Source organism: Tepidicella baoligensis (assembly GCF_013432195.1).
Classification (GTDB): domain Bacteria; phylum Pseudomonadota; class Gammaproteobacteria; order Burkholderiales; family Burkholderiaceae_C; genus Tepidicella; species Tepidicella baoligensis.
Genome location: NZ_JACCDB010000013.1, coordinates 1 through 57196 on the forward strand (window position 1 = coordinate 1; position 57196 = coordinate 57196).

48 protein-coding genes and 1 tRNA gene (1 of these 49 cut by a window edge) are annotated in these 57196 nt (G+C 63.7%); 28 read left to right on the top strand and 21 right to left on the bottom strand.

The window, feature by feature from the left end; genetic code table 11:
* Nucleotides 1-17 precede the first annotated feature (17 nt).
* Both HZS63_RS11795 and HZS63_RS11800 read right to left on the bottom strand, forming a co-directional pair.
* Nucleotides 18-617, bottom strand: a complete 600-nt coding sequence (locus HZS63_RS11795; protein WP_180684224.1) for an LOG family protein — start codon at nt 615-617, stop codon at nt 18-20.
* A 29-nt stretch (nt 618-646) separates the two neighbouring features.
* A complete protein-coding gene (locus HZS63_RS11800) occupies nt 647-1168 on the bottom strand; it encodes an RDD family protein (protein ID WP_180684225.1) in 522 nt (173 codons plus the stop codon).
* Nucleotides 1169-1430: 262 nt separating this feature from the next.
* Between HZS63_RS11800 and HZS63_RS11805 the strand changes: the two genes are divergently transcribed.
* From HZS63_RS11805 to ilvC, 3 genes are all read left to right on the top strand, one after another.
* On the top strand, nt 1431-3212 hold the full coding sequence (locus HZS63_RS11805; protein WP_180684226.1) for an acetolactate synthase 3 catalytic subunit: 1782 nt from the start codon (nt 1431-1433) through the stop codon (nt 3210-3212).
* 121 nt (nt 3213-3333) lie between these two features.
* The gene (ilvN, locus tag HZS63_RS11810) at nt 3334-3825 is read left to right on the top strand and encodes an acetolactate synthase small subunit (protein ID WP_180684227.1); all 492 of its coding nucleotides are present in this window, start codon (nt 3334-3336) and stop codon (nt 3823-3825) included.
* 107 nt (nt 3826-3932) lie between these two features.
* The gene (ilvC, locus tag HZS63_RS11815; RefSeq protein ID WP_180684228.1) at nt 3933-4949 is read left to right on the top strand and encodes a ketol-acid reductoisomerase; all 1017 of its coding nucleotides are present in this window, start codon (nt 3933-3935) and stop codon (nt 4947-4949) included.
* Here the strand turns inward: ilvC and HZS63_RS11820 are convergent, their stop codons facing one another.
* Genes HZS63_RS11820 through HZS63_RS11830 form a run of 3 tightly spaced genes read right to left on the bottom strand, consistent with a single transcriptional unit; the run spans nt 4950 to nt 9164 of the window.
* Nucleotides 4950-6926 carry an acetyl/propionyl/methylcrotonyl-CoA carboxylase subunit alpha gene (locus HZS63_RS11820; RefSeq protein WP_180684229.1) on the bottom strand — a complete coding sequence of 659 codons (1977 nt, stop codon included), beginning with the start codon at nt 6924-6926 and terminating at the stop codon, nt 4950-4952.
* Nucleotides 6927-6928: 2 nt separating this feature from the next.
* Complete coding sequence (locus tag HZS63_RS11825; protein WP_180684230.1) at nt 6929-8503, bottom strand: acyl-CoA carboxylase subunit beta; 1575 nt, start codon at nt 8501-8503, stop codon at nt 6929-6931.
* A gap of 31 nt (nt 8504-8534) precedes the next feature.
* The gene (locus tag HZS63_RS11830; protein WP_180684231.1) at nt 8535-9164 is read right to left on the bottom strand and encodes a TetR/AcrR family transcriptional regulator; all 630 of its coding nucleotides are present in this window, start codon (nt 9162-9164) and stop codon (nt 8535-8537) included.
* Between the two features lie 40 nt (nt 9165-9204).
* Between HZS63_RS11830 and HZS63_RS11835 the strand changes: the two genes are divergently transcribed.
* The 4 genes from HZS63_RS11835 to HZS63_RS11850 all read left to right on the top strand — a co-directional run bounded on the left by HZS63_RS11835 (nt 9205) and on the right by HZS63_RS11850 (nt 14191).
* Nucleotides 9205-10374 (top strand): acyl-CoA dehydrogenase family protein, encoded by a 1170-nt coding sequence (locus HZS63_RS11835; RefSeq protein ID WP_180684232.1) that lies wholly within the window; start codon nt 9205-9207, stop codon nt 10372-10374.
* 25 nt (nt 10375-10399) lie between these two features.
* Nucleotides 10400-11209: a CDP-diacylglycerol--serine O-phosphatidyltransferase gene (pssA, locus tag HZS63_RS11840; protein ID WP_180684233.1), complete on the top strand. Its 810-nt coding sequence runs from the start codon at nt 10400-10402 to the stop codon at nt 11207-11209.
* Between the two features lie 180 nt (nt 11210-11389).
* Nucleotides 11390-12931, top strand: a complete 1542-nt coding sequence (locus HZS63_RS11845; RefSeq protein WP_180684234.1) for a 2-isopropylmalate synthase — start codon at nt 11390-11392, stop codon at nt 12929-12931.
* 150 nt (nt 12932-13081) lie between these two features.
* Nucleotides 13082-14191 (top strand): D-alanyl-D-alanine carboxypeptidase family protein, encoded by a 1110-nt coding sequence (locus HZS63_RS11850; RefSeq protein WP_180684235.1) that lies wholly within the window; start codon nt 13082-13084, stop codon nt 14189-14191.
* Nucleotides 14192-14194: 3 nt separating this feature from the next.
* On the opposite strand, the gene HZS63_RS11855 is transcribed toward HZS63_RS11850, so the two are convergent.
* The 4 genes from HZS63_RS11855 to nth form a co-directional block, all read right to left on the bottom strand.
* Nucleotides 14195-14980, bottom strand: a complete 786-nt coding sequence (locus HZS63_RS11855) for an IclR family transcriptional regulator (RefSeq protein ID WP_180684236.1) — start codon at nt 14978-14980, stop codon at nt 14195-14197.
* 77 nt (nt 14981-15057) lie between these two features.
* The gene (locus tag HZS63_RS11860) at nt 15058-15798 is read right to left on the bottom strand and encodes an arginyltransferase (RefSeq protein WP_180684274.1); all 741 of its coding nucleotides are present in this window, start codon (nt 15796-15798) and stop codon (nt 15058-15060) included.
* On the bottom strand, nt 15795-16592 hold the full coding sequence (gene aat / locus HZS63_RS11865) for a leucyl/phenylalanyl-tRNA--protein transferase (RefSeq protein ID WP_180684237.1): 798 nt from the start codon (nt 16590-16592) through the stop codon (nt 15795-15797). The genes HZS63_RS11860 and aat overlap by 4 nt, the downstream gene beginning before the upstream one ends.
* Nucleotides 16565-17221 carry an endonuclease III gene (gene nth, locus HZS63_RS11870; protein WP_180684238.1) on the bottom strand — a complete coding sequence of 219 codons (657 nt, stop codon included), beginning with the start codon at nt 17219-17221 and terminating at the stop codon, nt 16565-16567. Before nth ends, aat begins: the two co-directional genes overlap by 28 nt.
* A gap of 17 nt (nt 17222-17238) precedes the next feature.
* On the opposite strand from nth, the gene HZS63_RS11875 reads away from it, so the two are divergent.
* A complete protein-coding gene (locus HZS63_RS11875; RefSeq protein WP_180684239.1) occupies nt 17239-18447 on the top strand; it encodes an aminotransferase-like domain-containing protein in 1209 nt (402 codons plus the stop codon).
* A 7-nt stretch (nt 18448-18454) separates the two neighbouring features.
* Here HZS63_RS11875 and HZS63_RS11880 read toward each other — a convergent pair whose 3' ends face one another.
* Nucleotides 18455-19006 (bottom strand): redoxin domain-containing protein, encoded by a 552-nt coding sequence (locus HZS63_RS11880; RefSeq protein WP_180684240.1) that lies wholly within the window; start codon nt 19004-19006, stop codon nt 18455-18457.
* A gap of 77 nt (nt 19007-19083) precedes the next feature.
* Between HZS63_RS11880 and HZS63_RS11885 the strand changes: the two genes are divergently transcribed.
* Nucleotides 19084-20454 (top strand): TrpB-like pyridoxal phosphate-dependent enzyme, encoded by a 1371-nt coding sequence (locus HZS63_RS11885; protein ID WP_180684241.1) that lies wholly within the window; start codon nt 19084-19086, stop codon nt 20452-20454.
* Nucleotides 20455-20470: 16 nt separating this feature from the next.
* On the opposite strand, the gene serB is transcribed toward HZS63_RS11885, so the two are convergent.
* The gene (gene serB, locus HZS63_RS11890) at nt 20471-21187 is read right to left on the bottom strand and encodes a phosphoserine phosphatase SerB (RefSeq protein WP_180684242.1); all 717 of its coding nucleotides are present in this window, start codon (nt 21185-21187) and stop codon (nt 20471-20473) included.
* 33 nt (nt 21188-21220) lie between these two features.
* Nucleotides 21221-24712: a transcription-repair coupling factor gene (gene mfd, locus HZS63_RS11895; RefSeq protein ID WP_180684243.1), complete on the bottom strand. Its 3492-nt coding sequence runs from the start codon at nt 24710-24712 to the stop codon at nt 21221-21223.
* A gap of 91 nt (nt 24713-24803) precedes the next feature.
* Here mfd and ispD point away from each other — a divergent pair, with 91 nt between their 5' ends.
* Nucleotides 24804-25586: a 2-C-methyl-D-erythritol 4-phosphate cytidylyltransferase gene (ispD, locus tag HZS63_RS11900; RefSeq protein ID WP_180684244.1), complete on the top strand. Its 783-nt coding sequence runs from the start codon at nt 24804-24806 to the stop codon at nt 25584-25586.
* A complete protein-coding gene (gene ispF, locus HZS63_RS11905; protein WP_219339182.1) occupies nt 25583-26092 on the top strand; it encodes a 2-C-methyl-D-erythritol 2,4-cyclodiphosphate synthase in 510 nt (169 codons plus the stop codon). The genes ispD and ispF overlap by 4 nt, the downstream gene beginning before the upstream one ends.
* A gap of 3 nt (nt 26093-26095) precedes the next feature.
* Here ispF and HZS63_RS11910 read toward each other — a convergent pair whose 3' ends face one another.
* Nucleotides 26096-27427, bottom strand: coding sequence for a sensor histidine kinase (locus HZS63_RS11910; RefSeq protein WP_246316343.1), 1332 nt, complete (start codon nt 27425-27427; stop codon nt 26096-26098).
* Between the two features lie 12 nt (nt 27428-27439).
* Nucleotides 27440-28171, bottom strand: coding sequence for an osmolarity response regulator transcription factor OmpR (gene ompR, locus HZS63_RS11915; RefSeq protein ID WP_180684246.1), 732 nt, complete (start codon nt 28169-28171; stop codon nt 27440-27442).
* A gap of 174 nt (nt 28172-28345) precedes the next feature.
* Between ompR and HZS63_RS11920 the strand changes: the two genes are divergently transcribed.
* A complete protein-coding gene (locus tag HZS63_RS11920; RefSeq protein ID WP_180684247.1) occupies nt 28346-29065 on the top strand; it encodes an SIMPL domain-containing protein in 720 nt (239 codons plus the stop codon).
* An 11-nt stretch (nt 29066-29076) separates the two neighbouring features.
* Here the strand turns inward: HZS63_RS11920 and HZS63_RS11925 are convergent, their stop codons facing one another.
* Complete coding sequence (locus HZS63_RS11925; RefSeq protein WP_180684248.1) at nt 29077-29847, bottom strand: 3-hydroxybutyrate dehydrogenase; 771 nt, start codon at nt 29845-29847, stop codon at nt 29077-29079.
* Nucleotides 29848-29944: 97 nt separating this feature from the next.
* Between HZS63_RS11925 and HZS63_RS11930 the strand changes: the two genes are divergently transcribed.
* The 3 genes from HZS63_RS11930 to HZS63_RS11940 all read left to right on the top strand — a co-directional run bounded on the left by HZS63_RS11930 (nt 29945) and on the right by HZS63_RS11940 (nt 33315).
* Nucleotides 29945-30892: an alpha/beta fold hydrolase gene (locus HZS63_RS11930; RefSeq protein ID WP_180684249.1), complete on the top strand. Its 948-nt coding sequence runs from the start codon at nt 29945-29947 to the stop codon at nt 30890-30892.
* 8 nt (nt 30893-30900) lie between these two features.
* Nucleotides 30901-33180, top strand: a complete 2280-nt coding sequence (locus tag HZS63_RS11935; protein ID WP_246316345.1) for a RelA/SpoT family protein — start codon at nt 30901-30903, stop codon at nt 33178-33180.
* 58 nt (nt 33181-33238) lie between these two features.
* Nucleotides 33239-33315, top strand: a tRNA-Val gene (locus HZS63_RS11940).
* Between the two features lie 212 nt (nt 33316-33527).
* On the opposite strand, the gene HZS63_RS11945 is transcribed toward HZS63_RS11940, so the two are convergent.
* Entirely contained in the window at nt 33528-34202 is a 675-nt protein-coding gene (locus HZS63_RS11945) for a glutathione S-transferase family protein (RefSeq protein ID WP_180684250.1), read from the bottom strand.
* 4 nt (nt 34203-34206) lie between these two features.
* Nucleotides 34207-34479: a DUF4236 domain-containing protein gene (locus HZS63_RS14260; RefSeq protein WP_180684251.1), complete on the bottom strand. Its 273-nt coding sequence runs from the start codon at nt 34477-34479 to the stop codon at nt 34207-34209.
* A 184-nt stretch (nt 34480-34663) separates the two neighbouring features.
* Between HZS63_RS14260 and dnaB the strand changes: the two genes are divergently transcribed.
* Both dnaB and HZS63_RS11960 read left to right on the top strand, forming a co-directional pair.
* Nucleotides 34664-36082: a replicative DNA helicase gene (gene dnaB / locus HZS63_RS11955; protein WP_180684252.1), complete on the top strand. Its 1419-nt coding sequence runs from the start codon at nt 34664-34666 to the stop codon at nt 36080-36082.
* A gap of 208 nt (nt 36083-36290) precedes the next feature.
* Nucleotides 36291-38570: an EAL domain-containing protein gene (locus HZS63_RS11960; protein ID WP_180684253.1), complete on the top strand. Its 2280-nt coding sequence runs from the start codon at nt 36291-36293 to the stop codon at nt 38568-38570.
* A gap of 206 nt (nt 38571-38776) precedes the next feature.
* Here HZS63_RS11960 and HZS63_RS11965 read toward each other — a convergent pair whose 3' ends face one another.
* The 3 genes from HZS63_RS11965 to HZS63_RS11975 form a co-directional block, all read right to left on the bottom strand.
* Entirely contained in the window at nt 38777-40474 is a 1698-nt protein-coding gene (locus tag HZS63_RS11965; protein WP_180684254.1) for a PhoH family protein, read from the bottom strand.
* A 132-nt stretch (nt 40475-40606) separates the two neighbouring features.
* The gene (locus HZS63_RS11970) at nt 40607-41083 is read right to left on the bottom strand and encodes a peroxiredoxin (RefSeq protein WP_180684255.1); all 477 of its coding nucleotides are present in this window, start codon (nt 41081-41083) and stop codon (nt 40607-40609) included.
* 138 nt (nt 41084-41221) lie between these two features.
* Nucleotides 41222-41596, bottom strand: coding sequence for an Mth938-like domain-containing protein (locus HZS63_RS11975; RefSeq protein ID WP_180684256.1), 375 nt, complete (start codon nt 41594-41596; stop codon nt 41222-41224).
* Nucleotides 41597-41651: 55 nt separating this feature from the next.
* On the opposite strand from HZS63_RS11975, the gene HZS63_RS11980 reads away from it, so the two are divergent.
* From HZS63_RS11980 to moaE, 7 genes are read left to right on the top strand one after another with little or no spacing between them, the layout of a single operon-like run.
* Nucleotides 41652-42884 (top strand): pyridoxal phosphate-dependent aminotransferase, encoded by a 1233-nt coding sequence (locus HZS63_RS11980; RefSeq protein ID WP_180684257.1) that lies wholly within the window; start codon nt 41652-41654, stop codon nt 42882-42884.
* A gap of 48 nt (nt 42885-42932) precedes the next feature.
* Entirely contained in the window at nt 42933-44243 is a 1311-nt protein-coding gene (locus tag HZS63_RS11985) for a homoserine dehydrogenase (protein ID WP_180684258.1), read from the top strand.
* The gene (gene thrC, locus HZS63_RS11990) at nt 44243-45673 is read left to right on the top strand and encodes a threonine synthase (RefSeq protein ID WP_180684259.1); all 1431 of its coding nucleotides are present in this window, start codon (nt 44243-44245) and stop codon (nt 45671-45673) included. Before HZS63_RS11985 ends, thrC begins: the two co-directional genes overlap by 1 nt.
* A 27-nt stretch (nt 45674-45700) precedes the next feature.
* Complete coding sequence (gene mobB, locus HZS63_RS11995) at nt 45701-46240, top strand: molybdopterin-guanine dinucleotide biosynthesis protein B (protein ID WP_180684277.1); 540 nt, start codon at nt 45701-45703, stop codon at nt 46238-46240.
* On the top strand, nt 46237-47535 hold the full coding sequence (locus tag HZS63_RS12000; RefSeq protein WP_180684260.1) for a molybdopterin molybdotransferase MoeA: 1299 nt from the start codon (nt 46237-46239) through the stop codon (nt 47533-47535). Before mobB ends, HZS63_RS12000 begins: the two co-directional genes overlap by 4 nt.
* A 4-nt stretch (nt 47536-47539) precedes the next feature.
* On the top strand, nt 47540-47791 hold the full coding sequence (gene moaD, locus HZS63_RS12005) for a molybdopterin converting factor subunit 1 (RefSeq protein ID WP_180684261.1): 252 nt from the start codon (nt 47540-47542) through the stop codon (nt 47789-47791).
* A 22-nt stretch (nt 47792-47813) separates the two neighbouring features.
* The gene (gene moaE / locus HZS63_RS12010; RefSeq protein WP_180684278.1) at nt 47814-48290 is read left to right on the top strand and encodes a molybdopterin synthase catalytic subunit MoaE; all 477 of its coding nucleotides are present in this window, start codon (nt 47814-47816) and stop codon (nt 48288-48290) included.
* Between the two features lie 36 nt (nt 48291-48326).
* On the opposite strand, the gene HZS63_RS12015 is transcribed toward moaE, so the two are convergent.
* Complete coding sequence (locus HZS63_RS12015) at nt 48327-50117, bottom strand: gamma-glutamyltransferase family protein (protein WP_180684262.1); 1791 nt, start codon at nt 50115-50117, stop codon at nt 48327-48329.
* 145 nt (nt 50118-50262) lie between these two features.
* On the opposite strand from HZS63_RS12015, the gene clpB reads away from it, so the two are divergent.
* From clpB to HZS63_RS12035, 4 genes are all read left to right on the top strand, one after another.
* Complete coding sequence (gene clpB, locus HZS63_RS12020; protein ID WP_180684263.1) at nt 50263-52863, top strand: ATP-dependent chaperone ClpB; 2601 nt, start codon at nt 50263-50265, stop codon at nt 52861-52863.
* Nucleotides 52864-52993: 130 nt separating this feature from the next.
* Nucleotides 52994-54898, top strand: a complete 1905-nt coding sequence (locus tag HZS63_RS12025) for a propionate--CoA ligase (RefSeq protein ID WP_180684264.1) — start codon at nt 52994-52996, stop codon at nt 54896-54898.
* A gap of 130 nt (nt 54899-55028) precedes the next feature.
* Nucleotides 55029-55397: an ArsR/SmtB family transcription factor gene (locus HZS63_RS12030; RefSeq protein ID WP_180684265.1), complete on the top strand. Its 369-nt coding sequence runs from the start codon at nt 55029-55031 to the stop codon at nt 55395-55397.
* 518 nt (nt 55398-55915) lie between these two features.
* On the top strand, nt 55916-57196 hold the beginning of the coding sequence (locus tag HZS63_RS12035) for a 2-oxoglutarate dehydrogenase E1 component (protein WP_180684266.1). The gene runs 1602 nt beyond the window's last position; only the first 1281 of its 2883 coding nucleotides appear in the window; the start codon lies at nt 55916-55918; its stop codon lies off the right edge, out of view.

Below are 57196 nucleotides of genomic sequence, written 5' to 3' on the forward strand. Positions count from 1 at the left end.
GAAAAATTCTCAGGCTCTCAGATGTTTTCCAGCCGGTCGGGCGGCGCGAGCCCGGCCGACTGCACCAGGGCTGGCAACAACGACTCCAGCGTAGGGGAGGCGCGGATCAGGTCCATTTGCCATTCGCCCATGAAGCCAGCCTCGGTGGATTGCTTCAGGAAAGTGTGTAGGGTATCGTAGTAGCCGGCCACGTTGAGCACGCCAATCGGCTTGTCGTGGTAGCCGAGCTGGCGCCAGGTCCAGACCTCGAACAGCTCTTCGAAGGTGCCGATGCCACCCGGCAACGCCAGGAAAGCGTCGGCCCGTTCGGCCATCATCTGCTTGCGCTGGTGCATGGTCTGCACCACATGGAGTTCGGTGCAGTCGCGTTTGGCGAATTCCTTGATCACCAGGCTTTCCGGGATCACGCCGACCACCGTGCCGCCAGCGGCCAGCGTGGCATCGGCCACCAGGCCCATCAGCCCGTTGTTGCCGCCGCCATAGACCAGTTGGCCGTTGTGGCGGCCGATCCAGTCGCCCACGGCGCAGGCCGCATCGGCAAAACGCAGGTCGGCACCAGGGCGTGAGCCGCAGTACACACACAGGGAGAAGGCTGGAACATGTGGTGGATTCGTCATCCGCGCATTCTCCCATGCGACAGGCAGGGTCAGGCTTTCGCGGGCAGCGAACTGACGAGTCGTGTGCCGGCCCAGGCGTCATGCCAGAACTGGCGTTGCGGGTGGAAGCGTGCCAGGATGGCCCAGATAGGTACCCAGCCCCCGAGCAGCACGGTGACTTCTATCGCAGGCAGGTCCCAGAGATGACCAGCGGCCAGCGGAGGCAGGAACCACATCCAGCACAGCAGATAGCGCAACAGCGCTCGCGCCTGTGTCAGCGCGCGCCCCTGGGTGTCCACCACGCGGATGTGCCAGGTTTTCATGGCCAGCGTCTGCCCCTTGTGCCAGAACCAGACGAAGTAGATGCCGAATACCAGGAACAGAAAGGCTTGCAGTTCGTGGCGGTTGTCCAGGGCATGCCGGGTCTGCGTGAGGGTGCTGAACAGGTAGCCGGCGATGAACACCACCCCGAACATCAGCATGCCTTCGTACAGCCAGCAGGCCATGCGGCGCCAGAGCGAAGGCGTGATCAGGGTGGTTTCAGGGGGCAGGGCAGGCGAGGTTTCGGTCATGGCTGGCAATGGAGGCAGAGGCGAAATTGTCGCATTCCCGCGTCGGCGCCCCCGATCTGGTGGCAAAAACTGCGTGGCACTGCCACCATCCCTCCAATCCCGGTGTCATAATGGACAGTTACCAAAAAGTCACAGGCAAACGGGTCAAGGTTGCGCGGGAAGTCCGCCATGGCTTTGGCCTCAAGTCCCAAGGCGGCCTCACAAGGGCTGGTTCGAGGGGCACCCAAGGTTTTTCGTCAGAGAAATTCTCGAAAGGTTCATCATGGAAATCAACAAGGCCGAAATGGCCCAAGCCGCGGCCGCTGTCGGCCAACACCCCGCTACCGAAGAACTCATGGGCGCCGAGATCCTGGTGCGTGCCTTGCAGGCCGAAGGTGTCCGCTACATCTGGGGATACCCGGGCGGCGCGGTGCTCTACATCTACGACGCGCTCTACAAGCAGGAGACCATTCAGCACGTGCTGGTGCGCCACGAACAAGCGGCCGTGCACGCGGCCGACGGCTACGCGCGTGCCACCGGCGAGGTGGGCGTGGCCCTTGTGACATCCGGTCCGGGCCTGACCAACGCCGTCACCGGGATCGCCACCGCGTACATGGACAGCATCCCGATGGTGATCATCTCCGGCCAGGTGCCGACGGCCGCCATCGGTCTGGACGCTTTCCAGGAATGCGACACCGTTGGCATCACCCGCCCCATTGTCAAGCACAACTTCCTGGTCAAGGACGTGCACGATCTGGCCGAGACGATGAAAAAGGCCTTCCACATCGCCCGCAGTGGCCGGCCCGGCCCGGTGGTGGTCGATATCCCGAAAGACGTCTCCTTCAAGCGCATTCCTTATACCGGCTACCCCGAGACGGTGACCATGCGTTCCTACAACCCGGTGCGCAAGGGCCATGGCGGGCAGATTCGCAAGGCCCTGCAATTGCTAATGTCGGCCAAGCGGCCTTACATCTACACCGGCGGTGGCGTGCTGCTGGGCAACGCCGTGCAGGAGCTGCGCACCCTGGTGGACATGCTGGGCTACCCGGTCACCAACACGCTCATGGGCCTGGGTGCCTACCCGGCCACCGACCGCAAGTTCCTGGGCATGCTGGGCATGCACGGCACCATCGAAGCCAACAACGCCATGCAGAATTGCGACGTGCTGCTGGCCGTGGGCGCCCGCTTCGACGACCGCGTGATCGGCAACCCCAGGCACTTCGCGCAGAACGAGCGCAAGATCATCCACATCGACATCGACCCGTCCAGCATTTCCAAGCGGGTCAAGGTGGATGTGCCCATCGTCGGTGACGTGAAGGACGTGCTGACCGAGCTGATCTCCATGATCAAGGAAAGCCAGCAAAAGCCCGACGCCCAGGCGCTGGCCCACTGGTGGGAAACCATCGAAGGCTGGCGGTCGCGCGACTGCCTCAAGTACGACCGCCACAACACCGAGGTCATCAAGCCGCAGATGGTGATCGAGACCCTGTGGAACATGACCAAGGACGTCGATGCCTACATCACATCCGACGTCGGCCAGCACCAGATGTGGGCGGCCCAGTACTACAAGTTCACTGAACCGCGTCGCTGGATCAATTCCGGCGGCCTGGGTACCATGGGCGTGGGCATTCCCTACGCCATGGGCATCAAGCTGGCCAAGCCCGAAAGCGAGGTGTACTGCGTCACCGGCGAAGGTTCCGTGCAGATGTGCATCCAGGAGCTCTCCACCTGCCTGCAGTACAACACGCCCATCAAGATCCTGTCGCTCAACAACCGCTACCTGGGCATGGTGCGCCAGTGGCAGGAGATCGAATACTCCGGCCGTTACAGCCATTCCTACATGGACGCGTTGCCCAACTTCGTGAAGCTGGCGGAGGCGTATGGCCACGTCGGCATGCTGATCGAGCGTCCACAAGACGTCGAGCCGGCGCTGCGCGAGGCCCGCAAGCTCAAGGACCGTACCGTGTTCCTGGACTTCCGCACCGATCCCACCGAGAACGTGTTCCCGATGGTGCAGGCCGGCAAAGGCATCACGGAGATGCTTCTCGGTTCAGAAGATCTTTGAGCTCACCTTTCAGCGGCCCGGCTGCGGCCAACACGCCGGGTCATCCCCAGACGAATCTATTTGCTGCCAAGCCCGCCACTTACCGGTGATGGGGGAGGGCGGTGGAAAAGAGGAATCGAACATGAAACACATCATTGCCGTTCTGCTCGAGAACGAAGCGGGCGCCCTGTCGCGCGTGGTCGGCTTGTTCTCGGCTCGTGGTTACAACATCGAGTCGCTGACCGTCGCGCCGACGGAAGACCCGTCGCTGTCGCGCATGACCATCCAGACCACCGGCTCCGACGACGTCATCGAGCAGATCACCAAGCACCTGAACCGCCTCATCGAGGTGGTCAAGGTGGTGGACCTGACCGAAGGCGCCTACACCGAGCGCGAGCTCATGATGGTCAAGGTCCGTGCGGTGGGCAAAGAGCGCGAGGAGATGAAGCGCATGGCCGACATTTTCCGTGGCCGCATCATCGACGTGACCGAAAAGAGCTACACCATCGAGCTGACCGGCGACCAGGCCAAGAACGATGCCTTCCTGGAAGCGATCGATCGTGGCGCTATCCTGGAGACCGTGCGCACTGGGCCGAGCGGTATCGGGCGTGGCGAGCGCATCCTGCGCGTTTAAAATTCCAGGTTTTTCGGGCTCAGCCAGCGCACCGCTCGGGCTGAGCCTGTCGAAGCCCTTCGACGGGCTCTTTCACGAGCGGGCGACCCATACCAACGAGGATGAACATGAAAGTTTTCTACGACAAAGATTGTGACCTGAGCCTGATCAAGGGCAAGACCGTGGCCATCATCGGCTACGGCTCCCAAGGCCATGCCCATGCCCAGAACCTGAACGACAGCGGCGTGAAGGTTGTGGTCGGCCTGCGCAAGGGCGGTGCTTCCTGGGACAAGGTTGGCAAGGCCGGCCTGACCGTGATGGAAGTCAACGACGCCGTCAAGGCCGCTGACGTGGTCATGATCCTGCTGCCCGACGAGCAGATCGCCGAGGTCTACAAGAACAACGTCGAGCCCAACATCAAGCAAGGCGCCTCGCTGGCCTTCGCTCACGGCTTCAACGTGCACTACAACCAGGTGGTGCCCCGCGCCGATCTGGACGTGTGGATGGTGGCCCCCAAGGCCCCCGGCCACACCGTGCGCTCCACCTACACCCAGGGCGGCGGTGTCCCCCACCTGGTGGCGATTCACCAAGACAAGTCCGGCAAAGCCCGCGACCTGGCCCTGAGCTACGCCATGGCCAACGGTGGCGGCAAGGCCGGCATCATCGAGACCACGTTCAAAGAAGAGACTGAAACCGACCTCTTTGGCGAACAGGCCGTGCTCTGCGGCGGTGCCGTCGAACTCATCAAAATGGGTTTCGAAACCCTGGTGGAGGCTGGCTATGCACCCGAAATGGCCTATTTCGAGTGCCTGCACGAGCTCAAGCTCATCGTGGATCTGATCTACGAGGGTGGCATCGCCAACATGAACTACTCGATTTCCAACAATGCCGAGTTCGGCGAGTACGTGACCGGCCCCGAGGTCATCAACGAATCTTCGCGCGAGGCCATGCGCAAGGCACTGAAGCGCATCCAGAACGGTGACTACGCCAAGATGTTCATCCAGGAAGGCCGCCTGAACTACCCGAGCATGACGGCTCGCCGCCGCAACTTGGCCGCCCATCAGATCGAGGTGGTGGGCGCTCAGTTGCGCGCCATGATGCCCTGGATCGCCAAAAACAAGCTGGTGGACCAGACCCGCAACTGATCACGGCAAGGGGTTGAATTCAATGAGGGCTGCCCCCTTGGCGACGGTGTCACCGATGGCCACGGGCAGCGCCTTGACTTCACCATCTCGCGGCGCGTACAGGGTGTGGAACAGCTTCATGGCTTCCAAAACAGCCACAGGTTCGCCCGTTTGCACCCATTGGCCTACCCCCACAAGGATCTGCGACAACACGCCAGGCATGTCTGCGCGCACCACATCGTCAGACGAATGGGTGCTCACACTCTTTGCGGGGCGTGCGACTGCGGGCGTGACATGGACCGTGCTCGACCACCCGTCAGACCAGATCCGCACTGCATGGCCTTCCACTGTGCAGTGAAATGACCGGTTTTCCGGCGTTCGCCACAGTCCAGGCGCTGTGCGCCTGAGATGCCAAGCTTCTTCGTTGAAGACGCTGGTTGCCCCTTGCGCATCCAGTTGCAGTACCAGTTCGTGTTCTCCGGTGTGGTCTGTGGCCAGCACCCGGCACCGGCCCGTGCCGCCGGCTGCGGCGGTGACGCGCCAACCCACCAGGGCTTGCATGGGCGTATGGGCGGGTTCCAGATGGGCATGTAACCACTCTGCGCAAGCAATCCTACGGGCCATGGCCAATGCACCCGATGTGTCTTTCCAGCCATTGGGCCAGATTGCAGGCAGGAAGTTGGTGGTCAGGACTTCATGGAACGCAGGCGTTTGCAAGATGTCCTGCAACATGGCTTGGGTGGTTTGCAGTCCCTCGATACGGAGTTTGCGCAGCCCGTCCAGCAAGCGCAGGCGTGCGACTTCACGGGTGGCACCGTGGCCAATCACTTTGGCCACCATGGAGTCGTAGTGGGGTGTCACCTCGCTCGCGCCATCAATCCCGCTGTCGATACGCACGCCTTCGCTTGCGAGGGCCTCGTAGTCACGCACTGGGCCGAATGAGGGCGCAAATCGGTCTTCTGGCGATTCGGCATTCACACGCGCCTCGATCGCCCAGCCACGTTGATGCAGGTCTGCCTGAGTAAAGGCAAGAGGCTCACCAGCAGCCACGCGTATCTGCCATTCGACCAGGTCCAAGCCGGTGGTGATTTCGGTGACCGGGTGCTCGACTTGGAGCCGAGTATTCATTTCCAGGAAGTAGGGCTCGTCGTTGCGGTCGGCATCCAGAACGAATTCAACCGTTCCGGCAGAGTCGTAGGCGATCTGTTTACCCAGTGTCAAGGCCGCACTGAACAGTCTGGCTTTGACGGATGCATCCAACCTGTGCGCAGGCGCTTCCTCGATCAGCTTCTGGTAGCTGCGCTGTATGGAGCATTCGCGCTCGAACAGGTGAACCAGGCCACCATGCCGGTCTCCCAGCAACTGAACCTCCACGTGGCGTGGCCGTACGATGAACCGCTCCAGCAACACCTTGTCGTCACCGAAAGCCGCGAACGCTTCGGCTTGAGCCATCGACAACTGGTCTTTCAGATCTTCCAGTTGCTCCACGCGGCGCATCCCTTTGCCGCCACCGCCGGCACTGGCTTTGATGAGCAAGGGAAAACCGATGCGGATGGCCTCCTCACTCAGCCGCTCTATCGATTGGTCATCACCGTCGTATCCGGGGACACAGGGCACCCCGGCCCGTCTGGCGATGCGCTTGCTTTCTATTTTCGAACCCATGGCCGCCATCGCCCGCTTGTGGGGGCCGACGAATACGATGCCTGCGGCCTCGCACGCTTCCACCAATTCCAGACGTTCGGACAAAAAGCCATAGCCAGGGTGTATCGCTTGCACCTCCCGTTCTCGAGCGGCTTGGATCACGGCAGCAGCGTTCAGGTACGACTGACTGGCTTTGGCCGGACCGATGCAGACCGCTTCGTCTGCTTCGCGAACATGCCTAGCGTTGGTATCGGCTTCGGAATACACCGCCACGGTCAGGATGCCCAGGCGACGGCAGGTACGGATGACGCGGCAGGCGATTTCGCCGCGATTGGCAATGAGCAGTCGTGTGAACATGGTTACATGCGGTAAACGGGGCTTTGACCCTGAAACCGAGGCGTGCTTTCGTCAGCGAGTTGAAGACAGATACCCAGCACGTCACGCGTTTGCGTGGGCTCAATGATCCCGTCGTCCCACAGCCGGGCGGTTGCGTAATACGGATCGCTTTGTTCTTCGAACTGGCGCTTCGTTTCTGCCTGGAGGGCGCGAATCTCCTCTTCATCGGCAGGACCTTTGAGTGACGCTCGGCGCAGTTCGCTAAGCACCGTGCTGGCGACTTCCGGGCTCATGGTGGCGATCCGGCTGTTGGGCCATGAAAAGAGAAAACGTGGGCCAAAACCGCGTCCGCACATGCCGTAGTTGCCAGCCCCGTAGCTGCCGCCGATCAGCACCGTGAACCGTGGTACACGTGCCGTGGCCACCGCGTAGACCAGCTTCGCTGAATGTTTGGCAATGCCCCCGCGCTCGGCTTCGGTACCCACCATGAAGCCTGTGATGTTCTGCAGAAACAGCAACGGGATGCGCCGCTGATTGCACAGCTCGATGAAGTGAGCCCCCTTCAGTGACGATTCGGAAAACAGCACGCCATTGTTGGCCAGGATGCCCACAGGATAGCCATGGATGTGCGCCGTGGCACAGACCAGCGTTTCGCCGTATTCAGGCTTGAACTCCTGAAGCGCACTGCCGTCCACCATCCGCAAGAGCACCTCTTTGACATCGAACGGGCGGCGCAGGTCCATCCCCACGATGCCGGGGATTTCACCCGGATCAAACTTGGGAGGGATGGATGGACGTCGCGCAGCCGTACCTTCAGGTCGCCAGTTGAGACCTGCCACGATGTCGCGCAGACGCTGCAGGGCTTCGGCTTCGTTCATGGCCAGGTAATCGGTTACACCCGACACGCGTGCATGCATGCTGGCGCCGCCCAGTGTCTCTGCGTCCACCACTTCGGAAATGGCAGCCTTCACGATAGGCGGGCCGCCCAAGTGAATCCGTCCGGTGCCGTTGACCATGACCGATTCATCTGACAAGGCGGGAATATAAGCACCACCCGCCGTGCAACCACCGAAGACCGCAGACAACTGAGGGAGACCCTCGGCGCTCATCCGGCACTGGTGATAGAAGCTGGTTCCAAAATGACCATAGTCCGGGAAAACGCGATCCTGCTGCGGCAGAAAAGCCCCACCACAGTCCACCAGGTACAGACAGGGCAGGCGGTTTTCCCATGCGATTTCCTGGGCTCTCACATGTTTGCGTGTCGTTTCGGGAAAGAAGCTGCCGCCCTTGACGGTTGCGTCGTTGGCGATGATCATGCAATTGACGCCGCTGACCCGGCCGATGCCCGTCACGATGCCTGCTGCGGGAACTTCGCCGTTGTGCATGCCCCAGCCCGCCAGGGGGGACAATTCCATGAACGGGCTGCCAGGGTCGAGCAATAGGTCAATGCGCTCCCGAACGGGAATCTTGCCTCGCTCTTGGTGTCGCGCACGAAGTTTGTCTCCACCCCCTGCAACGGCCCATTGAAGGCGTTCACGCAGTGTTTGCAGCGCTTTTTCATAGCTTTGCTGTCTGCTGTCGGAATCGTTGTCCATCATGGTTCCTGTCTGGTAGGGGGTGCGGCACACCTCACCGGGCGGGCGTGTGACGGCCCAGTCCGCAAAGCAGCAATGCCGTGAGTTCTTCTGCGATCGCTTGCAGCGCCGCTGCCCCCCCTTTGAACCAGTCCAACGTACCGTTCAGAGCGGCGATCAGAAACAGGCGTGCCAGTTGATGATCGCGCCGGGTATCCAGCTCGCCTTGCTGGGCACAGCGCTGGAACAGCGATGCCCAATACCGTTCATACGCGTCGCGCTCGGGCAGGTGCGCCTCGCGGACATGTGCCGGGACTTGCCCGAAGATGCGAATGTTTGCCGAGGTGTAGTCCTGTAACTGATGCAACGCCCTCAAATGGGCGTGAACCGCCGTCAGCAGCAGCGTTGGGGCATCCACGTCGTCTGGCAAGGCCATCACACAGCGCTTGACCTCGTCAGCGACGCGCTCGACCCCGATGCGCAGCACCTCGCCCACGATGGCGTCCTTGGAGGCGAAGTGGTGATACAGGCTTGCAGCCTTCATCCCGGCTTCGGCCGCGATGTCACGCAAAGAAATGCTCGCATAACCCTCTTCACGAAAGAGGCGTGCGGCCGTGTCCAGCACCAATTGCCGCCCTTCGGTCGAGGGTGCCTTCGGGGAGGTATTTTTTTTACGCTCGATCATGGCTTATAGTCTAGCTAACAATCGTTAGGATACTGCAGCCATGAACACACCGCATGTCAACGCATCGGCCCACTCACCGTTCTTCACAGAAGAGCACGACATGCTGCGAAAGTCTGTTCGCCGCTTTGTGCAGGAGCGGGTGGAGCCTTTTGCGCCGCAATGGGAAGAGCAGGGTTTCGTGCCGAGAGAGGTGCTCAAGCAGATGGGGGAACTGGGCTTTTTGGGCATCAGATACCCCGTGCGTTACGGCGGCAGCGAACTCGATACGCTGGCCACGGTGGTATTGGCCGAAGAGCTTGGGAGGTCCACCTTCGGCGGTTTTGCCGTGACCGTTCTGGTCCACACAGACATGGCAAGCCCCCATCTTCATCATGCAGGCTCGCCCGAACAGCTTGAGCGTTACATGCCTGACATCATTGCCGGCCGCAAGATTGCTGCGGTGGCCATGACGGAGGCCGATGCCGGCTCAGACTTGCAGAGCATGAGAACAGTTGCCCGGCGCGATGCCGGCGGCTGGGTGCTCAATGGCAGCAAGATGTTCATCACGAACGGGGTGCATGGCGACGTTTACTTCGTCGCGGCAAAAACCGGTGATGCAGGCCGGGGACGCGACATCTCCATGTTCATTGTCGAAAAAGGCACTCCGGGTTTCCGGGTGGCAAGGCCGCTCAAGAAACACGGTTGGCTGTCGAGTGACACCGCAGAGTTGGTATTTCAAGATTGCCGACTGCCAGAAGATGCGCTGCTGGGCCAGGAACACAAAGGCTTTTATGCCCTGATGAAAAACCTGCAGAACGAACGGATCGTGCTGGGAGCGCAGGCCATGGGGGAGGCGTCCCGTGCGATTGAACTCGCCATCGAATGGACGACGCAGCGCCAGGCTTTTGGTGCCCCCCTGTGGGACAAACAAGCCATCCGTCACCGACTGGCCTGGCGCGCTTCTCAGGTGGAGGCCGTCCAAAACCTGATTTACGCGACGGCCTGGCGAGACGCGCGCGGGCAGCAAGTGACCAAGGAGGTGTCCATGATCAAGGCGTTGGCCGGGACTTTGGTCAATCAAGTCATGTACGATTGCCTCCAATTCCATGGCGGCATGGGGTTCATTCGAGAAACCGCCATCGAGCGCATGGCCCGGGACGCCCGTGTTCAGTCGATTGGGGGCGGTGCCACCGAGGTGATGCTCGACGAGGTCGCCAAACGGCTCGCTTGACGCATTCGCGCTTAAACTCCCGCACATGCACGACGATTCCGACCTTCAGCACCCAGTCGAGTCCAGCGCGCCGCGCCGCCACAAAGGCATTTATGTGCTGCCCAACATGATCACGTTGGCGGCGTTGTTCGGCGGTTTTTATGGCGTGGTCATGGCGATCGACGGTCGCTACGATCTCGCGACAGTGGGCATCTTCGTGGCCATGGTCCTGGACAGCCTGGACGGTCGCGTGGCCCGCATGACGCACACCCAGAGTGCGTTTGGCGAGCAGATGGACTCGCTGGCCGACATGGTGTCCTTTGGCGCGGCCCCGGCGCTGATCGCCTACGAGTGGGCGCTCAAGGACATCGGCCGCTGGGGCTGGATCGCTGCGTTCGTCTATTGCGCCTGCGCCGCCTTGCGTCTGGCGCGCTTCAATGTGAACACCGGGGTGGTGGATAAACGTTTTTTCCAGGGGCTGCCCTCGCCAGCCGCTGCCGCTTTGGTCGCAGGCTTTATTTGGCTGACCACGGAGGCTGGCTACACAGGCAAAGATCTCGTCTGGCCCATGTTTGGGATCACGCTCTATGCCGGCCTGACCATGGTCACCAACGTGCCGTTCTACAGCTTCAAGGATTTGAGCCTGAAAAAGAGTGTGCCCTTTGCCGCGATCGTGCTGATCGCCTTGGGTATTGCAGTCATCAACATCCACCCGCCCACGGTGCTGTTCGGCCTGTTCGTGCTCTATGGCCTTTCAGGCTATGCGGTGTATGGTTGGCGCAAAGCCAAAGGCAAGCCCACCAGCGTCATCAGCACCAGCACCGATGAACCCGACGAGCGTGGTCTGCACAATTGAGGCCCATGGCTGCAGGCCAGGCAAGAATGTGTTACATTGAAAACATGCATTTCGCGAACATCTCCCTGCTACTAGGCGTTGCCGAAACGGGCAGGTGACATAGCGCGCATTCCTTTTGCACCAACGGCCCGTATGCACACGCAACGGGCCGTTTCTTTTTTCAGATCCCAGGAGCCTCTCATGACCGACAAGCTGATCATTTTCGACACCACCTTGCGCGACGGCGAACAGTCCCCCGGCGCCTCCATGACCAAGGACGAGAAGCTGCGCATCGCGCGCCAGCTCGAACGCCTGAAGGTGGACGTGATCGAAGCCGGCTTTGCGGCCAGCTCCAATGGGGACTTTGAAGCGGTCAAGGCCATTGCAGACCATATCAAGGACTCCACGGTCTGCTCGCTCTCGCGGGCCAACGACCGCGATATTGCCCGTTCTGCCGAAGCCCTCAAGGGGGCCAACCGGGCCCGTATCCACACCTTCATTGCCACCTCACCGTTGCACATGGAGAAGAAGCTGCGCATGACGCCGGAGCAGGTGCTGGAGCAGGCCAGGCTGTCGGTGCGTTTTGCCCGCAACCTGGTCGAGGATATCGAGTTCAGCGCCGAGGACGGCTACCGCTCCGAGATCGACTTCCTGGCCCGCGTGGTGGAGGCGGTGATCAAGGAAGGCGCCACCACCATCAACATTCCGGACACCGTGGGTTACGCCATTCCCGAGCTGTACGGAAACTTCATCAAGACACTGCGCGAAAAGGTGCCCAACAGCGACAAGGCGATCTGGAGTGTGCATTGCCACAACGACCTGGGCATGGCGGTGGCCAACTCCCTGGCCGGGGTGAAGATCGGCGGCGCTCGCCAAGTGGAGTGCACCATCAACGGCCTGGGCGAGCGTGCCGGCAACTGTTCGCTCGAAGAGGTCGTCATGGCGGTGAAAACCCGCCGCGACTACTTTGGTCTGGATGTGAACATCGACACCACACAGATCGTGCCGGCCAGCCGCATGGTCAGCCAGACCACTGGCTTCGTGGTGCAGCCCAACAAAGCGGTGGTGGGGGCCAACGCCTTTGCGCATGCCAGTGGCATCCATCAGGACGGTGTGCTCAAGGCACGCGACACTTACGAAATCATGCGTGCCGAAGATGTGGGCTGGAGCGCCAACAAGATCGTGCTGGGCAAGCTCAGCGGTCGCAATGCTTTCAAGCAGCGTCTCGAAGAGCTGGGGATCGAAATGGAGTCGGAAACCGACATCAACACCGCCTTCGCCAAATTCAAGGAACTGGCGGACCGCAAGGCCGAGATTTTCGATGAGGACATTCTGGCCCTGGTGAGCGACGAGAGCGTGACGCCCGAAAAGGAGCAGTACGGCCTGGTTTCACTGGCGCAGCAGAGCGAAACCGGTGAGCGTCCGCACGCCCGCGTGGTGTTTACCATCGACGGCAAGGAACTGGTCGGTGAATCCGACGGCAACGGCCCGGTCGATGCGTCCCTCAAGGCCATCGAGTCCCACGTCAAGAGCGGCGCGGAACTGCTGCTGTACTCGGTCAACGCCATCACCTCCGGCTCCACCGAGAGTCAAGGTGAGGTCACGGTGCGCCTGCAACACGGGGGGCGGGTGGTCAATGGCGTGGGAGCCGATCCGGACATCGTCGTTGCTTCGGCCAAGGCGTATCTGAGTGCCTTGAACAAGCTGCACAGCAAGGCGGATCGGGTCGCCGCGCAGGGCTGAGTGCGGGGTCGAGGAGCCCTTTTAGGCCGTGGACGGGACTGACTTGCAACGTTGTCTTAAAAAAGTCACGCAAGTCAATGAATCAAATTGTTTTTTCGAATATTCCCTTCTATACTCTGGCCGTCGTGCTTGTGGAATGAGGGAATATTCATGAACAAAACCCGTCGCCCGGTTGCTTCTCGGCTCTGGTTGGCTTGTTCTGTGTTGCTCGGTGCGACCGCTTGGTCCGCCACGGCACAGGCGAATGTTCCCTCTAAGCGCCCCGTGGCACAACAGGCCGCGCCCTCGGTGTCGGCCCCCCAACGGACCTCCTCGAACACCGGCTCGCCCAGCAAACGGCCTGTGGCCGCAGTCCCGCAGCGCACGGCAGCGCATATCCCCCAGCGCCAGACCCGGCCAGCCGCCGCCAGCACGACGGCTGCCTCGGTCGGCGAGGTCGTGGTGTCTTACGGTGAGCGCCTGGGGCTGCGCCGGGTACAGGACCCCTTGAACCTCAACTCCAGCGTGGCCCTGGTCATGGATGCCGAAACGCAGGAGATCCTGCTCGGCAAGAATGACACCGCCGTGCTGCCGATCGCCTCGCTCACCAAGCTCATGACCGGCGTGTTGATCGCAGATGCGCAACTGCCGATGGACGAGAAGATCACCATCACCAGCGCCGACGTGGACCGCCTCAAGAACAGCGGTTCCCGCTTGGCGGTGGGGACTCGGCTGACCCGTCGAGAAGCCTTGCACCTGGCCATGATGTCCAGCGAAAACCGTGCTGCCCACGCGCTGGCCCGAACCTATCCCGGAGGGGTGGAGCGTTTCGTGCAATTGATGAACCAGAAAGCCCAGGAACTGGGCATGACCGATACCCGCTTCGTCGATCCGACGGGGCTTTCCAGCGAGAACCAGTCCAGTGCCCGTGACATCGCCATTCTCGCGGCGGCCTCCCATGAGCGCCCGCTGCTGCGGTACTTTTCCACCTCGCCCGGCTATGAGCTCGCCGTCGGACGGCAGGTATTGCCTTACCGCAACAGCAACCGGCTCGTCAACAGTGACGCCTGGGACATTGGTTTGCAAAAGACCGGCTTCATCCGGGAAGCTGGCCGCTGCGTGGTCATGCAGGTGAACATGGCGGGGCGCCGGCTCATCATGGTGCTGCTCGATGCCACCGATGCGAATGCCCGCCTGGGTGATGCTGAGCGGCTGCGCCGTTGGGTGGAGGTGTCTCTGTTCAGCCCACACCATGTGGCCGACGTGTCCGACCGCAGTTGAGGGTCATTTCTGTTGAGGGCGATATCCCAAAGCTGCACTGATTTGCGCGGCGGTGGCCTGTAGCTTGGGCAGCCAGTTTTCGTCGATTCGGTCGGCTGGCGCAGAAATGGAAAGGCCGGCAACGAGCTTGCCTTGATCGTCATAAATGCCTGCTGCCATGCAGCGCACACCCATTTCCAACTCCTCGTTGTCGCGCGCCACGCCCAGCCGGCGGCACTGGGCCAATTCCCGCTCCAAGATGGGCAGTTGGGTGATGCTGTTGCGGGTGTTGCCCATCAGTCCGGTACGAGCGGCGTAGGCGCGTACACGCTGTGGCTCGTCGTCAGCCAGAAACAGCTTGCCGACGGACGTCAGGTGCAGCGGGGCGCGGCCGCCGATGGCGCGTACCACCTGCATGCCGGATCGTTCGCTGTATGCCCGCTCCACATAGACGATCTCGTCCCCCTGCCGCACACTCAGGTTGACGGGTTGCTGGATCTGTTTGTGCAACTCTCGCATGGGGCCGAGGGCGGTGTCGCGCACACTCAGGCGGGCCTTGACAAGGTTGCCCAGTTCCAGCAGCCGCAGACCCAGCCGATACGTGCCGGGTTCGGGGCGTTCCACGAAACGACCAATGGCCAAGTCGTTGAGAATACGGTGCGCCGTGGAGGGGTGCAAGCCGGTGCGCTCACTGATTTCCTTGAGCGAGAGGGCTTCTTCACGCGATGCGAGCACTTCCAGCAGTTGGAACATGCGTTCAATCACCTGAACGCTGGGCTGGGCAGGCAGAGTGGAGTGGGGTCGTGTCATGGTGAACGAGAAGGGTCCACCATTTTACCTTGTGAAATTCTATTCTGACAAGCGAATGATGAAAGGTGGGGAGGGTATCAGGTGCCCCCGTCAGTCCGCCATCGCCCGTCAATGAGCAGCTCATAGGGTCTGAATCGGTTTTTGTAGTTCATCTTCGGGCTTTCGGCAATCCAATACCCGAGGTAAACGTAGCGTAAACCCATGGCGCGTGCCTGCTCGATTTGCCACAGGATGCTGTAGGTTCCGTAGGCCGCGTGCGGTTCGGGTTCGTAAAAGGTATAGACCGCCGATAGGCCGTCGTCCAGCACGTCGAGGATGGAGACCATCTTGAGGGCCGATGCGGCGGTGGCTGTGGGATCGGTGAACTCCACCAAGCGGGAGTTGACCCGACTTTGCAGAAGAAACTGACTGTACTGGTCGATGTTGTCGTGGTCCATGCCGCCGCCAGGATGTCGCTGCCGCTGGTAGCGCAGGTAGAGCTGATAGTGCGCCTCCGCGTAGCCCAGCGTCATCACGCGGGCTTGCAGGTGGGCGTGTCGCGCCTGTGCTCGACGCTGGCTGCGGCTGGGGCAAAAGGCCTGTGCGTCCACTCGCAACGGTACGCAGGCCCGGCAACCGTCGCAGTGTGGGCGGTAGGTGAACATGCCGCTGCGCCGAAAGCCGTGGCTGATGAGCTCTGAGTAAGTGTCGTGGTGGATGAGGTGGCTGGGCGTGGCGACTTGGGAGCGCGCGATGCGGCCTTCCAGGTAGCTGCAGGCATAGGGTGCCGTGGCATAGAACTGCACGGCGTGCAGTGGGAGTTCCTTCGGGTAGGTCACGACGGTGATGAGGAGCCGTTGGATAACAGGCATTCCCAGTATAAGGGGTCGAAAGTCCAGCTGGGCGTGGGCTGGCAGGTGGCTTCGCGAACCGTGCCCAGAAAGCGTTCCCTAGGCATTTCGCAGGCGCCCATGAACGCCAGATGGGGCGTGTTTTGCTGGCAATCGATGGCGGGCACACCCCAGACCCGGGCGCACGCGACAAGGCCTGCCAGGGCCATTTTGGAGGCATCGTTGCGGTGGCTGAACATGGATTCACCGAACACCATGCGACCGAGGTTGACGCAATAGAGACCGCCCACGAGTTCGCCGTCCCACCATGTTTCGATGCTGTGCGCGTGCCCGGCGTGGTGGAGGGCGGTGTAGGCCTCGATCATGGCTGGCACGATCCAGGTTCCTCGTTGCCCCGCCCTGGGGGTGTGTGCGCAGGCGCGGATGACGCGCTCGAAAGCGGTGTCGATGCGAATGTCGAGCCGGCCGGATCGCAGTCCGCCACGTATCGCTTTGCGCAGCGACGGATGCAGCCGAAAATCGGCAGGTCGCAAGACCATGCGCGGGTCCGGGCTCCACCACAGGATGGGCTGGTCGTCGCTGAACCAGGGGAAGATGCCGCTGGCGTAAGCGCGCAGCAGGGTGGGGGTGTCCAGGGCGCCACCTGCTGCCAGCAGGCCGGGTATCGGGTCGCCTTGCTGCCAGGCGCGCTCGACATCCGGAAACGGCTCGCCAGGGGCCAGCCAGGGCAGGACGTGGGACGACTGCTCGCGGGTCACGGTTGCCGGGCCCGTTGGGGGCATTTGAGGGTTTGGGCATGGTCGCAGCAGGACGCCACGGCGCAGCGATCGCACTGGGGGCGCCGTGCCTGGCAAACGTATCGGCCGTGCAGGATCAGCCAGTGGTGGGCGTTTTCCAGGTATTGGGCCGGGATGCGCTGAAGGAGTTTGCGCTCGACCGCGAGCGGGGTTTTGCCCGGAGCCAGGCCGGTGCGGTTGCTGACCCGGAAGATGTGGGTATCCACGGCCATGGTCGGCTCGCCGAAGGCCACGTTGAGCACCACGTTGGCCGTTTTCCGGCCCACGCCAGGCAGTGCCTCCAAGGCCTCGCGGCTGCGCGGCACCTGTCCACCGTACCGCTCAACCAGGATGCGGCAGGTTTCCATCAGGTGTCTGGCCTTGCTGCGGTACAGGCCGATGGTCTTGATGTAAGACTCCAGCCCTTCCAGCCCGAGATCGAGTATTTTCTGCGGGGTGTTGGCCACCGGGAACAGCCGCCGGGTGGCCTTGTTGACGCCCACGTCGGTGGCCTGGGCGCTGAGCAGCACAGCCACCAGCAGCTCGAACACGCTCGTATACTCCAGTTCCGTGTTGGGCTGGGGGTTGGCTGCCTGCAAGGTGGCGAAAAACCGCTCGATCTGTTCCTCGTTCATGTCCTGAATTTTCTCCCATGAGTGCATCCTCTGCCGTCCGTTTCGCCGATCGCCTGAACAATGTCGAGACATCGGCCATCCGCGAGCTGTTCAAGCTGCTGGGCAAGCCCGGCATCATCAGCTTCGCCGGTGGTTTTCCCGATTCGGCCATGTTCGACGTGGACGGCATTCGCGAAGCCAGCCTGCGCGCGCTCGATGAGGAGCCCGGCGCCGCCCTGCAGTACGGGGCCACCGAAGGCTATCAGCCTCTGCGTGAGCAATTGGCGCAATTCATGGGCAGCAAAGGCGCGCAGGTGGCTCCGGAACAATTGGTCGTGACCACCGGCAGCCAGCAGGCGCTGGACCTGCTGGGCAAGACGCTGATCTCGCCGGGTGACAAGGTCATCGTCGAAGGGCCGACCTTCCTGGCCACGATCCAGTGCTTCCGCCTCTATGGCGCGGAACTCATCACCGCGCCGGTGGACGGCGACGGTGTGGACACCGACCGGCTGGAGCAACTGATCGTCGAGCACCGACCCAAGTTCGTGTACCTGATCCCCACCTTCGGCAACCCCAGTGGGGCCATGCTGAGCCTGGAGCGCCGTCGCCGGGTGCTGGAGTTGGCGGTGCGGCACGATACCCTGATCGTCGAGGACGATCCTTATGGCGACCTGTATTTCGGCAATGCCCCGCCGCCCAGTCTGCTGGCCTTGAGCGCCGAAGTGGCGGGTAGCCGCGAGCGGCTGGTGCATTGCGGTTCCCTGAGCAAAGTGCTCAGCCCCGGCCTGCGCGTGGGCTGGATGATTGCCCCGGCCGACCTGTTGGGCAAGGCGGTCATGTGCAAGCAGTTCAGCGATGCGCACACCAGCACCTTTGCCCAGGCCACCGCCGCGCAATACCTGAAGGCGGGCCGCATGCCCGGCACGCTGCAGCGGGTGCGGCAGGTGTACGCGGAGCGTGCCCGGGCCATGGGCGATGCGCTGCGCAGTGACTTGGGTGACGCGGTTGCTTTTGTGCAGCCGCAGGGGGGGCTGTTTGTCTGGGCCCGCCTGACCGGAGCCGGAGGACGCCTGACCGACGGCAACGAGCTCGCGCGGCGCGCCATCGACCAGGGCGTGGCGTTCGTGCCGGGGGCCCCGTTCTTTGCCCGGCATCCGGACGTCTCCACTTTCCGCCTGAGCTTTGCCACGGTGGGCGTGGACCGCATCCGCGAGGGCGTGGCCCGGTTGGCCAAGGCCCTGGGCTGACCAACGTTCAGAGCAGGCGTGCCAGCCAGAGACGCGCCCGCATGCCCCAACCCGAGGTGTAGCCCACGGTGGGGAATCGCAGGCGGTTGCCGCTGTCCAGCACCGCAAAGGTCGGTACCGATCGGAAGCCTTGTGCCTGTGCCAGCTGCGAGCGTGGGTCGATCACCGTGGTCCAGGGCAACTCATGCTGCATCTGGTAGCGCCATACCTGAGCAGCGTCTCCCGACTGCATGGCCACGGTGAGTACCGGCCAGTCCTGCGCCAGGCGGTTGATCGTGCCTTGCTGAGCTTTGCAAATCGGGCACCAGTGCGCCCAGACATACAGGGCCAAGGGCTGGCCCGATGGCCTGGTGGCCAGGATGGCATCCGACAGGGTGCCGTGGTGCATCTGGCCGTCCGGTGTCAACCACTGCACCCTCATCGAAGGATCGATATCGGCGTTCACATGGCGGGTCTGCCAAAAGTGGACGCTCCCAAAGACCGTCAACATCAGCACGATGGTGCCCACATGCCGCATCCAGCGCGGGCGGCGGTGTCGGCTGGCGGTGTCATGGCTCATGCTGACATGCTACATTGGTGATGTCGGCTTCATACCGGCCCCGGTTTATTCACCCACCATGAACAGGAGATGAGCCCATGGCGATGCCCACCAAGTATCTGCTCAACGAGAACCAGATGCCCAAGTTCTGGTACAACATCCAGGCTGACCTGCCCAAAGCGTTGCCGCCCGTGCTGCATCCCGGCACCTTGCAGCCGGTTGGGCCCGACGATCTCGCCCCGTTGTTCCCGATGGAACTGATCCTGCAGGAGGTGAGTACCGAACGCGAGATCGAGATCCCGGAGCCGGTGCGAGACATCTACCGCCTGTGGCGGCCGGCACCCTTGTACCGCGCGCATCGGCTGGAAAAGGCTTTGGGCACGCCAGCCAAGATTTTCTACAAGTACGAGGGCGTCAGCCCCGCAGGCAGCCACAAACCCAACACCGCCATCCCGCAGGCGTTTTACAACCAGCAGGCCGGTGTCAAGCGGCTGACCACCGAGACGGGCGCTGGCCAGTGGGGCACTTCCCTGTCCTTCGCTGGCAGTCTGTTTGGACTGGAAGTGCTGGTGTTCCAGGTGCGCGTGTCCTACGACCAGAAACCCTACCGCCGTGCGGTGATGGAAACCTACGGGGCGCGTTGCGTGGCATCGCCCTCGATGGAAACCGAATATGGCCGCCGCGTGCTGGCCGAGCGTGCAGACCACCCGGGCAGCCTGGGTATTGCCATTTCCGAAGCCGTGGAACTGGCGGTGCAGCGCGACGACACCAAATACGCGCTGGGCTCGGTGCTCAACCATGTGCTGATGCACCAGACCATCATCGGGCTGGAGGCCATGGAGCAGATGCAGATGGCCGACGCCTGGCCCGATGTGGTGGTGGGCTGCACAGGGGGCGGATCGAACTTTGCGGGCATCGCGTTTCCGTTCATCGGGCACGGCCTGCGGGGTGGTGCCAAGCCGCGCATCGTGGCGGTGGAGCCGGCGGCCTGCCCGTCACTCACGCGCGGCAAGTACGCTTACGATTTCGGCGACACCGGTCACATGACCCCGCTGACCAAAATGCACACGCTCGGCTCCACCTTCACCCCACCCGGGTTTCATGCCGGGGGCTTGCGTTACCACGGCATGGCACCACTGGTGTCGCACCTCAAGGAGCTGGGCTTGATCGAGGCCACCGCTTACACCCAGGGCGAGTGCTTTGCGGCTGGCGTGGCGTTTGCACGCGCTGAAGGTATCGTGCCGGCGCCGGAAGCCAACCATGCCGTCAAGGGCGCGATTGAGGAGGCGCTGCGCTGCAAGCGCGAAGGCAAGAGCGAAACGATTCTCTTCAACCTGTGCGGGCATGGCCATTTCGACATGGCTGCCTACCAGAAATACTTTGCTGGTGAGTTGAAGGACGAGGCCTACGACGAAAAAGAGCTGGCGATGGCGCTGGCTGGACTGCCCAGCGTGCCCGAGCCGGCTTGACCGCTTTGGCCCGGGCTCAGGGTTGGACCACTTCCAGCAGGCGGTCCAGTCCGCCCATGTCGATGGCCACATGGGCCTGAGCGCGGACTTTGGGTTTGGCGCGGTAAGCCACCGACAGGCCTGCTGCAGCCATCATCTCCAGATCGTTGGCGCCGTCGCCCATGGCAATGGCTTGCCGGGGGCTGCAACCGATCAGATCGCAGGCTTCCAGCAAGGTGCGGCGCTTTTCTGCAGCGTCGCAGATGTCACCCCAGCTCTGGTTGATCAGGCGGCCTGTGAGCCGGCCGTCCTGGATGTCCAGCCGGTTGCTGCGGGCAAAGTCGAGGGCAAGGCGGTCACGCAGGCGCTCGGCGAAGAAGGTGAATCCGCCACTGACCAGCAGCACCTTGAGCCCGGCCGCTTTGCAAGCCAGCACCAGTTCGGCGGCGCCGGGGTTGAGCTGGAGTCGATGTCGGTACACCTGTTCCAGATGATCCACGCTCACCCCTTCGAGCAAGGCCACACGGCGGCGCAGGCTTTCTTTGAAGTCGGAAATCTCGCCGCGCATGGCGGCTTCGGTGATGGCGGCCACCTCGGCCTTGCGCCCCACGGCGTCGGCAATCTCGTCCACACACTCGATGTTGATGAGCGTGGAGTCCATGTCGAATGCGATGAGCTTGAAATCGCGCAGGCGCAAGGGGGGGGTGAAACCCTGGACGGTCAAACCAGGGGCAAATTCGATCGGCGATGACATTGTCGGATTATTGCGGATGTGGCCTGGCTTGCTTCAGGCCGGCAACGCCGAGTCGGCCTCTTTCAAGGGTTGTCCCAACGACCTGAGCACGTCCCGCACCATCTGCGCCCGGTCTTTGGGTTCGGGCAGGGCGCGTTCGATGCGCAGCTTGTCGTTGCCGGCGAGCTTGATGTGCTTGTTTTTCTGCACCAGCTCGATGATGCGCATCGGGTCCACCGGGGGGTTGGGCCGGAAGGTGATGAGGATGACGCCGGGCGTGGCGTCCACCTTCTGCACGCCGTAGGGCGCGCACAGCACGCGCAGGCGGTGCACGTCGATCAGGGTTTGGGCTTGAGGCGGCAGCTTGCCGAAGCGGTCCACGATTTCTTCGAGCAGCGCATCGATCTGGTCGGAGGTCTTGGCGGTGGCGAGTTTTTTGTAGAAGCTCAGGCGCAGGTGCACGTCGCCACAATAGTCGTTGGGCAGCAGGGCCGGGGCGTGCAGGTTGATGTCGGTGGCGGCGCTCAGGGGTTTGAGCAGATCCGGTTCGCGCCCGGCCTTGAGGCTGGCCACGGCTTCGCTCAGCATTTCGTTGTAAAGCTGGAAGCCCACTTCGAGCATGTTGCCGCTCTGGTTTTCGCCGAGCACCTCGCCGGCGCCGCGGATTTCCAGGTCGTGCATGGCCAGGTAGAAGCCGCTGCCCAGTTCTTCCATCTGCTGGATGGCGTCGAGCCGCTGGGCGGCCTGCTTGGTCAGGCTGTCGATGTCGGGCACCAGCAGGTAGGCGTAGGCCTGGTGGTGGCTGCGGCCCACGCGCCCGCGCAACTGGTGCAGTTGCGCCAGGCCGAACTTGTCGGCGCGGCTGATGACGATGGTGTTGGCCGTGGGCACGTCGATGCCGGTTTCGATGATGGTGGAGCACAGCAGCAGGTTGAAACGCTGGGCCACGAAGTCGCGCATGACGCGCTCCAGTTCGCGCTCGGGCATCTGCCCGTGGGCGATGGCGATGCGCGCCTCGGGCAGGATTTCTTCCAGCTTCTGCTTGCGGTTTTCGATGGTTTCGACCTCGTTGTGCAGGAAGTACACCTGTCCGCCGCGTTTGAGTTCGCGCAGCACCGCCTCGCGGATCACGCCATTGCCTTCGTTGCGGACAAAGGTTTTGATGGCCAGGCGGCGTTGCGGCGCGGTGGCGATCACGCTGAGGTCGCGCAGCCCCTCCAGCGCCATGCCCAGCGTGCGGGGAATGGGGGTGGCGGTCAGCGTCAGCACGTCCACCTCGGCGCGCAATTCCTTGATCGCTTCCTTGTGGCGCACACCGAAGCGGTGTTCCTCGTCGATGATGAGCAGGCCCAGGTTTTTGAACTTCGTCTTTTCACTCAGCAGCTTGTGGGTGCCCACGACGATGTCCACGGTGCCGTCGGCAATGCCCTTCATGGCCGCGTTGATTTCCTTGGCCGTCCGGAAGCGGCTCATCTCGGCAATCTTCACCGGCCATTTGGCGAAACGATCCACCAGGGTTTGATAGTGCTGTTCGGCCAGCAGCGTGGTGGGCGCCAGGAAGGCCACCTGTTTGCCCCCGGTCACGGCCACGAAGGCGGCGCGCAGGGCCACCTCGGTCTTGCCGAAGCCCACGTCGCCGCAGACCAGCCGGTCCATCGGGCGCGGAGAAATCATGTCCTGGATCACCGCATGAATGGCCGCCTTCTGGTCGGCGGTTTCCTCGAAACCGAAGTCGTTGGCGAACTGTTCGTAGTCGTGCGGGCTGAAGCGGAAGGCGTGCCCTTCGCGCGCGGCGCGGCGGGCGTAGATGTTGAGCAGTTCAGCGGCGGCGTCACGGACCTGTTCGGCGGCCTTGCGTTTGGCTTTTTCCCATTGGCCGGAGCCCAGGCGGTGCAACGGTGCTTCGTCGGCGCTGACGCCGGTGTAACGGCTGATGAGCTGCAACTGGCTCACCGGCACATAGAGCACCGCGCCCTGCGCGTATTCCAGGTGGAGGAACTCCTGCAAGGCGGGCGAGCCGTCGGGGGTTTTTTCACCCAGGTCCATGTTGACCAGCCCCCGGTAGCGGCCGATGCCGTGCTGGCTGTGCACCACCGGATCGCCCACGTTGAGCTCGCTCAGGTCCTTGATCAGCGCATCGACGTCGCTGACCTGCTCTTGCTTTTTGCGCCGGCGCGCGGTGGGGCCGGCGGCGAACAGTTCGGTTTCGGTGACGAAGTGGATGCCGCCCTCGACCCAGGCGAAACCGCTCGCCAGGGCGGCGGTGGCGATGCCGGTTTTTTCGTCGCTGGCTTGGAATTCGGCCAGGGAATCGAAGGCGGGCGGGTTGAGGCCGCTGGCTCGAAGAAAGTCCAGCAGGCTTTCGCGGCGGCCATCGCTTTCGGCCAGCAGCAGCACGCGATCGGCGGTGCTACGCAGGTGGGCTTGTAGCTTGGCCAGTGGGTCGTCGGCGCCGCGCTGAACCGCCAAGTCCGGCAGGCGCTGTACCCAGGCGCTGTGTTCCACGTCCCGCTGCTCGGCACGCAGGGCCAGTTGTCTATGGGGCTTCGCGGCGGCGTAAAACGCTTCGGCGTCGAGGAACAGCGTCTCGGGCGGCAGTGCCGGGCGGTCCGGGTCGCCCTGCACCAGACGGTAACGTTCGCGTGTGTCCTGCCAGAAGCGCTGGAAGGCGGGGTCCAGGTCGCCGTGCAGCACCAACGTGGCGTCATCCCCCAGATAGTCGAAGACGGTGGCCGTCTGGTCGAAGAACAGCGGCAGGTAGTACTCGATGCCGGCGGTGGCCACGCCGTTGCCCATGTCTTTGTAGATGCGGCTTTTGGTCGGGTCGCCGTCCAGCAGTTCGCGCCAGCGGGCACGGAATCGGGCACGCGCGGCCTCGTCCATCGGGAATTCGCGGCCGGGCAGCAGCCGCACCTCGGGCACGGGGTACAGGCTGCGCTGGCTATCGGGGTCGAAGGTGCGGATGGAGTCGATTTCGTCGTCGAACAGGTCCACCCGGTAGGGAACGGGCGAGCCCATGGGAAAGAGGTCGATCAGGCCGCCGCGCACCGCGTATTCGCCGGGGCTGACCACCTGGGTCACGTGCTGGTAGCCCGCCAGCGTCAGTTGCGCTTTCAGTCTGGCTTCATCCAGCTTTTGCTTGACCTTGAACTCGAAGGTGTAGCCCGCCAGAAACGAGGGTGGTGCCAGCCGGTACAGCGCGGTGGTGGCAGGCACCAGCACCACGTCGGCGCCTTCGTCGGCCTTGCGTTGCTGGATGCGCCACAAGGTGGCCAGCCGCTCCGATATCAAGTCCTGGTGCGGTGAAAAGCTGTCGTAGGGGAGGGTCTCCCAGTCCGGGAACAGGGCGCAGCGCAGTGCGGGGGCAAAGAAGGGGATTTCCTCCAGCAGGCGCTGGGCGTCGGTGGCGTCGGCCGTGACGATGGCCACAGGGTGGCCGGCACGCTTTTCACGCAGCCCCAGATCGGCGAGCAGCAAGGCGTCGGCTGAGCCGATCGGGCGGGGCAGGGCATAGCGTTTACCGGGGGAGAGCTTGGGCAGTTCCATGAATGACAGGTGAAAACGGCAAAAGCAGACACCCCGCTCCAGGCCGGGCGGGGTGTCTGAATTCCCAGGGATTTTAGAATCTGACACCACCATGACCCTGCCCGTGCGCCCATTGACCGAGGAATCGCCCCTGCCTTTCGACTCCCGCCTGGACGCGCCTACGCGCCTGTACGCGCTGATTCCCTGCGCGGGCACCGGCAGCCGAGCGGGCGCTGGCGGGCCCAAGCAGTATCAGAGCCTGGCAGGGCGGCGTGTGATCGACCATACCGTGCGGGCGTTTTTGGAGGTGCCAGCGTTGGCTGGCATTGGCGTGGTGGTGGCGCCCGAGGATGTGGTTTACCGCAGTCCACATGACCGCGTGCGGGTGTGGCATGTGGGTGGGGCCACCCGTGCCCACAGTGTGTTTCATGGATTGCGCGCCCTCGAGGGTGCCGGAGCCAGGGAGCAGGACTGGGTGTTGGTGCACGATGCAGCCCGCTGCCTCATTCGCTCGATCGATATCGAAAGGCTGATCGCCGCCTGCATGGCCGATGCTGTCGGCGGGCTGCTGGCTTTGCCGCTGCCCGACACCTTGAAGCAGGCTGCCCGCGGCGAGGTGCCTGCCCGTGTGGAGGGCACGGTCGAAAGACACGACAAATGGCTGGCCCAGACGCCGCAGATGTTCCGTTGGGGGGCGCTGTACCGCGCCTTGGAACGGCACGAGGCGGATGGGTTTCGCGGTATCACCGACGAGGCCAGCGCCCTGGAAGCCTGCGGGGCGCGCCCGCTGCTCATCCCGGGGCCGGCTCGCAATTTCAAGGTCACCTATCCGGAGGATTTCGCCATGGCCGAAGCCCTGTTGAGCGCCGATGCGCGTCGGGAGCGCACATCATGAGTTCGTCTTCATGCACCGCCTTGCCGGTGCTCCGTGTCGGGGAGGGGTGGGATGTCCATGCCCTCGTTCCCGGCCGCCCTCTCGTGTTGGGTGGGGTACACATTCCCCATCACAGTGGCCTGCTGGGCCATTCGGATGCCGACGCGCTGCTGCACGCCATCACCGACGCCATCCTCGGCGCCGCCGCGCTGGGCGATATCGGCACACTGTTCCCCGACACCGATGCCCGCTTCCAGGGCGCCGACTCGTCCACCTTGCTGGCCCATGCATGGGCGCAAGCCCGGGCCCAAGGTTATGCCATCGCCAACGTGGATGCCACCGTGGTGGCCCAGGCGCCCAAACTGGCTCCTTTCAAAAACGCGATGCGGGATCGGATTGCCAACGTACTGGGTCTGCGGCCGGATCAGGTCAACGTGAAGGCCAAGACTGCCGAAAAGCTGGGGCCGGTAGGGCAGGGCCTGAGCATCGAATGCCGGGCGGTGGTGCTGCTCATGCGGCCGGCCTGAGCCTCAGGCCGCGCGTAGCGTCAACTCGGCCGTCAGTCCCCCGGTGGGGCCCGGTCGCAGCAACAGATGGCCACCCATGCGTTGCATGGTCTTGACGGCGATCGCCAGGCCCAGGCCGGAGCCGGTGGCCGCTGTGCGGGCTTCGTTCGCGCGGAAGAAAGGTTCCGCCAGTCGGGGCAACAATTCGGGTGGTACGCCCGCTCCATGGTCGGTGATTTCCACCTTCACCGTCCCGTTGCTCTCGCTGACCACGATGTCCAGTTCCAGCGTGTGGTCCGCGCTGCGACCGTAGCGCGAGGCGTTTTCCAGCAAGTTGTCGATCACCCGGCGCAGTTCCACCTCGTCGGCCTGGACCATCCAGGCTTTGGTGGGCGAAAACCGTACCATGCAATCCGGCGTGCCCACATAAGGCTGCAGTGCCGTGGTGATCACCTCATCGAGACACACGGTGCCCATTTGCACATGCTCGGCACGCGCGTAGTCCAGAAACTTGTCGATGATGGCCGTGACCTGCTCGATGTCTGCGGCCATGAGCTGGCGGGCGTTGTCATCGGGCACGCTCATTTCGGTTTCCAGGCGCAGGCGGGCCAAAGGGGTGCGCAAATCATGCGATATGCCAGCGAGCATGAGGGTGCGGTCGCTCTCGGCCTTGGCCAACTGTTCTGCCATCCGGTTGAAGCCGATGTTCACTTCCCGAATTTCGATGGTGGCCGTCGTTTCGTCCAACAGGTCGGGGCGAAAGTCCCCATCACGCACACGCGCCGTGGCGGCGGACAGTTGTTTGAGCGGTCGGTTCAGCAAGCCCGCAAACAGCGCCGCACCGATGAGCGACAGGCTGGCGGCAATGCTCAGCCAGACCAGCCACGTCCGGCCACGCACACTGCCCACTCGTTCCGGGTCGGCCAGCAGCCAGTAGGTGTCGTTGTCGATCATGAAGCCGATCCACAGCCCCTCGAAACCGTTGACCTCACGCGCCACGATGGTTTCATGGCCCAGACGGGATGCCAGCGCTTCGCTGATCCGTCGGCTCAAGGCGTCGGTGTCGTAAGCGAGGTAGGTGTCCGACGGTTCGCGCACCGCAATGCGCACGTTTTCCTGTTCGACCAGCGTTTTGACGAGCGAAACCCGCGCGATCGCGTCCGCGTGCACCATCGCTGCCCGGGTCAGGTTGACCAGCGAGGCCAGTTGTTGCGCGCTCTGCAGCGCTCGGGGCTCCTCCTCCAGCGCACGAAAAGTCTGGAACCAGGCCAGTATCGAGCCCAGCAGCAACGCCCCCAACAACAAAAAGGTACGCCAGAACAGGCTGATGCCCCTCAAAGCGGGCGCAGCGGTCATGGCCATCGCGCGTCAGGCTTCATCATCGGGAACGAACACATAGCCCACGCCCCAGACCGTTTGCAAATAGCGGGGTGAGGAGGGGTCGGCTTCAATCAGCTTGCGCAGGCGGGACACCTGCACGTCCAGGCTGCGGTCGAACGGCTCGAATTCGCGGCCACGGGCGAGTTGGGCCAGTTTGTCGCGCGACATGGGTTGCCTCGGGTGCCGCACCAGGGCCTTGAGCATGGCGAATTCGCCGGTGGTCAACCCCACCTCGACCCCATTCTTGCGCAGGATGCGCTTGCCCAGGTCCAGTTCGAACGGCCCGAATGTGACCACTTCCTGTTCCGCCGAGGGCGCGCCTGGCACTTCGGGCGGGGGGCGGCGGCGCAGCACCGCGTGGATGCGCGCCAGCAGCTCGCGCGGGTTGAACGGTTTGCCCAGGTAGTCGTCCGCGCCCACCTCCAGGCCGACGATGCGGTCCACATCCTCACTCTTGGCCGTGAGCATGATGATCGGGGTGCGGTTGTTGGAAGCTCGCAGCCGCCGGCAGATGCTCAAGCCGTCTTCGCCTGGAAGCATCAGGTCCAACACGATCAGGTCCACCGTGTCACGCAGCAGCAGGCGGTCCAGCGTGCGCGCGTCCTCGGCCACCCAGACATCGAAACCTTCCTGGGTCAAATAACGGTTGAGCAGATCGCGAATGCGCGCGTCGTCATCGACGACGATGATGCGGTCGGGCCGGTTGGGCAGGGTGGGCATGGCGTCTCCCAAAATGTAACAGTGCTCATTGTGACACCACGCCCGGCTTCTGCTATTCGCTGCCTTCCCGGCAGAAACGCCCCGTTACAGATGTTGCGGCTGCGCGGCCAGCTGGCCTCGAAAGGGGGGCATTTCGCTGGCACACTGGCAATCCTCAGCATGGAGGATTCCCGCATGAAGCACACTTTTGGCTCGTTGTCGGCCCTGCTGGCCGGATTCACCCTGTTGTCGGCTTCCGCTGCTCTCCAGGCCCAGACGTCCGCGCCCGTTTACAACGTCGTGCAACTCAGCGCCAGCGCCCAGCAAGAGGCTGTGCAAGACTGGCTCACCGTGGTGCTCACCCACCAGGCCCAGGCGGCCGATGCCGCCAGCGTGCAGCGCCAACTCAAAGAGGCAGCGGACAACGCCTTGCGCCACATCCGCCCCCGGGTCCAGGAAGGCGAACTGGAGGTGAGCAGCGGCGGCTTCACGGTGCACCCGCGCCACGACCGCGAAGGCCAGATCATCGGCTGGCAGGGCAGCGCCGAATTGCTGTTGCAGGGCCGCGACGTGGCCCGCATCGCCGCCACCGCTGGTGACACCCCCGGCATGGCCGTGGCGCAAATGTCGTTTTCATTGAGCCATCAGGCTCGCCAGGCGCTGGAAGAGGGCATCCGCAGTCAAGCCATTGCCCGCTTCAAGGCCACGGCGCAGCAGGTGGCCAAGGATTTCGGCTTCAGCGGCTACACCCTGCGCGAGGTGGCCGTGAGCGAAGGCGGGCAGGAGTACGCCATTCGGCCGCGCCTGATGGTCGCAGCCGATGCGAGGGCGGCCATGGCGTCGGCCCCGGTCCCGGCGGAACCAGGCAAGACGCTGCTGCAAGTGACCGTTTCAGGCAGCGTGCAACTGCAGTGACGCGGACGACCTCACTGGGCGACCCAGCCCCCGTCCATGTTCCAGGCGGCGCCACGCACGTTGTTAGCAGCTGGCGAGCAGAAGAACACCGCCAGTTCGCCCAGCTCTTCAGGCGTGGTGAATTGCATCGAGGGTTCTTTTTCGCCGAGCAAAAGCTTGGTGGCTTCTTCGTTGCTCAGCCCCAAGGCGGCGGCCTTGGCGTCCACCTGTTTCTGCACCAGCGGGGTCAGCACCCAGCCGGGACAAATGGCATTGCAGGTCACGCCGGTGGTTGCCGTCTCCAAGGCCGTGACCTTGGTCAGCCCGACGATGCCGTGCTTGGCCGCCACGTAAGCCGATTTTTGCGCCGACGCAACCAGACCATGCACCGAAGCGATGTTGATGATCCGCCCCCAGTTGGCGGCTTTCATGGCCGGCAACGCCAGGCGCGTCGTGTGAAACGCGCTGCTCAGATTGATGGCGATGATGGCGTCCCAGCGATCGACGGGAAAGTCCTCCACATTGGCCACGTGCTGAATGCCCGCGTTGTTCACCAGCACATCCACCCGGCCGAATGCCGATGCGGCGGCTTGCATCATGTCCTCGATCTCGGCGGGCTTGCTCATGTCTGCTCCGTGATAGAGCACCTTCACGCCCAAAGCCGCCACTTCGGCGCGGGCGGCTTCGACTTCACCAAACCCATTGAGCACGATGTTCGCGCCCTGGCGCGCCAGCGCCTTGGCAATACCCAGCCCAATGCCGCTGGTGGACCCCGTGACCAAAGCCGTCTTTCCGTTCAGCATGCTGTAACTCCTATGATTTACGATCGATGCCAAAGGATTATCGGGGAACTGTGCCCGCACGGCCTGCCCCTGAACCTCCAGGAGACACAATCGACCCATGGAACCCGTACTGCATCACCTGGAAGTGCCCGGCCCTCGCGCCCGGCACAGCGACGAACGCCGCATCGCCTGGTGGGAGTGGAACGCCACCGGACTGGACAGCCCTTCTCACGTCGTCGTCTGCGTTCACGGGCTCAGCCGCCAGGCGCGTGACTTCGATGTACTGGCCCAGGCACTGGCACCGCATGCTTGCGTGGTGTGTGTGGACGTGGCTGGACGTGGCCAGAGCGACTGGCTCGCCGACCCCATGGCCTACCAGATCCCCACCTATGCCACCGACCTGGCCGTTCTGTTGGGCCATCTGCGCCAGCGCCACGCGGCCGTGACCGGCACGGCCGAGCCCTATGCGCTCACCATCGACTGGGTCGGTACCAGCATGGGAGGGATCATCGGCATCACATTGGCAGCCCAGCCGGCCATCGGACTGCGTCGGTTGGTGCTCAACGACGTGGGGCCAGTGATCGAGCCGGCCTCGCTGCTGCGCATCGGGGAGTACCTGGGGGTGCAACGTGTCTATTCGAGTGAGCAGGCGGCTGCGGCTGCGTTGTGGGAAATATCCCAAACCTTCGGCCCGCACACCCCCGAGCAATGGCTGGCCCTGTCGCGCCCGATGCTACGCGCCGTGCAAGGTGGCTGGACCCTCCACTACGACCCCGACATCGCCGTGCCTTTCAAAGCCCTCTTGGCTTCTGGCGACATGCCTGCCGTACGCGAGGCCATGCGCGCCGGCGAAGCCATGCTCTGGCAACTCTACGACGCCATCAGCGCACCCACCCTGCTGCTGCGGGGTGCAGACTCCGACCTGCTCAGCCATGAAACCGCCGTGGCCATGACCCAGCGTGGCCCCAGGGCACAGTTGGTGGAGTTCGCGGGTGTAGGCCATGCGCCCACCCTCGTGGCCGATGAACAGGTTCGTGTGGTGCGGTCTTTTCTGCTTGACGCATGATGACCGCCATGTCAGCGCCCGAATTGAGTCCGGTGGTGGCCGAAAAACCCGGTGATGCGCCCACCCATGTCCCCGCGCTGGTCTCGGCGCTGGCTCGCCCCCAGCAGGTGGTCGATCCCCGCGCGGTCGAACGCGCCCGGGCGTTTGCCGAGCCGCTGCTCCTGACCGAAACCCTGGACACCGGCGAAAACACCCTGGCGCACGCCGACGGTGTGGCCGGCATCATCGACGCGATCGGTGGTACGGCCGAAATGAAGGCCTGCGTTTACCTGGTCTATGCCTGCCAGTACCTGAATCGGCCCCGGGAAGTGATCAGCAAGGCCTTTGGGCCAGACTACGCCGACGTGGCCATCGAGACCACCAAACTGGTGCAGTTGCAGCGGCAGGCGCGCCTGAAGGCTGCCCAGATCAGGGCGCAGCGGGCCGCAGCGGAAGCGGCCGGCTCGATGGTGAACCGCATCGGTGCCACCGAGCTCGAAGCGAGCCAGACCGAGAACATTCGCAAGATGTTGCTGGCGTTTTCGCGCGATCTGCGGGTGGTGATGCTGCGCTTGGCCTCGCGTCTGCAAACCCTGCGCTTCCATGCCGCCTCCAAGACCCCACCCGACGAGGGCTTGGCGGCCGAGTCGCTGCATGTTTTTGCGCCGCTGGCCAACCGGCTCGGCATCTGGCAGCTCAAATGGGAAATGGAAGACCTGGCCTTTCGTTTCCTGGAGCCCGACACCTACAAACACATTGCACGCCTGCTCGACGAAAAACGCGTCGAACGTGAAAGCCATGTGGAGCAGGTACGCCAGCAACTGGAGTCTGCCCTCAAGGCCCAGGGCATCGACGCCGAGGTACAGGGGCGGCCCAAGCACATCTACAGCATCGTCAAAAAGATGCGCGGCAAGTCGCTGGATTTCGAGCAGGTGTTCGACATTCGGGCGCTGCGGGTGGTGGTGCCCGAAATCGACGATTGCTACCGGGTTCTGGCTTATGCCCACGCCCACTTCAGCCCGGTGCCCGAAGAGTTCGACGACTACATCTCCAAGCCCAAACCCAATGGCTACCAGTCGCTGCACACGGTGGTGCGTGACGAGCAGGGCAGAGCCTTCGAGATCCAGATCCGCACCCGGGCCATGCACGAGCACGCCGAGCACGGCGTGGCCGCCCACTGGGCCTACAAAGAGGCAGGCAGCAAAGGCTATGCCGGTGTCAGCGCCAGCTCCGACTACGATGCCAAGATCGCCGTCTTGCGCCAGTTGTTGGCCTGGCAAAGCGACATGGGCGGCGCCAAGCACCTGTTCGACGACGCCATCTACGTGCTCACACCCCACGCCGCCATTGTGGAACTGCCCAAGGGGGCTACGCCGGTGGATTTCGCTTACACGGTACACACCGATCTGGGCCACCGCTGCCGGGGCGCGCGCGTGGACGGCGTCATGGTCACGCTCAATACCCCCTTGCAGAATGGCCAGACCGTGGAAATCGTGGCCGCCAAAGAAGGCGGGCCTTCGCGCGACTGGCTCAACCCCGAACAGGGCTATCTCGTCAGCCATCGCGCCAAGAGCAAGGTGCGCGCCTGGTTCAACGCACTGGCGGCCCAGGACAACATCCAGCGCGGGCGCGAAGCGCTCGACAAGCTGCTCCAGCGCGAGGGCAAGACCACCCTCAATCTCGACGATCTTGCCGCCGGCCTGGGCTATGCGAACCCTCAGGCGTTGTGCGAAGCTCTGGGCAAGGAAGAGCTGACGCTGCGCACGGTGGAGCAATACCTCAATCCGCCGCAGGCATTGCCCACGCCGGACGAGGTTGTCATCAAAAAAGCCCGTGGCGAGGACCGCGCCCCGCAAGGCAGTGTCCTCGTGGTGGGCATGGACTCGCTGCTCACCCAACTGGCCAAGTGCTGCAAGCCCGCCCCGCCAGACGACATCCGCGGCTACGTGACACGGGGCAAGGGCGTGAGCGTGCACCGCGCCGACTGCCCAGACTTCGCCGCCCTGGCCCAGCGCCACCCGGGCCGGGTGATCGATGTGCAGTGGAGCGGCGTCAAAGGCAAGGGTGAACATGCACTCTACTACCCGGTGGATGTGGCAGTCGAAGCCATCGACCGCCAAGGCCTGCTGCGCGACATTTCCGACGCCTTTGCGCGCGAGAAAATCAACGTGATCGGCGTGCAGACCCAATCGGTCAAGGGCGTGGCTTGGATGACGTTCACGGTCGAGGTGCCCGATGCGCTGCGTGTCTCGCGCGTCATGGCCGCGGTGCAGGACGTGCCCGGCGTGCAGAGCGTGCGCCGACGTTGAAGCTGGGCATGAAAACGGATGCTGAAAGCTGTTACAATGCAAGGCTTGCAACCGACCCAGGCGCGTAGCTCAGCTGGTTAGAGCACCACCTTGACATGGTGGGGGTCGTTGGTTCGAGTCCAATCGCGCCTACCACGAGTGATGTTTCAAGAAGCCTCAAGACGTACAGTTTTGAGGCTTTTTCTTTTCTGAACAATCACTTACGAGAGATTGCAGCCTCTTGTTTGTTTCATGGCACCTCGCGGCGCATCGTGCTGTTTGGCGTTCGCTGCGGGTAACTTTGGTGGGTAGACTGAACGCATAAGACCCCTGTGCGCAAGCGGGCCCATCCGGCAGTGACCAAAGTTTCACCCATTTCCAAACTGAAGTGGCGCCGGTACAGGTGACACCCCTTGAGCCAGGGCCGCTTCATGCTCTGCCTTCAAGGCCCGTTGATAAGCGGGCTCCTGTTTCAACCGCTCCCAGTAGGCGGCCACGGCCAGTGTGAACGCGGGCGCCAGGTCAATCATCTCGGCCAGCATCAGGGCATAGCCCACCGAAATGTCTGCCGCAGTGAAGCGGTTGGCACACAGGTAGCTTCGCTGCTCCAGAACCGGCTCGAGCTTCTTCAGGCGCGCCAGAAACCACTTTGCGTAGTCATCTGCCACCGTGGGCATGCGGCGTTCTTCGGGCTCGAAGCGGGAGTAACGCAACACCAGCGTCTGTGGAAACGTCAGCGTGGCCTCGCCGAAATGGAGGTGATTCAGGTAAGCCCCGAAGTCCTCCTCGTGCACGTCCACTTGCAACGGTGTCGGGGCGTGGGTCGCGCACAGGTACTGGCAAATGGCCGCCGACTCGGTCATGCGCACCTTGCCATCAAGGAACAAGGGCACTGTGCCCAAGGGGTTGATGTCAAGGTAGTCCCGCTTCAACACCCGGGGCGGGAACGGCAGCATTTTGAGTTCATAGGGCAGCCCGAGGGCTTCCAGGGTCCACAAGGGCCGGAAGGAGCGGGCGCTGACGCAGTGAAAGAGGGTCATCATGATGTCACTTCCAGCCGCTGCTCCATATCCTCAAACTGGAGTTGGACCCCGGGTGTGTTCGATGCTCGGGCTCCGATTGTCGCAGCAGCCTTGTCCAGCGGGTTGCTGATGGTGTAGAACAGTCCAGTGCCGGCCAACCCACGGTGGCGCGGGTGCCACGGGTGCTGGCCGTGAACTTGGCCCCTCTGGGCCCAGCACAAACCGACACCCCACCTTTGCTCAGGTGCAGGATCAGACCCGGGGCGATGCGGAAGCGTCGAAAAAATCGGAAGCTCATGGGTTGGGTTCAGCATGGCGACAGCCACAAGTATCTGTCAATCGTCGGTTTCGGTTGGCCTTCTACAATCACCGCAGGCAGGAAAGGTTGTAACCCCCGGCGTTTGTTCCTGCCCTGACCATCTGAATGGTGTACACATATCTGTACTCCCGCCCGCTTAATATGCGGGTTTGAGAGGAATCCGATGTCTGCTGTTTTTCCCATGGACGACCTGAGTACCGACGGCGTGCCCTTCTTGCCCGACCGCGAGATGGCCCAGCTGCGCGTACCACCACATTCCATCGAGGCCGAATCCAGCGTACTCGGCGGCCTGCTGCTCGACAACGGTGCCTGGGACCGGGTGGCCGATCTGGTGTCCGATTCCGACTACTACCGGCGCGAGCACCAGCTCATCCACGCCGCCATCGCCGCCTTGGTCAATGCCAACAAGCCGGCCGACGTGATCACCGTGTTCGAACAGCTGAGCAGCCAGGGCAAGGCCGACGAAGTCGGCGGTCTGTCGTATCTCAATTCGTTGGCTCAGTACGTGCCCAGCGCGGCGAACATCCGGCGCTACGCCGAAATCGTGCGAGAGCGGGCGATTCTGCGTAAGCTCATCGCCGTCAGCGACGACATTGCCACTCAGGCTTTCAATCCCAAAGGCAAGCCTGTCGCCCATATCCTGGACGAAGCGGAACAGAAAATCTTCAATATCGGCGAAGAAGGCTCGCGCATGAAGCAGGGCTTCCAGTCCATGGATACCCTGGTGGTGAACCTGCTCGACCGCGTGCAGGAAATGGCCGACAACCCCAATGACATCACAGGCGTGCCCACCGGCTTCATCGATCTCGACCGCATGACGGCCGGCTTACAACCAGGCGATCTGGTGGTGCTTGCAGCCAGGCCGAGCATGGGGAAAACGGCCTTCGCCATCAACATCGCCGAGCACGTGGCCCTGAACGAAGGTCTGCCGGTGGCGGTGTTCTCCATGGAAATGGGCGCCGCCCAGCTCGCGGTGCGTATCGTCGGCTCCATTGGGCGCATCAACCAGAGCCATCTGCGCACCGGCAAGCTGACGGACGACGAATGGCCACGCCTGACCGAAGCGATCGAAAAGCTGCGCAACGTCTCGCTGCACATCGACGAAACGCCGGGCCTGACGCCCAGCGAACTGCGCGCCAATGCCCGGCGGCTGGCGCGGCAGTGCGGCAAGCTGGGCCTGATCGTGGTGGACTACCTGCAGCTCATGAGCGGCAGCAGCAGCGATGGGGAAAACCGCGCCACCGAACTGGGTGAGATTTCCCGCGGCCTGAAGATGCTGGCCAAGGAGTTGCAATGCCCGGTGATTGCGCTGTCGCAGCTCAACCGCTCGGTGGAGCAACGCACCGACAAGCGCCCCATGATGAGCGATTTGCGCGAATCCGGCGCCATTGAGCAGGACGCCGACATCATCATGTTTATCTACCGCGACGAGTACTACACCAAAGACCAGTGCAAGGAGCCCGGCGTGGCCGAAATCATCATTGGCAAGCAGCGCAATGGCCCCACGGGAACGGTCAAGCTGGCCTTCCTGAACATGCTCACCCGCTTCGAAAGCCTGGCGGGCTACCACGACGACTTTTGACTCGTCTGATTTAGTTGGCCCTTGCCCCTGAGACCGCCAGGGAAGCCCGGGATCCGGCGCGCACGCAATGCTGTCTGTTCCCATAATGGCGCGACTGGAGGCTACTGATGAACACGTTGTTTGACTGCCCCGCCGAGCTCTTGTCATGATCGGCAGGGGAGTGCCAGGAAAGGCATCGACGCAGCCACAGGCCAGTGTGCAGGGGTTGGTGTTTGCTGCTCTGTGGGTTGTGGCGCTGGCCGAGCTGTCTCGTCAGCTCGCGTTCAGCGACCAGTCGCTGTCTTTGGTGTGGCCGATCTCGGGCTTCGGCCTCGCCATGCTCTACCGCTGGCAGTGGCGGGGCTTGTTGGCACTGTTGGCTGGACTGGTGGCGTGGTCGGGTTGGCACTACGGCGCCAACCCGCTGGCGGTGCCAGCGGTGGCCCTGGCGGGTAGCATCGGTCCGGCTGCGGTATGGGCCGCAACGCGCCGCACCATGTCTGAGGAGCCCCGGCCGTTCGAGCGCATCGCTTCTGTTACCCGCTGGCTCAAGGCCGAACTGCTGGTGGGCGCGCCACTGGCAGCGACCTGCGGCGTGGCGGTCCTGGGTCTGGTGGAGCCGCCTGCCTCGGATCGCTCGGCGGCGCTGCTGGTGTTGGAGTGGGCAGGGTACTGGATCATCGAGTCATGCGGGGCCTTGCTCGTGGCCCCGGTGGCCTGGCATCTGATGATCGGGCAACCGGGCTCTCGCTTCAGGCAGCGGGTGCGGGAGCTCTTGGCCGATTTGACCGCCCACCGTGGCTTGTTATGGTTGAGTCCCCTGATGGCCAGCTTGTTGGCTGCCACATTCGCGTTGGGCGACACCTCCAACGCTCAGGCGTTTTCTTACTTTCTGTTGCCGGTTCTGCTGGTCGTGGCCAACCAATGTCGGCCGGCTGCGGTGCACGCGCACGTCATGTTTGCGGCCTTGCTGGTGACGGCGGCATCGGCCTTCAGCATGCGGCACCTGCACCCCAACGCAGGCGCGGACATGCTCGTCCAGCTGGTCTTGCTGGTGTTGTTTCTGCTCGTGTCCGCCGGTGTGCTGCTGGTGCTGGTCGCGGTGTATGCCGAGCGGCATGAGGCCCTGGAGCGGTTGCAAAGCCTGGCATTCATCGATCCACTCACCGAACTGCTCACCGACGCGGGCCTGGCGCGTGCCTACGAGCAGCGCGACCCCGCCGCGGTGCCGGCACTGGTGTTGGTGCGCCTGGCCAATTGGAGAGCCATCGAGTACCTCGACGGTCCGGCTGCGCTCGGGGCGCTGGAAACGGCGGCAGCGCGGCGGCTGCGCGCCGTGGCGCCCACGGTGGTTTGGGCGCGCAGCACCCCCGGGCGCTACGTGGGGCTGTTGACGGAAACCGCGTTGCGCTCCGGCGACTTGGCTCAGTGGCAGGCCAGTGTCGCTGCTGCCACGGCCAGGGATGCGGGGCAGGCCACGGAGCAGCAGGTCCGTCCGCTGTGGCGCAGTTGTGCCGTCATCGCGCCGGCTGGGGCCGAGCCGTCCCCGGGGTTGCAGACCTTGCTGCTGCGTTTGCGTGAGATCGACTTGGCTCAAGCCGATGATGCCGATCCCGTCCTGGTGCGTATGCATCCCGAGGACGGCGAGCGGCTGCGCGCCATGACCACGGGCGTGGAGCGTGTCCGGCGGGCCATCACCGAGCGTCGCCTGCATCTGGTGGCGCAACCCATCGTCTCGCTGCGCGAAGGGCAGGCCCGTGTCGCCGCCGAAGTGCTGGTGCGGTTGCGCGATGAGGACGGCCATGATGTCCCGCCGGCCCAGTTCATGGCCGCCGCCGTACAGGGCGAGCTCATGCCCTTGCTGGACCGGGCCGTGGTCGAAGAAGCGGCGGCCATGTTCGCGCGCCATCCCGCCGCGCTGGCACGCATCGACTACTGCAGCATCAACCTCTCGGGCCCGACGCTGGCGCGCGCCGACCTGGGCGAGTGGCTGGCGGGGCTGTTTGGCCGCTACGCCGTGCCGGCACAACGCGTCGTGTTCGAGATCACCGAGAGCCAGGCGATCGCCCAGCCGCGCGACGCGGCCCAATCCTTGGCGCGGTTGCGGGAAGAGGGCTTTCGCGTCGCCATCGACGACTTTGGCACCGGGCACGCGACTTTCGACTACCTCAAGCGTTTTCCGGTAGACATCATCAAGATCGACGGTGCCTTCGTGCGGGAGTTGCAACACCAACCCGTGGACCGGGTGATCGTGCGCGCCATGGTGGAGGTGGCTCGCGTGCTGCAGGTCAAGACGGTGGCCGAGTTCGTCGAGTCTGCCGAACTTCTGGAGCGGGTGCGCGAACTCGGCATCGATGCCGCCCAGGGTTACCACCTCGGCCGTCCGCGTCCGCTGGATGACTGGTTGGCCGAGGTGTCATCTTCCGAGAGCACCGGCGGCAGCCCATTCACGACGGACATGGCACATCGTCAACCACCATGGAATCCCTCCAAGCCGCAGGCAGTTTGACGGCTCGGTTGGGCGAGTCGTGTTCGACCGCGCCCTCCACCGTGTCCACCAGCCCCCAGCCCCAGGCTTGCAGCGGCGAAATGGCTTGGTCGCGATTCAGCATGCTGGCCAGCAGGTTGCGATACGCATCGAGCCACAAACCCGGGTCCCTGCAGTCTTGCAGGCGCGTTGGCGCCAGCCATGCCGGCACAACTCAGAAAACCAACTTACAAAACATCGCTCGCAAAATCCGCCAGGCGTGAGCGCTCCCCGCGCGCCAGCGTGATGTGTCCGCCATGCGGCCAGCCCTTGAAGCGGTCCACCGCGTAGGTCAGGCCGCTGGAGCCTTCGGTGAGGTAGGGCGTGTCGATCTGGGCCAGGTTGCCCATGCAGATGATCTTGGTGCCGGGGCCGGCGCGGGTGATGAGCGTCTTCATCTGCTTGGGCGTGAGGTTTTGCGCCTCGTCGATGATGACGTACTTGTTCATGAAAGTGCGCCCGCGCATGAAGTTCATGCTCTTGACCTTGATGCGGCTGCGAATGAGTTCGTTGGTGGCCGCGCGCCCCCACTCGCCGGCGTTGCCGCCGTTGCCCTTGGCCAGGAACTCCAGGTTGTCGTCCAGCGCGCCCATCCAGGGGCCCATTTTTTCTTCTTCGGTGCCAGGCAAAAAGCCGATGTCCTCGCCCACGCTGACGGTGGCGCGGGTCATGATGATTTCGGTGTAGCAGCGCTCGTCCAGCACCTGCGTGAGTCCGGCCGCCAGGGCCATGAGCGTCTTGCCGGTGCCGGCCGTGCCGGCCAGGGTCACGAAGTCGATCTCCGGGTCCATGAGCAGGTTGAGGGCGAAATTCTGCTCCCGGTTGCGGCTGGTCACGCCCCAGACGGCGTTCTTGAGGTGGGTGTAGTCCTTGAGCGTTTTGAGCACGGCCTGTTTGCCACGCACTTCGGTGACGCGGGCATAGAGCGAAGGCTCGCCCGCGGCCTCGAAGTACACGAACTGGTTGATCACCAGTTGCTCGACGATGGGGCCGCTGATGCGGTAAAACGTGTGGCCGCCCTGTTGCCAGCTTTCCAGCGTCTTGCTCTGGCGGGTCCAGAAGTCCGGGGGCAGGGCGAGCGAGCCGGGGTAGAGCAGTTCGCCGTCGTCCAGCGTCTTGTCGTTTTCGTAGTCTTCGGCGGCGAGGCCCAGCGCGCGGGCCTTGACGCGCATGTTGATGTCTTTTGACACCAGCACCACTTCACGCCCGGGGTGTTTGATTTTCAGGGCCTGAACCACGCCCAGGATCTGGTTGTCGGCTTTGCCCTGGGGCAGGCTGTTGGGCAGGTCGTGCTGCAGCGGAACGGTCTGGAAGAACAGGCAGCCGGTGGCCTCGGAGTTGCCCAAGGCCGACAGGGCCAGACCGCTGCTGATGTCGCCGCCGCGCTGGGCGGCCAGGGTGTCGAGCGTTCGGCTGGCCTGACGGGCGTTGCGCGCGACTTCGCTCATCCCTTTCTTGTTGGCGTCCAGCTCTTCGAGCACGATCATGGGCAGGAAGATATCGTGTTCCTCGAAGCGGAACAGGCTGGTGGGGTCGTGCATGAGCACGTTGGTGTCGAGCACGAACAGGCGCGTGGAGCCTGGCGAGGTGTTTGCTTTGCCGCGCCGCTGTCGATGGGTTGCCTTGGACGGCTCCGCCTGACCGCGTGGAGCCGCCGTGCTGGCCGGTTTGGAGGCGGTACTGGTTGGGGATTCAGCGGAAGATCGGGTGGATCGGGCGGTGCGAGGCTTGGGCGGTGCGGCTGGCTGTTCGATCGGGGTCGGGGCGGTCAGCGAGGTGGTGAGTTCGATCGGGTCGTTGGAGGTTGGGCGGGCTGCTCGGGCGGCATCGACGGCTGATGCGGACAGGCGGTCGGCCTTCTTGGTGGGTGCAGGAGGAAGGGGCATGGTTCAAAGACCGGAATGGGCAGCAATGAAAAAGCCGCCACGGGCAGCCCGGGCGGCTTGGATAGGAGGCGGGTTGACGTGAAGCGCCGAACTCAGATGCATAAGTTCATTATGCACCACGGCAGGTTGTGGTCAGGCTGCCTTTTTGATCATCTTCACGGCCTTGAGAACCTCTTCCACATGGCCCGGAACTTTCAGGCCGCGCCATTCCTGCAGCAGCACGCCGTCGGGGCCGATCAGGAAGGTGCTGCGTTCGATGCCTTTGACCTTCTTGCCGTACATGATTTTGTTTTTGACCACGCCAAACATGTGGCACATTTTTTCTTCGGTGTCGGCGATGAGCTCGAAAGGCAGTTCCAGCTTGGCCTTGAAGTCTTCGTGGGACTTCATGTTGTCGCGTGAAACGCCAAACACCTCGGCACCGGCTTTGACGAAGTCCTTGTACCTGTCACGGAACTGCATGGCCTCAGTGGTGCAGCCGGGGGTGTTGTCCTTGGGGTAGAAGTACAGGATCAAGGTTTGCCCGAGGTGGGACTGATGCGTGACCTTGACACCGCCCGTGGCATTGGCTTCAAATTCAGGAATGGGTTTATTGACGACGACGGCCATGTAGCGGATCCCCTGCTAGGTTGAATGCTGCGAAGGCGCTCGGTAGCGATCACCCGGCTCGCTCGTACAGAGAAGCGGCGGGCGCCGAACGTAATACCGCATTTTACCCCGAAAGGGGCCGCCTTCTGGGCTGGCCGACTAAGGGGTTTCGATGAGCAAGGCCGCAGCCACCCGGCGCCCTTCGCCGGCGAGGATGTTGTAAGTGCGTGCAGCGGCCATGGTATCCATGGTTTCCACGCCGATGCCGGCTTCGATCAGCGGGCGCAGCAGAGCGGGGGACACGAACCTCAGCTTCAGCCCGCTGCCGAAAATCACCAGTTCAGGACGCCATTGGGCCAGTGCTTCGAAATGCGCTGCGGTCAGTGCCGCATGCTGGGCGCAACCCCACGGTTTGAGGTAGCCTTCCGAACAGAAAATGACGCTTTCCTCGTATCGCTGACCGCCGATCATCACCCAGCCCGGGCCGTGGGCATGGACGGCCAGGGTGTCGAATCGGTCTGGTTGGAGCTTCATGACGGATCGCGGGTCGAAAATATGGTGAAATTATAGGTTTCACCTCCTGCGCATCATGCACTCCACGCCCATATCCAAATCCGCCAAGCTGGCCAATGTCTGTTACGACATCCGGGGTCCCGTGCTGGACAAGGCGCGAGCGATGGAGGAAGAGGGCCAGAAGATCATCAAGCTCAACATCGGCAACCTGGCGGTGTTCGGGTTGGAGCCGCCCGACGAAATCTTGCAGGACATGATCCGCAATCTGCCGAACGCGGCGGGTTACACCGACAGCAAGGGCCTGTTCGCCCCGCGCAAGGCCATCGTGCACTACACCCAGGAAAAGCGCATCGCGGGTGTCACGGTCGATGACGTGTATCTGGGCAATGGCGCGAGCGAGCTCATCACCATGAGCATGAACGCGCTGCTCAACGCGGGCGACGAGATTCTGGTGCCGGCGCCCGACTACCCGCTGTGGACGGCCTCGGTGTCGCTTTCGGGCGGCACGCCGGTGCACTACCTGTGCGACGAGCAGGCCGACTGGACACCAGACCTGGCCGACATCGAACGCAAGATCACCCCCCGCACCAAGGGCATTGTGGTGATCAACCCCAACAACCCGACCGGCGCGCTCTACCCGAACGAGGTGCTCCAGGCCATCGTGGAACTGGCGCGCAAGCACGACCTGATCGTTTTTGCCGACGAGATTTATGACAAGGTGCTGTACGACGGTCATGTGCACACATCCATCGCCTCGCTGGCCGATGACGTGCTGTTCGTCACCTTCAACGGCCTGAGCAAGAACTACCGCTCCTGCGGCTACCGAGCGGGCTGGATGATCGTCTCGGGCGACAAGCGCCGCGCCAAAGACTACATCGAAGGCCTGAACATGCTGGCCTCGATGCGGTTGTGCGCCAACACGCCCGGGCAACTGGCGATCCAGACCGCACTGGGCGGCTACCAGAGCATCAACGACCTGGTCGCCCCCACCGGCCGCCTGTGCCGCCAGCGCGACCTGGCGCACCGGCTGCTGACCGAGATCCCGGGGGTGACGTGCGTCAAGCCCAAGGCCGCGCTGTACATGTTCCCGCGGCTGGACCCGAAAATCTACCCCATCGAGGATGACCAGCAGTTCGCCTATGAACTGCTGGCCGAGGAAAAGGTGCTCATCGTGCAAGGCACGGGGTTCAATTACCCGACCCCGGACCACTTCCGCTTGGTTTTCCTGCCGCACGAGGACGACCTGGCCGATGCCGTGGGCCGCATCGCCCGCTTTCTGGCGCATTACCGCAAGCGCCACGGCACCTGATCCGCGCGCATGTCACCATCCACCTTTCTGACCGAGAACCGAACCGATATGAAACCGATACAAGTGGGCCTGCTGGGCATAGGAACCGTAGGCAGTGGTGTGTTCCATGTGCTCAAACGCAATCAGGCGGAGATTCAGCGCCGCGCCGGCCGCGGCATCGAAATTGCCATGGTCGCCGACCTGGACGTGGCGCGTGCCCAATCCATCGTGGGCGAGGGCGTGCGGGTGGTCAATGACGCCCGGCAGGTGATTGCCAATCCCGATATCGACATCGTGGTCGAACTCATTGGCGGCTACGGCATTGCCAAGGCGCTGGTGATGGAGGCCATCGATGCTGGCAAGCATGTGGTCACGGCCAACAAAGCCTTGCTTGCCGTGCATGGCACCGAAATCTTCGCGGCCGCGCAGGCCAAGGGCGTTATGGTGGCGTTCGAGGCCGCCGTGGCCGGTGGCATTCCCATCATCAAGGCGCTGCGCGAGGGGCTGACCGCCAACCAGATCCAGTGGGTGGCCGGCATCATCAACGGCACCACCAACTTCATCCTGTCGGAAATGCGCGAACAGGGGCTGGATTTCGACATGGCGCTCAAGGAGGCCCAGCGCCTGGGCTACGCCGAAGCCGACCCGACCTTCGACATCGAGGGCGTGGACGCCGCGCACAAGGCGACCATCATGAGCGCGATTGCCTTCGGCATTCCGGTGCAGTTCGACAAGGCCCACGTGGAAGGCATCACCAAGCTGGAGGCGGCCGACATCCGTTACGCCGAGCAGCTGGGCTACCGCATCAAGCTGCTGGGCATCACCAAGCGCGCGGAGCAGGGCATCGAGCTGCGCGTGCATCCCTGCCTGGTCCCCGCCAAGCGCCTGATCGCCAACGTGGAAGGCGCCATGAACGCCGTGGTGGTGCAGGGCGATGCCGTGGGCACCACGCTGTACTACGGCAAGGGCGCGGGCAGCGAGCCCACGGCCAGCGCCGTCATCGCCGACCTGGTGGACGTGACCCGCCTGCACACCGCCGACCCCCTCAACCGCGTGCCGCACCTGGCGTTCCAGCCGGCGTCGATGAGCGACCTGCCGGTCCTGCCCATGAGCGAGGTGGTCACGAGCTACTACCTGCGCCTGCGCGTCGCCGACGAGGCGGGGGTGCTGGCCAAGGTCACGGGCCTGCTGGCCGAGGCCGGCATCAGCATCGACGCCGTGTTGCAACGCGAAGCCGAGGAGGGCAGTCGCCAGACCGACCTCATCATCCTGACCCACAGCACGCGCGAAGGCACCATGAACGACGCCATCGCTCACATGCAGGGGTTGCCCACCGTGCTGGCTCCGATCGTGCGCATCCGCAAGGAGGAGCTGGCCTGATGCGCTACCTCTCCACCCGAGGTCACGCGGACCGCAAGCGTTTCTGCGAGATCCTGCTCGAGGGCCTGGCACCCGATGGCGGCCTGTACCTGCCCGAGCACTACCCGCAGGTGGACGACGCCACACTCACCCGCTGGCGCCAGGTCTATCGCGAACAGGGTTACGCGGAACTGGCGTTCGAGGTGCTGTCGCTCTACATCGACGACATCCCCGCGGCCGATCTGCGCGCCCTGTGTGCCAAGACCTACACCGCCGAGGTGTTCGGTACGCCCGAGATCGTGCCCTTGCGCGCGCTGGAGGACGGGCTCTGGCTGGAGGCATTGTCCAACGGCCCCACGCTGGCCTTCAAAGACATGGCCATGCAGCTGCTGGGCAACCTGTTCGAATACGAACTGGCGCGCCGAGGTGAAGAGCTCAACATCCTGGGCGCCACCAGCGGCGACACCGGCAGCGCGGCCGAGCACGCCATGCGTGGCAAGAAAGGCGTACGCGTCTTCATGACCAGCCCGCATGGCCGCATGAGCCCGTTCCAGCAGGCGCAGATGTTCAGCCTGCAGGACGCCAACATCCACAACATCGCCATCGAAGGCGTGTTCGACGACTGCCAGGACATCGTCAAGGCGGTGAGCAACGACTTGGCATTCAAGCGCCGGTACAAGATCGGCACGGTCAACTCCATCAACTGGGCACGGCTGCTGGCGCAGGTGGTGTACTACTTTGCCGGTTACATCCAGGCCACGGCGTCCAACGGCCAGAAGGTCAGCTTTACGGTGCCGAGCGGCAACTTCGGCAACGTGTGTGCCGGCCATGTGGCGCGCATGATGGGGCTTCCCATCCACCAGCTGGTGGTGGCCACCAACGAAAACGACGTGCTCGACGAGTTCTTCCGCACCGGCGTGTACCGCGTGCGCGGCAGTGCCGACACTTTTGAGACGTCGAGCCCGTCGATGGACATTTCGAAAGCGAGCAACTTCGAACGTTTCATCTTCGACCTGCTGGGGCGCGACGCGGCCCGCACACAAGCCCTGTTCGGCGAAGCGCTGGCGCGCGAGGGCCGTTTCGACCTGAGCCGCGACCCACATTTCCCGCTGGCCGCGAATCGCTACGGCTTCGCCAGCGGCAAGAGCACGCATGCAGACCGGCTGCGCACCATCCGCGACACCTGGGCGCGCTTCGGCCAGATGATCGACACCCACACCGCCGACGGCGTGAAGGTGGCGCGTGAACACCTCGTGCATGGCGTGCCGATGATCGTGCTGGAGACGGCGCTGCCCATCAAGTTCGCGCAAACCATCGTTGAAGCCCTGGGCCGAGAGCCCGATCGTCCAGCCCGCTTCCAGGGCATCGAAGCCCTGCCCAAGCGGGTGCAGATCATGTCGGCCGACGCCGAGCAGGTCAAGGCCTACATCGCTGCACAATGTTCAATCTGAGTGGAGTGGTCGCTGATGGCAGGTGACATGCGCGTGACAGGATTTGCCGGTCTCTCCGGAGTGGGCAAGACCACCCTGATCGAACGCCTCATTCCCGCACTGCGGGCCCAGGGTCAGCGGGTGTCGGTGGTCAAGCATGCCCATCACGGCCCCGATGTGGACCACCCCGGCAAAGACAGCTTCCGGCACCGCGAGGCCGGCGCGTTCGAGGTGGTGGTGGCGTCGTCACGGCGTCTGGTGCTCATGCGCGAGTTCGAGTGCGAGGTCGCGCTCACGGTCCACCAGATGCTGGCCGAACTCTCACCCGTGGCCGACTGGGTGTTGGTGGACGGCTTCCGCGATGCCGACATCCCCAAGCTGGAACTCTGGCGACAGCAGCCCGGCGGGCTGGCGCTCTATCCCCTGGACCCCTTCGTGGTGGCGGTGGTCACAGACGATCCGGCCAAGCTGCCGGAGCCCACCGGCTTGCCTGTGCTGGACATCAACGACCCGCAGGCCGTGGTGGCCTGGATGCAGGCGCATGCCCATCGGTTCGACTATCGTTTTCCGGAGCCTGACGCTGTATGAGTGACCCTGCTTCGTCGCTGGCGGCCAAGCCACGGCCCGGCCTGATGCGGCTGGAAGACGCGATCGCTGGACTCCTGAGCAGCGTGCAGCCGGTCGCACAAACCGAGACGGTGCCCACGTTCGACGCCGATCAGCGTGTGTTGGCACAAGACCTGGTGTCGGCGCTCGACGTGCCGGGTTATGACAATACGTCCATGGACGGCTACGCCGTGCGTTGCGCCGATTTGCTCGCCGCAGCGGGTGGGAGCTTGCCGGTATCGCAGCGCATACCAGCGGGGCATTTCGGGTCGGCCTTGAAGCCCGGCACGGTGGCGCGGATTTTCACCGGCGCGCCCCTGCCCCCCGGCGCGGACGCCGTGGTCATGCAGGAAGACGCCGAAGTCGTGGGCGAAGCAGGGGGGCAAACGCTCGTGCGCTTTCATGCCATCCCTCAGGCGGGCCAGTGGATACGGCGGCAGGGTGAAGACGTGCGCCGCGGTGCCGTGGTACTGCCTGCTGGTCAGCGCCTGGGACCGGCCGAACTCGGCTTGGCCGCGAGCGTGGGCTTTGCCCAGTTGCCGGTATGGCGGCGGGTGCGGGTGGCGCTGTTTTCCACGGGTGACGAACTGGTCATGCCCGGTGAGGTGGCGCCCGAGCAGATGCGGCCTGGCGCCATCTACAACTCCAACCGGTTTTTCCTGCGGGCCCTGTTGCACCGCCTGGGCTGCGAGGTGAGCGATCTGGGCATTGTGCCCGATCAGCGCGAAGCGACGGTGGCGGCCTTGCGTTCGGCCGCCGAGGCTCACGACGTCATCCTCACCAGCGGTGGCGTCTCGGTGGGGGAGGAAGACCACATCAAGCCGGCTGTGCAGCAACTCGGTGCGCTGGACCTGTGGCAGGTCGGCATGAAGCCGGGCAAGCCCTTTGCCCATGGTTGGGTAACCAGGGCTTCGGGCCATGGACGCTGTCACTTCGTGGGATTGCCTGGGAACCCGGTGTCGAGCTTCGTCACCTTTCTGTTGCTGGTGCGGCCATTCCTGCGTCGCTTGCAGGGGGTTCAAGGGCCCGAGGCCGACGGGTTGCCGCAACCCATACCGATGACGGCCCATTTCGACCTGCCCAAGGGCGACAAGCGCCGGGAGTTCCTGCGCGTGCGCCGCAATGCCCAAGGCGGGCTGGAGCTGTTTCCCAACCAGAGTTCGGGCGTGCTGACTTCGGTCGTGTGGGGCGATGGCCTGGTGGACAATCCGCCGGGTCAGGCCATTGCACACGGCGACGAAGTGCGCTACCTTTCTTTCGATGCCCTGTTGTCCTGACGCCATGACCATCCATGTCCGTTTCTTTGCCGCCATCCGCGAAGCGGTGGGCACGCCGGAAACCACGCTGCAGACCTCTGCCGCCACCGTGGGGGCGCTGCGCGACGAGCTCGTGGCGCGTGGCGGTGCCTGGGCCGAAGCTTTGGCCCGAGGCAAGGCGGTACGCGCCTCCGTCGATCATGCCATGGCCGATGACGCCACCCCACTGCGCCCCGGCGCCGAGGTGGCGTTCTTTCCGCCCGTGACCGGTGGCTGAGCCGGAGCCGACCATGACGACCATGAGCACGGCCCGCGTCCGCATCCAGACCGGGGATTTCGATCTCGGGGCCGAAGTGGCCGCGTTGCGTGCCGCCGACGCCCGTGTGGGCGCGGTCTGTGCCTTTGTGGGCACGGTGCGGGACCGGAATGACGGGCTCAGCGTCTCCACCATGGAGCTGGAGCACTACCCTGGCATGACCGAAAAGGCCATCGAGGCCATGATCGACGAGGCGCACCGGCGCTTCGACATCTTCGGCGCCCGTGTCATCCACCGTGTGGGGTTGTTGCAACCGATGGATCAGATCGTCCTGGTGGCCGTGACCTCGGCCCATCGGGGCGAGAGCTTCCAGGCCTGTGAATTCCTCATGGACTACCTCAAGACGCAGGCACCGTTCTGGAAGAAGGAACAGACGCCCGATGGCGCCCGCTGGGTGGACGCCCGGGTCAGCGATGACGCCGCGCTGGCCCGCTGGGGCATCGACAGCCGCAACGGCTAAAACCCCTTTACCTGCGCCACTTCACCTGCTGGCAGATCAATCCCCCATGACCACGCCTTCGCGGCGCGGGTCGGCACCACCGAAATACCCCCCGGGAACACGCTGGATGGCCTGCAACCCGCTGGTCATGGGCATTTCCCGCACCTCGTGCCCGCGTGCTTCAAGCGCCTGAACGGTGGCGGCGGGAAAGCGTTGCGCTTCCAGCAGCGTGGGGCCGTTGGTGGAGCCGAAGTTGGGCAGGTCGATGGCCTGCTGCGGATTCAGGCCCCAGTGCAGGGTGCCCCACAGCGTCTTGGCCGTGTAGTGGATGATCAACGCCCCACCGGGGCTGCCGGCACTCATCACCAGTTGCCCGCTGGAGCGATCGAACACCAGCGTGGGCGACATGGACGAGCGTGGGCGTTTGCCCGGCTGCACACGGTTGGCGATGGCTTGTCCCTCGGCGTTTCGGGGCACGAAGCTGAAATCGGTCAACTGGTTGTTGAGCAAGAAGCCCCGGACCATCTGACGCGAACCGAAGGCGGCCTCGATGGTGGTGGTCATGGCCACGGCTCGGCCCTGGGCATCGATGATGCTGATGTGACTGGTGCCGTATTGCGGCTGCTCGGGCATGGGGGCGAAGCTGGTCTGGGTGCCGGGTGGGCGACCGGGTTGAGCCACTTGCATGGATTGTTCACCGATCAATCGGGCGCGCTCGGCCAGGTAGGCCGGGGACAGCAGGCTCATCCAGGTGCCGGCGGGCGGGGCAACGAAATCGGGATCGGCGACGTATTGCGCCCGGTCGGCGAAAGCGAGCCGGGCGGCCTCGGTGTAGAAGTGCAGCCAGTCGGCGGTAGGCAATCCGTCCGCACCCAAGGGTAATGCGGCACCCGGTGTGTGCTGCAGAATGCCCAGGATCTGACCGATGGCGAGGGCACCCGAACTCGGGGGTGGAAAGCCGCAGAGCCGCCACTGCCTCTGCGGCGGCACGCCGTGGTCATGGCAGAGAGGCTCGCGCTGGATCGGCTGGTAGCCTGACAGATCGGCCAGCGTCATGCGGCCCGGGTTGGTGGGGTGGCTGCGCACCTTGTCCACAATGGCCTGGGCCACCGGCCCCTCGTGCAGGGCTTGGGAGCCGTGCGCCGCGATGCCCCGAAGCACCTCGGCCAGTTCGGGGTTCTTCAGCACATGCCCCACCGGCCAGGGTTGACCGCTGGCGTCGTAGAAGTAGGCGGCGGCCACCGGGTCTTGCTGGAGGTGGCGCTCCGCTGCGAGCAGCGTGTGCAGCCGGGGACTGACCGGAAAGCCCCGTTCGGCCAGCGCGATGGCCGGCTGGAGCAGCGTGGCCCAGGGTAGGGTACCGTGCCGTCGGTGGGCCAGCTCCAGCATGCGAACCGCGCCGGGCACGCCCACCGCACGCCCACCTACGGCAGCGTCCATGAACGCCATGGGCTTGCCGTCGGCTTGCAGAAAAAGGTCCTCATCGGCAGCTGCGGGGGCGGTTTCGCGCCCGTCGTAAGCCTCGACGGTTCGACCGTCGAAATGCAGCAGAAAGGCACCACCGCCGATGCCGCTGGACTGGGGCTCCACCAACGTGAGCACCATCTGCACGGCGACGGCGGCATCCACCGCGCTGCCGCCGGCTTGAAGCACCTGGTAGCCCGCCTCGGTGGCCAACGGATTGGCTGCGGCAACGGCAAAGCGGGTGGTCTGCCAGCCCGGTTTGGCGCTGAGGCCCGAGTCGCCTTCGGGCGCCAGGGACGCATCGACAGACAACGTGGGGGTTGGCGTGCCACAGGCGGCCAGCAGCAGGACCGACAGCAGGAAAGCGTGAAGAATGGATGGCATGGTGGGGTCCGGAGCGTTCAACGTGCAGGCCAAAGGGTACGACAAAGTGCCGCTTGACGATCGGTTTCCCTGCCACCCTTCACTTGAAAACCCCTGCCACCATCCCCAACATGGCTTCAGTTCATTCATCAGCAGGAGCATCTGCATGCGCATCGACAAACTCACCACGAAGTTCCAGGAGGCCTTGGCCGAAGCCCAGACGCTGGCCCTGGGGCAGGACCACGCCTACATAGAGCCAGCCCACGTCCTGGCCGCCATGCTGCGCCAGCAGGACGGTCCCAAGTCGCTGCTACAGCGAGCGGGCGTGAACGTGGCCGCACTGAGCAAAGCCGCAGACGAGGCCATCGCCAAACTCCCGCAGGTGCAGGGGCAGGAGCAGGTGCAGGTCAGCCGCGACACGGTGACGCTGCTACAGGCGGCTGAAAAGGAAGCCATCAAACGTGGCGACCAGTTCGTGGCCAGCGAGCTGTTCCTGCTCGCCCTGGCCGACGGCAAAATGGCCCTGGCCGAAGAAGCTCGCAAGGCGGGCCTGAAGCGCCCAGCGCTGGAGGCGGCCATCGATGCCGTTCGCGGTGGCCAGAAGGTGGACAACCCCGAGGCCGAAGGGCAGCGAGAGGCCCTGAAGAAGTACACCCTGGACCTGACCGAACGTGCCGCGCAGGGCAAGCTGGACCCTGTGATCGGCCGCGACGACGAGATCCGCCGCACCATTCAGGTGTTGCAGCGCCGCAGCAAGAACAACCCGGTGCTGATCGGCGAGCCCGGCGTGGGCAAGACCGCCATCGTCGAGGGGCTGGCGCAGCGCATCGTGGCGGGTGAGGTGCCTGATACGCTCAAGGACAAGAAGGTGCTGGCGCTGGACATGGCGGGCCTGTTGGCGGGTGCCAAGTTCCGTGGCGAGTTCGAAGAGCGCTTGAAGGCCGTGCTCAAGGAAGTGGCACAGGAGGAAGGTCGCATCATCCTGTTCATCGACGAAATCCACACCATGGTGGGCGCGGGCAAGGCCGAAGGCGCCATCGACGCGGGCAACATGCTCAAGCCGGCGCTGGCGCGCGGCGAGCTGCACTGCATCGGCGCGACCACGCTGGACGAATACCGCAAATACATCGAAAAAGACGCCGCACTGGAGCGTCGCTTCCAGAAGGTGCTGGTGGAAGAGCCGACCGTGGAGGCGACCATCGCCATCCTGCGCGGCTTGCAGGAACGTTACGAAGTACACCACGGCGTCGAGATCACCGACCCGGCCATCGTGGCGGCGGCCGAGTTGAGTCATCGCTACATCACCGACCGTTTCTTGCCCGACAAGGCCATCGACCTGATCGACGAGGCGGCGGCCAAGATCAAGATCGAAATCGACTCCAAGCCCGAGGCCATGGACAAACTGGATCGCCGCCTGATCCAGCTCAAGATCGAGCGCGAGGCGGTGAAAAAGGAAAAGGACGAAGCCTCCATCAAGCGGCTGGGCCTGATCGAGGACGAGATCGCCAAGCTGGAGCGCGAGCTGGCCGACCTGGAAGAGGTGTGGAAGAGCGAGAAGGCCGCCGCGCAGGGCTCCGAGCAAGTGCGCAAAGAGATCGAGCAGACCAAGATCCAGATCGAAGAGTTCAAGCGCAAGGGTGATTTCAACAAAGTGGCCGAGCTGCAATACGGCAAGCTGCCCGAGTTGGAAAAACGTCTGAAGGACGCCCAGGCCAAGGAAGAAGCAGGCGGTACCACGGCTGGGCCGAAGCTGCTGCGCACCCAGGTGGGTGCCGAGGAAATCGCCGAGGTGGTGGCGCGCGCCACGGGCATTCCCGTGAGCAAGTTGATGCAAGGCGAGCGTGACAAGCTGCTTCATATGGAGGAGAAGCTGCACGAGCGCGTGGTCGGGCAGGACGAGGCCATCACGGCCGTGGCCAACGCCATCCGCCGCAGCCGTGCGGGCTTGAGCGACCCCAATCGACCGCTGGGCAGCTTCCTGTTCCTGGGGCCCACCGGCGTGGGCAAGACCGAGCTGTGCAAGGCGTTGGCGGCCTTCCTGTTCGACAGCGAAGAGCACCTGATCCGCATCGACATGAGCGAATTCATGGAGAAACACTCGGTGAGCCGCCTGATCGGCGCGCCTCCGGGCTACGTGGGTTACGACGAAGGCGGCTACCTGACCGAGGCCGTGCGCCGCAAACCGTACAGCGTCATCCTGCTGGACGAGGTGGAAAAGGCCCATCCCGACGTGTTCAACGTGCTGTTGCAGGTGTTGGACGACGGGCGGCTCACCGACGGCCAGGGCCGCACCGTGGACTTCAAGAACACGGTGATCGTGATGACGAGCAACATCGGCTCGCACCTGATCCAGGCCATGGTCGGGCAGGATGCCGAGGACATCAAGGACGCGGTGTGGGGCGAGCTCAAGCAGCACTTCCGGCCCGAGTTCCTCAACCGCATCGACGAGACGGTGGTGTTCCATGGCCTGAACGCCGAACACATTGCCAACATCGCCAAGATCCAGCTCAAGGTGTTGGAGGAACGCCTGGCCAAGATGGATCTGAAGCTCACGGTGAGCGATGCCGCCCTGGCCGAATTGGCCAAGGTCGGGTTCGACCCGGTGTTCGGCGCCCGGCCGCTCAAGCGGGCCATCCAGCAGCGGATCGAAAACCCGCTGTCCAAACTGATACTCGAAGGCCGCTTCCCGCCCAAGAGCGAGATCCCGGTGGACGTGGACCCGATCCGGGCCCCGGGTCAGTTCCAGTTTGGGCGCGTGGTGCACTGACGACTCCTGGCCTGAGGGGGGCGTGGGCCTCTCAGGCCATCGTCAGCCCGGCGCAAGGCGGAGGGACGATAATTATGAATTCAGTTTGAGTTCGGCCACCCCAGGTGGCCTGTCGATCACCGGAGACTCCATGACTGCCCACGTTTCCTACGCCGATTTCTACCGCCGCTCGATCGATGATCGTGACGCATTCTGGACCGAGCAAGCCGCTCTGATCGACTGGCACCGACCACACGACCGCGTTTGCAATTACGACCGCCCGCCGTTTGCTCGCTGGTTCGAGGGCGGACAGACCAATCTGTGCCACAACGCGGTGGACCGGCACCTGAAAGACCGTGCCGACCAGAATGCCCTGATCTTCGTCTCCACCGAGACCGGCACCGAAAAAACCTACAGCTTCCGCGAACTGCACCAGGAGGTGCAGCGTTTCGCGGCCATCTACCGCTCGCTCGGCGTGAAGAAAGGCGACCGGGTGCTGATCTACATGCCCATGATCGCCGAGGCCTGCTTTGCCATGCTGGCTGCCGTGCGCATCGGCGCCATCCACTCGGTGGTGTTTGGTGGCTTTGCCAGCCACTCGCTGGCCAGCCGCATCGATGATGCGCAACCCAAGGTCATCGTCAGCGCCGACGCCGGCATGCGCGGCGGCAAGGTGGTGCCCTACAAGCACCTGCTGGACGAGGCCATCCACCTCTCTGCGCACAAGCCCGCCCACGTGGTCATGGTCAACCGTGGTTTGGCAGACCTGGCCCCGGTCGCGGGCCGCGATCTGGACTACGCCACCCTGCGTGCCCAGCACCTGGATGCCCAGGTGCCCTGCGAATGGGTGGGCAGCACCCACCCCAGCTACATCCTCTACACCAGCGGCACCACCGGCAAACCCAAGGGTGTGCAGCGCGACACCGGCGGCTACGCCGTGGCGCTGGCGGCGTCCATGAAGTACATCTACATGGGCGAACCCGGCGAAACCTACTTTTGCACCTCCGACATCGGCTGGGTGGTGGGGCACAGCTACATCATCTATGGCCCGCTCATCAACGGCATGGCCACCATCATGTACGAAGGCTTGCCCATCCGTCCCCATGCGGGCATCTGGTGGAGTCTGGTGGAAAAGTACAAGGTCAGCGTGATGTTCTCGGCCCCGACGGCGGCTCGGGTGCTGAAAAAGCAGGACCCGGCCTATCTCACCCAATACGACCTCTCCAGCCTCAAGGCGCTGTTCCTGGCTGGCGAACCCCTCGATGAACCCACCGCCACTTGGATCGCCGACGCGATCCAAAAGCCCATCATCGACAACTACTGGCAGACCGAGACCGGCTGGCCCATCATGGCCATCTGCAACGGCGTCGAAAAAGCCCCCACCAAGTTCGGCTCACCCGGCAAAGCGGTATACGGCTACGACGTGCGCCTGATCGACGAAACCACCGGCGAGGAAATTAACGAGCCTCACAAAAAGGGCGTGATCGCCGTAGAAGGGCCACTGCCGCCCGGCTGCCTGCAGACCGTCTGGGGCGACGACGAGCGTTATGTCAAGACCTACTGGTCGAGCATCCACGGCCGCACCATGTACAGCACCTTCGACTGGGGTGTGAAGGACGCCGACGGCTACTTCTTCATCCTGGGGCGCACCGACGACGTGATCAACGTGGCGGGGCACCGCCTGGGCACCCGTGAGATCGAGGAGAGCATTTCCAGCCACCCCAACGTGGCCGAGGTGGCTGTGGTCGGCGTGGCCGATCAGCTCAAGGGGCAGGTGGCCGTGGCCTTTGCCGTGCTCAAGGACGCCTCTCTGGCGGCCACTGCGGCAGAGGCGCTCAAGCTCGAAGGCGAAATCATGAAGCTGGTGGACGAGCAGCTCGGAGCGGTGGCGCGACCGGCCCGGGTGCGCTTCGTCAACGTGCTGCCCAAAACGCGATCCGGCAAACTGTTGCGCCGCGCCATTCAGGCGGTGTGCGAAGGTCGCGATCCCGGCGACCTGACCACCATGGATGACCCAGCCGCCTTGCAGCAGATCCGAGACTTGCTGGCCACCTGAGCGCACCCATTTGGGTACGCCTGGTGGTATGGCCCGATATCGGGTGCTAATATTCGCATATTTCAGCAACAAGCGTGAGATGCCGTGACACCGGCATCGGCGTCTGCGGTGCAGAAAGGCGCGTTGAGATATGCAGGAAACCACAGGTTCAGAGGCTGGCGAAGACAAAGCCCGGGTTTTCGAACTGGCGGCCGAACTCTTCGGCATCCTCGCCACGCCCATGCGTTTGCGCATTCTCAGTGCATTGTGCGACCGGGAAAAATCGGTTTCCGAGCTGCTGGCCGAAATCGACACCACGCAACCCAACCTGTCGCAGCATCTCAACCTCCTGTACCGTGCTGGCGTGCTGGCCAAGCGCAAAGAAGGTACGCAGGTCATCTATCGGGTGCAAAGCGAGCGGGCCGTGACGCTGTGCCGTACCGTATGCACGCAGATCGCCATCGAAATGGATGAGCCCTCCAGCATTCCAGCCTCCGAGCGCCTGTCACCACGACCCTGATTCATCATCGGCCGGACTAGGCCATACAATGGGCCATGGCTCATTGGTCTTTCCTCTCATTGTTTCGCCTTGCCCCGCCTGTGCTGGCGCTGGCCCTGCTAGGAGCGTGCAGCACCGCCAACCTTGGGGTGTCCGTTCCGGTAGGGCGAAGCACCGGGGTGGGCGTGAGTGTCGGAACCGATGGCCGTGTCGGGGTGGGCGTAGGCGTCTCGGTGGGGTCGGGCACCGTCAGTGTCGGCACCTCGGGTCAGCTGCCTGTCAAAAAAGAAGAAGACACTGCCGAGCAGAAATAAACCCTTCAGGCGGCAAGTGGGCCGGTGCGTTTGCACGACACCCTTCGGCCCGGCCGCAGGAGACATGCACGAATTCTTTGCCAGCCTTTCGCGTTCGATGGCACAATGGCGGGCTGCACAGGTCCTTCCAGTCACTGTCGCATCCGCCAACCGGTCCAGCCGTGTCGCGGAAGGTTTTTTCAACCAGCTAATGTTTCCTGCAGGGAAACGGAGGTCAGCGAACCCATGAGCGAGACGAACAGCGTCTACCTTGCTTACCAAAGCAACTCCTATCTCTTTGGCGGCAACGCGCCCTATGTCGAAGAGATGTACGAAAACTATCTGGCCGATCCCACCAGCGTGCCCGATTCCTGGCGTGCCTACTTCGACGCGCTACAGCACGTGCCCGCCGTGGATGGGTCTGACGCTCGTGACGTTCCCCACCTGCCGGTCATCAACGCCTTCGCCGAACGCGCCAAGCAGGGCGTGACCCAGGTGGTCATTGCCGCTGGTGCCGATTCCGATTTGGGCCGCAAGCGCGTGTTCACCCAGCAACTCATCGCTGCCTACCGAAACGTGGGGCAGCGCTGGGCCGATCTCGACCCCCTCAAGCGCACCGAACGGGAACACATTCCCGAGCTGGATCCGGCGTTTTACGGCTTTTCCGATGCCGACCTGGAAACCGTTTTCAACACCAGCAACACCTTCTTCGGTCGCGAGACCATGCCGCTGCGCGAGCTGTTGAACGCGCTGCGCGAAACCTACTGCGGCACCATCGGGGCCGAGTACATGTACATCTCCGACCAGGCACAGAAGCGCTGGTGGCAAGAGAAGCTCGAAAGCATTCGCAGCAAACCCAACTTCACAGCAGAAAAGAAAAAGCACATTCTGGAACGCCTGACCGCCGCCGAGGGGCTGGAGCGATTCCTCCACACCAAGTACGTGGGACAGAAGCGTTTCTCCCTGGAAGGCGGGGAAAGCTTCATCGTGGCCATGGACGAACTGATCCAGCGTGCCGGAGAGAAAGGCTTGCAGGAAATCGTCATCGGCATGGCCCACCGGGGCCGCCTGAACGTGCTCGTCAACACCCTGGGCAAGATGCCCAAGGACCTGTTCGCCGAATTCGAGCACACCGCGCCTGAGGACTTGCCCGCCGGCGACGTGAAATACCACCAGGGTTTCAGCTCCGACGTGTCCACCCCGGGCGGCCCGGTCCACTTGAGCCTCGCATTCAACCCCTCGCACCTGGAAATCGTCAATCCGGTGGTGGAAGGCTCGGTGCGCGCCCGCATGGATCGCCGTGGCGACCCCAAGGGCAAGCAGGTACTGCCGGTGCTGGTGCATGGCGACGCCGCCATCGCTGGCCAGGGGGTGGTGCAGGAGACGCTGGCCCTGTCGATGACACGTGGTTATTCCACCGGCGGTACGGTGCATATCGTCATCAACAACCAGATCGGCTTCACCACCTCCGACCCGCGTGACGCCCGCTCCACCCTGTACTGCACCGACATCGTCAAAATGATCGAA

Coding starts and splice junctions, on each gene's coding strand:
- HZS63_RS11795 (WP_180684224.1), bottom strand. CDS start 617: ATGACGAATCCACCACATGTTCCAGCCTTCTCCCTGTGTGTGTACTGC.
- HZS63_RS11800 (WP_180684225.1), bottom strand. CDS start 1,168: ATGACCGAAACCTCGCCTGCCCTGCCCCCTGAAACCACCCTGATCACG.
- HZS63_RS11805 (WP_180684226.1), top strand. CDS start 1,431: ATGGAAATCAACAAGGCCGAAATGGCCCAAGCCGCGGCCGCTGTCGGC.
- ilvN (WP_180684227.1), top strand. CDS start 3,334: ATGAAACACATCATTGCCGTTCTGCTCGAGAACGAAGCGGGCGCCCTG.
- ilvC (WP_180684228.1), top strand. CDS start 3,933: ATGAAAGTTTTCTACGACAAAGATTGTGACCTGAGCCTGATCAAGGGC.
- HZS63_RS11820 (WP_180684229.1), bottom strand. CDS start 6,926: ATGTTCACACGACTGCTCATTGCCAATCGCGGCGAAATCGCCTGCCGC.
- HZS63_RS11825 (WP_180684230.1), bottom strand. CDS start 8,503: ATGATGGACAACGATTCCGACAGCAGACAGCAAAGCTATGAAAAAGCG.
- HZS63_RS11830 (WP_180684231.1), bottom strand. CDS start 9,164: ATGATCGAGCGTAAAAAAAATACCTCCCCGAAGGCACCCTCGACCGAA.
- HZS63_RS11835 (WP_180684232.1), top strand. CDS start 9,205: ATGAACACACCGCATGTCAACGCATCGGCCCACTCACCGTTCTTCACA.
- pssA (WP_180684233.1), top strand. CDS start 10,400: ATGCACGACGATTCCGACCTTCAGCACCCAGTCGAGTCCAGCGCGCCG.
- HZS63_RS11845 (WP_180684234.1), top strand. CDS start 11,390: ATGACCGACAAGCTGATCATTTTCGACACCACCTTGCGCGACGGCGAA.
- HZS63_RS11850 (WP_180684235.1), top strand. CDS start 13,082: ATGAACAAAACCCGTCGCCCGGTTGCTTCTCGGCTCTGGTTGGCTTGT.
- HZS63_RS11855 (WP_180684236.1), bottom strand. CDS start 14,980: ATGACACGACCCCACTCCACTCTGCCTGCCCAGCCCAGCGTTCAGGTG.
- aat (WP_180684237.1), bottom strand. CDS start 16,592: ATGCCCCCAACGGGCCCGGCAACCGTGACCCGCGAGCAGTCGTCCCAC.
- nth (WP_180684238.1), bottom strand. CDS start 17,221: ATGAACGAGGAACAGATCGAGCGGTTTTTCGCCACCTTGCAGGCAGCC.
- HZS63_RS11875 (WP_180684239.1), top strand. CDS start 17,239: ATGAGTGCATCCTCTGCCGTCCGTTTCGCCGATCGCCTGAACAATGTC.
- HZS63_RS11880 (WP_180684240.1), bottom strand. CDS start 19,006: ATGAGCCATGACACCGCCAGCCGACACCGCCGCCCGCGCTGGATGCGG.
- HZS63_RS11885 (WP_180684241.1), top strand. CDS start 19,084: ATGGCGATGCCCACCAAGTATCTGCTCAACGAGAACCAGATGCCCAAG.
- serB (WP_180684242.1), bottom strand. CDS start 21,187: ATGTCATCGCCGATCGAATTTGCCCCTGGTTTGACCGTCCAGGGTTTC.
- mfd (WP_180684243.1), bottom strand. CDS start 24,712: ATGGAACTGCCCAAGCTCTCCCCCGGTAAACGCTATGCCCTGCCCCGC.
- ispD (WP_180684244.1), top strand. CDS start 24,804: ATGACCCTGCCCGTGCGCCCATTGACCGAGGAATCGCCCCTGCCTTTC.
- ispF (WP_219339182.1), top strand. CDS start 25,583: ATGAGTTCGTCTTCATGCACCGCCTTGCCGGTGCTCCGTGTCGGGGAG.
- HZS63_RS11910 (WP_246316343.1), bottom strand. CDS start 27,427: ATGACCGCTGCGCCCGCTTTGAGGGGCATCAGCCTGTTCTGGCGTACC.
- ompR (WP_180684246.1), bottom strand. CDS start 28,171: ATGCCCACCCTGCCCAACCGGCCCGACCGCATCATCGTCGTCGATGAC.
- HZS63_RS11920 (WP_180684247.1), top strand. CDS start 28,346: ATGAAGCACACTTTTGGCTCGTTGTCGGCCCTGCTGGCCGGATTCACC.
- HZS63_RS11925 (WP_180684248.1), bottom strand. CDS start 29,847: ATGCTGAACGGAAAGACGGCTTTGGTCACGGGGTCCACCAGCGGCATT.
- HZS63_RS11930 (WP_180684249.1), top strand. CDS start 29,945: ATGGAACCCGTACTGCATCACCTGGAAGTGCCCGGCCCTCGCGCCCGG.
- HZS63_RS11935 (WP_246316345.1), top strand. CDS start 30,901: ATGTCAGCGCCCGAATTGAGTCCGGTGGTGGCCGAAAAACCCGGTGAT.
- HZS63_RS11945 (WP_180684250.1), bottom strand. CDS start 34,202: ATGATGACCCTCTTTCACTGCGTCAGCGCCCGCTCCTTCCGGCCCTTG.
- HZS63_RS14260 (WP_180684251.1), bottom strand. CDS start 34,479: ATGAGCTTCCGATTTTTTCGACGCTTCCGCATCGCCCCGGGTCTGATC.
- dnaB (WP_180684252.1), top strand. CDS start 34,664: ATGTCTGCTGTTTTTCCCATGGACGACCTGAGTACCGACGGCGTGCCC.
- HZS63_RS11965 (WP_180684254.1), bottom strand. CDS start 40,474: ATGCCCCTTCCTCCTGCACCCACCAAGAAGGCCGACCGCCTGTCCGCA.
- HZS63_RS11970 (WP_180684255.1), bottom strand. CDS start 41,083: ATGGCCGTCGTCGTCAATAAACCCATTCCTGAATTTGAAGCCAATGCC.
- HZS63_RS11975 (WP_180684256.1), bottom strand. CDS start 41,596: ATGAAGCTCCAACCAGACCGATTCGACACCCTGGCCGTCCATGCCCAC.
- HZS63_RS11980 (WP_180684257.1), top strand. CDS start 41,652: ATGCACTCCACGCCCATATCCAAATCCGCCAAGCTGGCCAATGTCTGT.
- HZS63_RS11985 (WP_180684258.1), top strand. CDS start 42,933: ATGAAACCGATACAAGTGGGCCTGCTGGGCATAGGAACCGTAGGCAGT.
- thrC (WP_180684259.1), top strand. CDS start 44,243: ATGCGCTACCTCTCCACCCGAGGTCACGCGGACCGCAAGCGTTTCTGC.
- mobB (WP_180684277.1), top strand. CDS start 45,701: ATGCGCGTGACAGGATTTGCCGGTCTCTCCGGAGTGGGCAAGACCACC.
- HZS63_RS12000 (WP_180684260.1), top strand. CDS start 46,237: ATGAGTGACCCTGCTTCGTCGCTGGCGGCCAAGCCACGGCCCGGCCTG.
- moaD (WP_180684261.1), top strand. CDS start 47,540: ATGACCATCCATGTCCGTTTCTTTGCCGCCATCCGCGAAGCGGTGGGC.
- moaE (WP_180684278.1), top strand. CDS start 47,814: ATGAGCACGGCCCGCGTCCGCATCCAGACCGGGGATTTCGATCTCGGG.
- HZS63_RS12015 (WP_180684262.1), bottom strand. CDS start 50,117: ATGCCATCCATTCTTCACGCTTTCCTGCTGTCGGTCCTGCTGCTGGCC.
- clpB (WP_180684263.1), top strand. CDS start 50,263: ATGCGCATCGACAAACTCACCACGAAGTTCCAGGAGGCCTTGGCCGAA.
- HZS63_RS12025 (WP_180684264.1), top strand. CDS start 52,994: ATGACTGCCCACGTTTCCTACGCCGATTTCTACCGCCGCTCGATCGAT.
- HZS63_RS12030 (WP_180684265.1), top strand. CDS start 55,029: ATGCAGGAAACCACAGGTTCAGAGGCTGGCGAAGACAAAGCCCGGGTT.